Here is a 57671-nt window from a genome sequence, read left to right as displayed (position 1 = left end):
GCGCCTTCAGCTTCAAGTCCTCACGGATAAAGTGTTCCATCACTTGGCGGTCCACCGTGCCGTATGCCTTCGAAATTCCCGTCTCAAACACGAAGTTGCGAATGGCTTCAGGCGTGTATCCCAGACGGCGAAGTCCGGAGATCGTCGGCATGCGCGGATCATCCCAGCCGTCCACAACATGCTCGTCTACGAGCTGCTTCAGTTTCCGTTTGCTCGTAACTGTCTGCGCTACGTTCAGACGTCCGAATTCGTACTGGTGCGGCGTGCTGTCCATCTCGCATTCCGCCACAACCCAATCATAGAATGGGCGCTGATCTTCAAACTCCAGGGAACACAGGGAATGCGTAACCCCTTCAATGGCATCCTCCAGCGGATGGGCAAAAGCATACATCGGATAAATGCACCACGTGTCGCCTGTATTGTGATGATGCGCGTGGGAGATACGGTAGATGACCGGATCCCGCAAATTGATATTCGGCGAAGCCATATCGATCTTGGCGCGCAGCACGCGCTCTCCGTTGGCGAATTCCCCTCTGCGCATCCGCTCGAACAGATCCAGATTTTCTTCCACGCTGCGATCCCGGTACGGGCTATTTTGCCCAGGCTCGGTCAGGGTTCCGCGCTTTTCGCGGATTTCGTCAGCGGATTGGTCATCCACGTAAGCTTTCCCTTTCTTAATCAGCAGCACTGCTCGATTGTACATCTCTTCAAAATAATCGGACGCATATCGCAGCTCTTCCCAATCGAATCCGAGCCACTTCACGTCCTCCTTGATGGAGTTAACATACTCAATGTCTTCTTTCACCGGGTTCGTATCATCGAACCGCAAATGCGTCCGTCCGCCGAATTCATCGGCCAGCGTGAAATTGATCCATATGGCCTTGGCATGTCCAATATGCAAGTAGCCGTTCGGCTCCGGCGGAAAACGGGTAACGATTTCCTTGACTTTACCGGACTTCAGGTCTTCGGTAATAACATTTTTTATGAAATTGGAGGGGGTGCCCCGATGGTTCTCCACGTTGATCAACCTTTCGTCCTGTAATTTCTGTCTATCTCCTGTATAAACGTGTTTCCCTTAAATATACCTGTAATGCCGTGATTGTTCAAGGAATTCGGCACTTCCGCGCCGCAAGTTGCCGACTTGGGATAAGGATTCCAGCGAGCAGCCTGCTCCCAGCATCTAACCTGCGTACAGAGGACCCTCCCACAGCCGAAAATGCCGGTGAGAATCGCTTTGACGGGGGCTTTTCAATAGGGTAGCATGGAGAGAAAAACAACGATTGAAGGAGGCCTGCAATCATCTTATGAAACCTAGCAAATTTCCCAAAGAGCAACGCGAACAGCTGGTTGAACTGGTTCAGGAATACTTTGAAACGGAGCGCGGCGAAACCCTCGGCCACCTGGCCGCGGAAGGGGTTCTTGATTTTTTCATAGAGACCTTAGGGCCGTATCTATACAATCAAGCGCTCAGCGACTGCAGAACGGTGGTCAATCAGCGTATGATTTCCCTTGAAGAAGATATTTACGCATTAGAGCAAAAAGTGAAGCGGACTCGTTAAAGCTACATATACTTCACGATGAAGAACAAAGGAGATACCGTATGTTTGGATACACATTAGATGACCATGTTGAATTACGCCCCCTTGCCATAGAGCATGCCCGGGCGATGTTCGAGATTACCGACCGGTCGCGGGACCGTCTCCGCAAGTGGCTCCCATGGGTGGATGCCGTCACCGAGGTCAACGATACCGTCAATTATATCAAAGGCGCCATGAAGCAAGCGGCCGAGACTGGCGGCTTCTCGGCCGGCATCTGGGTCCGCGAGGAGCTGGCGGGCACTATCTCGTTCCATGAGATTGATTGGAGCAACCGCTCCGTCAGCATCGGATATTGGCTGGATCAGCATTTTACGGGGCAAGGCCTGATGACAAGCGCATGCCGGGCGTTCACGGATCACGCGCTGATGCGCATGGGCTTGAACCGGGTAGAGATTCGCTGTGCAACGGCGAATCATCGCAGCCGGGCCATTCCGGAACGGTTAGGGTTTGTGCTGGAGGGAGTCATAAGGGAAGCGGAGAAGCTGCCTCAAGGCTATGTCAACCACGCGGTCTACGGCATGATTCAGAGCGAATGGAAGCGGATGAGGTAACCCTTAATCCGAAATAAAACCGGCTTGTATCCTACGATAAGGACACAAGCCGGTTTTTGTTGTCTATGTGTTCAAGGCAAGGGGCTGGCTTGGCTGGGAACCCACGTCTCACTCCTGGTTGTCCCGCAGGGTCTCCAGCCATTTGCCGAATTGCGTCTTCAGACTGGCTGACAGCACATCGATCTCCAGCATGCGGGACAACCCGCGTTCATCCTTCCGTCCATCCTTCATCATCTGAAGCACGTCCAGCACCGTTATGCCGGAAGCATGAGACTCAAGCTGAGCGACCGGGGAATCGGTGCGGACGTCCCCTTCCTCCAGGACTCGAAAGTAAAACCCGCTGTAACCCGTATTCAATACTCTTGCCGGCATATCTTTAACGCCATGCTTTTGCGACAGCTTAAAGCAGGGATACCGGGGCTGGCTGACCTGCACCACCGCGTCGCCTATCCGATATACATCCCCGATGCAGACCCGCTCCTCCAGCATCCCCCGCAGCGTCAAGTTTTCGCCAAATGCAGCATACTCCATCTGCTTGCCCAAGGATCGTTCCCAATAAGGATAATGCTCAGAGGGGTACGCGCACACCGCCTTATCCACGCCGCCGTGATTGACGAGATCAGCCTGTCCATCCCCTTCGAAATTCAATGCACTTAGGAACAAGGGCCCTTCCACAGGCTGCTTATAAATTCCCGTAGACAGGTCTCTTCCCTGGTAATCAACCGTTACAGGCTTTCCCACATTCAGCGATACGATGCCCATGGTCATGGAAAATAACCTCCGCCTTCTTCTTTTCATCTACTATATGCAATAGCGTATACCCTTGTCCAGAAGCCATTTAAGTGACGAAAAAAACAGCCCGGCAAACTGCCGGACTGTTCAACTCTGTGACTCCATCTCTCTGCTGCCCGTTAACCGGCCTAGAGGGATATCATGATGGTGATCATGATATGAAGCAACACATTAAGATATCATCGACGTAACGCCCATCCACGTAAAACTCCTGAATCAGCCTGCCCTCTTCCTGGAACCCGCAGTTCCTGTAAAAAGAGAGTGCGCCCGGATTGCTGGACAGCACCCGCAGCCTCAGCTTCGAAATGCCTTCCACGCGCGCCATATCCTTCACGGCCTCGATCAGCCGCTGTCCGATGCCCTGCCGTTGATAGGCAGGGTGAACCGCTATGTTCAGCTCCAGCACATGACGATTACTGTGAAGACTTGTGGGCGACCGGAATCCGATGTAACCGCACAGTTCTCCCTCATGCAGCGCCACGAGCTGTGTGCCTGGCGGACAATGCAGAAGATAATGTTCTCTTGAAGTCCACTCCAATGGGGCAGGGGCCGTGTTGCGATCCCATACCAGTTCGTCGAGTTCCATGAGTGCAGCAGCATCCTTCATCTCGGAGAACCGGATGGTCAATGTCTCTTGCCGGGTCTTCATCGCCATCCCTCGCTTTGATAACCATTCCCTCTATTATATCAGACCGGTTGGCCTTCTTGCAGACGAGTTTCACGGATCAAGATTTATTGTTCATGAATTGAGGCGTAAATATCCACGACACAGCCGGTGTCGCCCTCTCCGGTCAATCGTTCGAAATCCGCACTTGCAATACGAACGCCGCCTGTACGGTATCGGTTCCGGATGGCATCAGCTGCCACATCCTGCCCGTTAATCGTGATACGGGTCCGCTCGGCGCGATCCACGTGATAAATGAACGTTACCGCCTTTCCCGCATAATTGAATCGGAACTCCAGGCCATCCAGTGTCTTCGGCAGGACCGGATCAATCACCAGGTCTCCTCCCGCTTCGCGAATGCCAAGCGCATTGGAAATCAGCTGGTTCATATAGATCCCCGGGCCGCTGGAATAAATCCGCCATCCGCCTTTGACAGGCACGCGTCCGCTCCGCAGCGCATCAAACGATTCCTGCGCTTCATAGCGCGTGTTGAACTTCCCGTCCGAGCTGCTGAAATACGCATTGCTCTGACGCAGCTCCGCATTTGGCACAACCTCTGTAATGCCAATTGGGTTAATGCGCTCCAGTCCGCTCCAAACCTCGCTGCTCTTGCCGAGCTTTGCCATCGCCTCGACATAACGGATGTGCGCATGCACATACTGAAGGCCAACCTCCCGGCCAAAATTCGCCGCCTGCTCCGCCCGCTTAAAGTGCGTGCTGACGCCGCCGGCATATACGGCTGGACGGTTCATCAATCTCACGCCATCCGGACAGAACAGCTGCTCACGGATGATCTCATAATGGCTTGCTGCCTGCTCCGGCGTCAGCAGCTCGCTAATCATGCTGCGTGTCATCGGAAGAAGGCGGTACTGGATTCCCGTTTCCTGATCGGACGGATGCAGCAGGAATTTGCTCTGCTCTTTGCTCTCCATATAGACAAAGCCGGGAATCACTTCAGAATTTAGAATATACGTATTGAAATCCTCCTGGATTCCTTCCGCGAGGTCCCCTATCGCATCGGACATCGCTTGGTCCACACGCTCCATAACGCGGGAGAACTGGTTCAAGGTCTGATAGGTCAAAGCTACCGTCCAGCTGCTGACCATGAACTGCTTCAGCTGTGCGTTCGCCGGCTGAAGGGTATCATCCCAGTCCCCGTCTCCATAAGAAGACAGATAAGTGTCATGAAGGAAATGATTTTGAATATAGGCCATTTGTTTCTTCACATGCTCAAGCACGGTGTACGTCTGCTCCGTAAAATCGAAGCTGTGCTTTCTTGTGTAAGGAACAACCGAATCCAATATGCTGTAATCATGAGTGACGGCCAAATAATCGCCCAGCACCTTAAGCGGCCATACGATAATATCGCCGTGGCTCTCTTCCTGCTGAATATGAGCATATTGATCAAACATGAACCACTGCGGCCAATTCCCGTCATCCTCATACTGGTGGGAATACACCTCAAGCAGGATATCGCGTACCTGCTCGTATTTATGCGTAGCCATGAAATATTCGACAGGCCCTTGGCACACATCGCGCGTTCCCCACGCCGCACCGCCGTATTGTTCCAGACCGTGCGGTACCGAATAGTGAACGAGCATGTTATGCGTATACCACCAGGCGAGCGCATTCACCTTGAACAAGCCATCTTCCTGTCCATTCTGCAGGCTCAGATGGAACCCATTCATGACGGACGCATAGAACGAGCGATAACTTGCAATCTCTTCATCGGCTTCCCGCGCCGCAAGCGGAGCGTTCGCTTCATCAAGGCTGCCTTGTACGGTCATGGTCCATTCCGCACTCTCGCCAAGCTCAAGCACCGTTAAGGAAGCACTGCCAGACGCGGTGTTGCTTGCCAGACAAGTTTCATCCTTAACCTGCATATCGGCTCCCGTCACGCCAAGACGATAATGCAGATCTTTGTACACAGAAGCACTGAGTGAAGACGAATCGGCACGGAACGTCAGGATGCCGTTTTCCTGAGCCATATGATAAGGCACTTCGTATTCGTTGACATCCATCGTGATCTGCATAGTGACCAGATAACGATAAGCCGTTCCGCTCTCGGAACGGACTTGAAGCGTAACCTCCGATGCCGCAACAGACGTGAAGTTGGTGATGATCAGCATGTCGCTTTCGGTCTTATAGTACCACCGCACATAGTTAAAGCCGATCTCGAACACGGATGGCATCGTCAGGAGACGATACTCGCCGTCCATCTCCACATAGATACGCTGACCGGATGTCTTAGGCACGTTCAGTGCATTCCGCGCATGACTCATCATTTTGTTGAAGTTCGTGTTCCCCGTCACCAGCTGGGAATTAAACACACCATACATGTAAGAGGTTGTCGTAATGACAGGACTGCCCAGCTTCACATTGTTGCCACTCATCAAGATATGGCCATGCGGACGCTCTACGCGAAGCTCCTTCTCCTTCATGACGATATGCTCATAAGTATCCGTGAAGAACGAGAGCAGTTCTTCCCCGTCACGCTCCTCTTGGCGGCGTACAGGGTACAAAGCGTTCAGCTCGTCTTCCGTCAGCGGCAATGTGCGCAGAGGCTCCCCGAAACGCTCGGATCGCTCGATCCGAGGCAGCGGATTTCCCTTCTCCGTCAAGCGGGACGCTTCAACCTGCTGCCATGCAGCCTGAAGCTCATCCTGGAATTCCAGCGTTGTGACTGCATCCGGATGATTCTCTTTAAACAAGCCGTAAAATACGAACCGGGTTGTGCCACTAAGCGGTACACGAGGGGACTGCAGGGCCGTATAGGCAAACTCGTATTGATATACCTCATTCGGCAGGCTCTCCTTGGATAAAGCCTCCGCCTGATTTGTTTCTTTATAGGAAAGGCCAAAAAACTGAAAGCCATCCGTTGCATACCCGACCGCAGACGTCAGCGCTCCCTGTTGAAGATAGGGGAAGACGCCTCCCTGCGGCTGATTTTGACGGGAGCACACGACATACCCCAGACCTTCCTGCTGGAACACAGCATGGTCGATGTATTGGGACAAATAAGCTTCATTGGTTCGAACGGCGCCCGGATGGGCGATGCCGATATCCTGTCCATACACGACGTCAGCTAGAATCCCTTCCCCCTGGAGCTGTATGTCCCAGAACCAAGCGCCGGTATCCGTCGGGGTAAATATAACCTTATAATCTACTCCCTTGACGCTGCCTTCCCACACCATCCGGCTATCCGTATGAGTGACCACGCTGTTGGAGCGTACTCCGAGCATAGGAACGGCCTCAATGCCGCTTTCCGTATGGATTCTCAGAAACAAATTATTGAGGGCGCCATCAATCGAATTGGAGAGCAGCTGATTGATCATCGTCGTGCCGTAAGTGGCTTGATAAAGATCTCCGCTAGGCAAAAAGGAAAACGTTAATTCTCCTGCCTGGAGTACAACTTTTGCATCGTTCATTACATGATTGGCTGTCACAAGTTTCACTTCCTATTCTGCATAAATGATGTTAGTCGAGTTATTTCCGAAGCCGAAAACGTCTTGTCTCCGTATCCCGGCTGTTCTTTCCGACCATGACGTCGAACTCACCCGCATCGCTGGTAAAGGACAGATCCGAATGATGATACCGCAGCTGTTCTTCGGTCAGCGTAAAGGTGATTTCCTGGCATTCGCCCGGCTGCAGCAGCACCTTGCGGAAGGCTTTCAGCTCCTTGACGGGTCTAACGACCTCACCGGATCGGTCCCGGACGTACAGCTGGACGACTTCTTCACCGACCATATCGCCGGCATTCGTTACCGAAACCGTAACTTCAAGAGGTTGATCCGGGGACATTTCTTCCGCCGACAAGTTCATGCTCCCATAGAGGAAATCCGTATAACTGAGGCCGAATCCAAACGGAAGCAGCGGCTCATTTGGAATGTCTAAATATTGCGATACATAGCGTACCTGCGCATCGGGCGCATCCTTCGGACGGCCGGTATTAAAATGGTTATAGTATACCGGCACCTGCCCAACGGAATAAGGGAACGACATGCTGAGCCGGCCGGAAGGATTCGCTTCGCCCATAAGCAGGGCAGCTACGGCCGCTCCGCCTTCACTTCCCGGGAACCAGGCTTCCAGTACGGCATCGGCCTCATCCAGCACGCCGTGCAGATCCAGCGGACGACCGTTGAACAATACGGCAACCATCGGCTTCTCCAGCGTTTTCAAATGCCGAATCAGCTCGAGCTGCGGCTCCGGCAGGGTTATAAACGCACGGCTGCCGGCTTCGCCACTCATCTCGGAATCCTCGCCCAGCGCAAGCACGATCACGTCGGCTTCCTTCGCCGCCTTCATCGCCTCATCCAGCTGCTGCCCGGTCATGGCGTTCACGTTACAGCCCTCAGCTACCGTGAGGGCACCGGAAGATAACTTGGAGCGCAGTCCCCGTTCCAGGGTTACCGCATCTTCCTTGGAGCCTGTCCAGGACCACGGCCCAAGAATATCGCCGCTGGCAGCGAACGGGCCGATCAATGCCACACGCTGCTCACCGCGCAGCGGCAGCAGCGAGTTGTTTTTCAAAAGAACGCATGATTTCGCCGCTGCCTCCCGGGCCGCCTGACGGTGTTCTTCACAGAACACAATCTCCCGTTCCGCCTGCGGATCGGCTCCCCGTACAGGGCGCTCGAATAGTCCAAGACGCTTTTTCAATGACAGGATGCGTAGGACCGCTTCATCGATCAGGCTCACGTCTACCCGGCCTTCTCGTACCATGTCCGGTAAATGATGAACATAGCTGGAAGTCATCATCTCGATGTCCACGCCCGCTTCGATGGCTCTTAATGCTGCCTCGGCCTCGTCCTCCGCTACCCCGTGAGGAATCAGCTCTTTGACCGCACCCCAGTCGGAGATCAGCACGCCGTCAAAACCCCATTCGCGGCGCAGCACATCGCGCATCAACCGCTTATTGCCTGTAGCCGGTATGCCATCTACGGTATTAAAGGCGGTCATGACCATCTCGACACCCTCATCCAACGCAGCCTTGTACGCAGGCAGGTAATATTCCCGCAGCTGACGCTCGGACATGTCCACCGTGTTGTAATCGCGGCCGCCTTCGCCTGCTCCATATGCGGCAAAGTGCTTCACGCAAGCGGCCAGCCGGTTCAGATCACCGCTCAGGTCATCCCCTTGGAAACCTCTGACAAAAGCTCTGGCAAATTCACTGTTTAAGTAAGGGTCTTCGCCAGTCGACTCCATCACGCGTCCCCAGCGGGGATCGCGCACCAGGTCTACCATCGGCGCAAATGTCACATGCAGGCCGGATACCGACGCTTCACGGGCGGCGATTTCCGCACTCCACTCCGCTAGGCTTGGGTCCCAAGAGCTCCCCATGGCGAGCGGCACCGGAAAGATCGTTTTAAAGCCGTGAACGATATCAGCCATGATGAGCAGCGGAATTTTCAATCGATTCTTGCGCAAATGTGCTTCTTGGACGGCTATCACTTCCTCCGCACCTGCCAAACCCAACACGGAGCCGGCATTGCTTACGATCTCATCGGTGATACCAAGCGACTCCATCGGTCCTGTAATCTGCCCCGATTCTTGAGCGCCTTCGAAAAAAGGGACGGCCAGTTGTATAAGCTGCGCAATTTTTTCCTCCAGCGTCATCTGCTCTACCAGAGAAAGTAGTTGTTGGTCTGCCATTTCCCATCCTCCTTTGTTGTTGCCGTTCACTCCATAGTAAATTCGAAACGTTTTTATTCTCCTCGAAGCGATCCATGTTTCCCGAAAATCATATATTTTATAAGCATTTTTACTTGAAAATTAACTTTCTAAAAAACAAGGGAATCAGCGCATATCCGTGCATATAATCGAAACGTTTCTATACATGCGGACGAAAAAAAATCAGGGCAGAGGCAGCCAATCCAGCACACGCTGAATTTTACGGTCCCAATATCCCCATTCATGACCACCGGGTTCTTCCTCATAAGTGATGTGAAGCCCCAGGCTGTCCGCATATCGTCTAAAGGTTTGGTTATCGTTATACAAAAAATCTTCGGTCCCACAACACTGATACAACATCGGTTTATCGCCTGTATATGCAGCGAATTCCGTGGCCAAAAACAACAAATCGTCCCGGCTCCCCCGTAATCTATCGACACGGCCAAAGAGGGTCCGAATTTCTTGCTCCTGAAAGCCCGGCCCTGCAGCGCGGCTGGCGAGATCCAGCCCACCCGACAGGCTTGCGCCTGCCGCATAACGATCCGGATAACTCATGGCCAGCTTGAACGCTCCGTAACCCCCCATCGAAATTCCGGCGACAAAGGTATCTTCCCTCCGCCCGGACACCGGAAAAAACGATGGAACGAGCTGTGGAAGCTCCTCGCTCAGGAAGGTAAAGTAAGGCAAGCCGTTTGCCATGTCCGTATAATAGCTTCGTCCGACGCCCGGCATCACAAGCGCGATGCCTTTATTCTCGGCGTATCGTTCGATGGACGATCTGCGCATCCATTCGGTCTGATCCGCTCCTCGGCCGTGAAGCAAATAAAGCACCGGCAGTTTCGAAGAAGAACCATACGGCATCAAAGCGGTTTGCGGTATAAAAACCTCGATGCCGGTAGACAGTTTCAGTGTTTCGGAATAAAAATCACACGTGATCCATGCCAAGTTCCTCATCTCCAATCCGGTTATTAATTCTCTACTTTGCTCTTCCCTGCGGAAGCCCGTTCCATCATCTCAGTCGTCAGCATATAAGATTGCTTCACGGATTCACCGCCCAATATCTGAAACAGCAAATGGGCTGCAAGCGATCCCGCCTCGCTCTTGGGCTGCTTGATGGTGGTTAACGGCGGATTCACGTATTCGGCTAATTGAATATCGTCATATCCGATGACGGATACATCATCCGGTACCGATATGCCACTCTCCTCAAAAGCCTTCAAACCTCCGATGGCCATCTCGTCGTTGCCGTAGAATATGGCCGACGGGAGCGACCCCTGCATGATCATCATCTTGGTCGCATTGTAACCACCCTCGCGCACGAAGTTGCCGCTGAGACGCCATTTCGACTGTTCCTCCAGCCCCGCCTCGGCAAGTGCCCGTAAATACCCCTGATAACGCAAATGATTATCGTACGAATCCGATGAACCGCTGATATATGCTACATGCCGATGACCGTTCTCAAGCAGATAACGGGTAGCCGTATACCCTCCTTGTTCTCCATCAACCAGCACATTCACCAGATACTCGCTGCTCAATGGACGATCCATCACAACGATCGGGAATTGGGGACCGGAGGTCTCGATTAGAACTTCATCCCGGATATTAGGTGCAAGTATGATGGCACCATCCGCCCTTTTCTCTCTCAAAAATTTAACCGCCGTTGAATCTCTGCCCCCTATCGAACTGCAGGCGATCAGATCATATCCATTAGTTAAAGCGACTTCCTGTACGCTTCGGATCAGCTCGGAATAATAAGGGCCGGATAGATCCGTCAGAATAAGAGCGATGGTCTTGGTGCGGCTCCGCTTCAAATCCATGGCAAATCCGTTCTTCCGATAATTCAACTGCCTTGCTGCATCGAGCACCTTTGATCTTGTCTTGGAACTCACTCTGCTGTCGCCGCTCAACGCGTATGAAGCCGTTGACAAGGCGACTCCAGCGAGCTTTGCCACATCCTTAATCGTTGCCATTTCCTTACGCCCCTTCTACTACTTAAAAACTCTATCTATTTTATTTCATGCCAGAGATCGTATATCCTTCAATAATATGTTTTTGGAAGAAAGAAAATACGATAATAATCGGAACAACCATAAATGCAGCGCCTGCCATCTGGAGGCCAAAATCAGATCCATGCTGTCCCTTCAGAAGCTGCAGACCCACCGAAAGCGTATAAAGCTTTTGATCATTTGCCATAATGAGAGGCCACAAGAAGCTGTTCCAGGCACCAATGAACGCCAAGATTCCCTGCACAGCAAATACGGGCTTCGTGATCGGAACGATCAACTGGAAGAAAATCCGCAGCTCTCCCGCTCCATCCAGCCTTGATGCTTCAATCAGATCCGACGGAATCGTGGACATAAACTGACGGAAGAGGAAAATACCGAATGCTCCAACCAAGCCAGGCAGCACAATACCCGCCATCGTGTTGGTCAATCCCATGGCATTAATCAGCAGGTAGACCGGAATCATGGTAACCTGTCCCGGAATCATCATCGTTGCCAGCACGAGATAGAAAAGCTTCTTATTGCCAGGGAACTCGTATTTAGCGAATGCATATCCTGCAAGCGCATTGAGGAACAGACCGACAAAAGACCAGAACACAATGATAAGCGTATTTTTCAGATATACGATAAAGTCCAGCTTCGTAAATAAATCCACATAATTTTTAACCGTAAATTCTTTCGGTAATAACGTCGGCGGAACCGCCGTAAATTCATTTTCCGGCTTGAATGAGGACGTGATCATCCAGATAAATGGAATCATCATCAGCAGTCCCCCTGCAATGAGCAGCACCGTCATGACTGTTTTCTCAATTCTTTTAGCTGCCATACCCTGAGCCTCCTTCAGTTACGATAAGGAACATCGCTTGAACCTGAACCTTAATATTCGACATCTTTTCTCTTGACTGCAAATTGTACGACCGTTACAGCGATAATGATGATGAAGAGCACAAACGATCCTGCAGCCGCATAACCAAAATTGCTAAGCTGGAAGCCATTGTTATAAATAAAGAGAGCCATCGACATCGTGGAATTGAGCGGGCCGCCCTTGGTCATAACCAGCGGCTCTTCGAAGAATTGAATCCAGCCGATCAATGTCGTAATGGTGACAAAGAAGGTCGCAAAGCTAAGCAGCGGTACCGTAATATACAGAAGTTTCTTCCATTTGCTCGCTCCATCAATTTCCGCCGCTTCATAATAGGAGCGTGGAATGCCCTGCAGCGCAGCCAGGAAAATGATCATGTTGAGTCCGATGGATTTCCATACGGCTAGCAGAATCAGGGATAGCTTGGCTAGTGCCGGATCTGTCAGCCACTGCTGAGCCGGAACTCCGAACCAGGACAATATATGGTTAAAGAGGCCGTAATGGCTGTTATACAAGTAACCCCAAACAACCGCGACCGCCACAATATTCGTAATGGAAGGCATATAATACACGACGCGGAATGTTTTAAACAACAATCCCGTGCCATAGTTAAGCAGCAATGCAGCGCCCATGGCAAGCATTACGACAAGCGGAACTCCGATAATAACATAGAACATGGTGTTAAACATGGATTTCAGAAAGACAGGATCTTTAAATACATTCATAAAATTATCGAAGCCAACGCCTTCAATGTTTGAATAATTAGCGAGACCAGCAAGGTCAATATCCGTGAAGCTGATGACAAGCGCAATGATGATCGGAATGATTGAGAACGTCAGAAGCAGCACCAGTGCGGGCGCAATAAACATATAAGGATACTTATATTGGTTAAAGCGCTTGATAAAGTTCTGCAATGTCATTCACCTCCTGCAAGTGTGGGTTTCTCAATAAAAGAATAACGCTCTTTGGAAGCAGTCAGGCTTGTTTCATCCTTCGAAGAAACAAGCCGGGCTGCGTTAAGACGCACTCTTATTTTTTGTTTAGAATTTCAGTAGCTTTCTTATTCAAAAGATCCATTTCTGCCTTGATGTCAGCTCCGCCAAGGGTAATTTTCTCAAAAGCGGCAATGGCTTCTTGGGAGACAGCATCCCACTCCTTAATGAACGGAACAGGTTTAGCGCTTTCGAGCTGTTTTCCAAAGGTAGCAAAAATCGGATCTTCAAAGCGTTGGTCTTCCCATGCACTCTTAACAGCAGGCAGGTTTTTGGCCACATCATAGTTGGTCAACTGCGATTCTTTTTCACTCATGAAGGAGATAAATTTAACGGCTTCATCTGCATTTTCGGTTGTGTTGAATACCGACATGTTCGCTCCGCCGAGGAACGATGCATTGTTTTCTTTAGCTGGAAGTGTTGTGGTAGCCCATTTGCCTTCAATCTCAGGCGCCTTGTCTTTAACGCCTTGAATCATCCAAGGACCGCTGATAAACATCGGGAATTGCCCGTCTTTAAATGCGGCAAACAGATCCAAGTCGCTGGTAAGCGGCGTCATACCCGTATCGTAGAAGCTCTTCAGGTATTCCATGGCTCCCATGAATTCCGGCTCGTTAAAATGAGGTGCCCGGTTCGCATCGATCATATCGCTTCCATTCTGCCAAGCAAACATGGACAGATAGTTCATATCCTTCGCATCAATGGTGATTGCGTAATTGCCGTCCCCTCTAGCTGCCAGTTTCTTACCGGCATCCTTCATTTCATCCCAAGTCTTAGGACCTTCAGGATAGCCTACTTCAGCCAGAATGTCCGTACGGTAGAACAGTACGCGCGTTTCCACATACCATGGGATGCTGACAACCTTGTCATCATAACTCATGGTTTGCACAGCACCGTCAAAAAAGTTTTCTTGCTTCAAGTTTGGATACTGCTCCAGATAAGGCGTCAGATCGAGCAAAGCCCCAGCCTGAGCAAATTCCGGAATCCAGGTTGTTCCCATTTGCACAACGTCAGGGCCGCTTTTGGATGCAACGGCTGTTAGCAGCTTGTCATGCGCGCTGCCCCAAGGAATTAATTGAACGCTTACTTTAACGCCTGGGTTCTTCTCTTCATATGCCTTAATCAGCGTTTCGTCTGTTGTGTCACCCATCAACCAAACTTTCAGCTCTTTCTTGCCCTCGCCGCCTTTGCTGCCTCCGTCTGCTTTCTCAGACCCGCCCGAGCATCCGGCTAATACGACGGAGAACATCAGCAATGCTGCCAACGTCCACAATATTGATTTTTTTCTCATTCTACATTCACCCCGTTTTTAATGTTTACCACCATGCGAAACGTAATACAAAATCTAATTGAAAGCACTTACTTCGAAACGTTTCGATTTTATTCGAAAAAATAAAGACGCCGGATAAAGGTTATCTCTATAATCCTACTGTCTCTTCATTCCCCCTACAGAGCACCTTTTCATGGTTATCCTTGGGATAACCATGCTCTTACGTATACATAATAGATAGATTGCTTGCTTGATAACTTCAAAAAACGCATTCCCTTTTGAAACGTTTCGACAAATTCATTATAGCTCCCCCTGAGAGCGATTTCAATATCCTTTTTATTTTTTTTGTAAGGCGTTTCTTTGACAATTAGTGTAAGCTTTGAACCATAGACAAAAAAAGCATCAGGCTTCGAAGGATGCCTGATGCTAAATCCTATATCTTGAAATTATTTCAACTGTTAGAACCTGAGTTAGGCTTTAAGGTGACCTGCACTATTGTCATGACCGTCATGATGCAGTGGGATGCCCTTACTAAGCCGGCCATGTACCGCAAATGACAGGAATGACAGCACGGCAACACCTGCTGCCAACCATGCCACCGGCGTCAGCCCGCCGCCGTCATACATCGTTCCCATTGCGTAAGGCCCAATCACCCGGCCTGCGGCACCCATGCCGCCTGTCACGCCGATATAGAACGGAGCGGCTTGTCCTGCTCGCTCCGAGATAAAAGCTGGGATTGCAGGCGAAATCAGCATTTCACCCAATGTAGCCAGCACCATCGCGAAGATCATGCCCGGATAACTGTGCACCGTCACGATAACGACATAAGCTGCCAGATAGAACAACGCGCTTGCCGTCATCTGACTGCTCTCCGTTCGGGCCGCCCAACGCTTGATGGCATTCGTAAGCGGCTGTGCGGCAAAAATCAGAATCCCGTTCAGCGTCCACAAATAGCCGTAAGCTGTCTTTGACATTCCCTCCGAGATGATAAATGGAGACACCCCTGTATTCCAGATGGAATTCCCGAACCACAGGAACAGGGAACCCAATCCCATAAAGAGGTAGATTCGGGTGTTCCCGAGCAATGCCCAAGCCCCGGGGCCTGCCGGCAGCGGACTCTTAGGCTGCGGATGATGGGCCCCTTGCGACACGTCCGTTCCACCCAGCTTCGTCAGGTAGGACAGGAAGAAAATCGCAAATCCGAAGGAGGTGACTCCGTTTAAAACAAAGCTTAAATGATAGGATATCTCCGCCAAGAAACCGCTCATAGCTGTTCCCAAGGCTACGCCGATATTATTCGCGACATAAATGACATTAAACAATTCTCCCCGCCGATCGGCAAACCGGAAGCCGATAAATGCCTGAATGGCCGGCATCGACACTGCGTTACAGAATCCGATGAAGCCCATCATCACGATGAACAAGCCCCATAGTCCATTAATGAACGGAAGGGTGAACAACCCGAGGGCATTCAGCAGCAGCGAGCCCACAATGAGCTTTTTCACCCCGACCCGGTGATACAGCGCGCCGCCAAGGAGCTGACCGACGATCCCCCCCATGGACTGAATCAGAATGACAAAGCCCGCATCCTTCATGCTGCGTCCCAGTTCATCGAATACATACATCGTTGTCAGCGGCCACATTAAGGACCCGCCTGCAGAGGCAACGAGACTTGCTACAAGAAAACCTTTTACTTCCTTAGGGTACTGCTCCAACCATTTCATGTTTATAATCTCCCAGCAGCCTCGCAGCAGTATAATTACGCATGTAACCTAAAATAGCCCCACAAAGTGGAGCCTATGCTCCGATGCTTATTCCAAATACTTTGCGGGGACCCCAAAAAACTTTATAAATTCTAATATGTTAAAAAAAAAGCCCATGTGGGCTTTTATAATTCTTCTTGAAGAAAGAGGCAAACGCCATCTTTTTGATGCCCTATAATCCTATAAGAATGAACATTGCTTGTCATTTCTTATCGCCCAAATCCTAGTATCGCTTGAGAGATCCATTTTTAGCAAGCACACTCATTGACGCTTTACCATAACAGCGAAGAGGACGCTAATTAGCGGATCCCCCATTCCCAAATAACCCCTTGGTTCGGAGCTTCCCGTCTATCCCGACGCCTTCTTATCGAGGGGTGAATTTCTGGATCTTGCAGGTATGCGTATTTGAACCGAAGTGCCGATTCCAACTTTGCTGAAGATGGACACGCCATATTCGCTCCCGTAATGCAGCTTCACTCGCTGGTCAATGTTTCGAATCCCGCAGCCCATGTGACTAAGATCCTTGGGATCAAATATCTCTTGGATTCGCTCCTGCTTCATGCCAAGGCCGTCATCGATGATCCGGTACAGGACATCATTTCCTTCTTTCTTAACTGAAACGCGAATATGAATTCGATCTCCACTCCAAGCATGCTTCAGTACATTCTCAATGAAGGGCTGCAAAATCAGTTTAATAGTCTCGTAAGGCCATATATTCGTATCGATATCAAAAGTGACTTCCATACGCTGACCATATTTTACCTTTTGAATATCCAAATACGCATTGGCCTGCTCAATCTCTAATGCTATGGGTATCAATATTCTTCCTGAATTTAATGTGAGTCGATAAAATTGGGCCAACTGCACAACCATATTCTGAAGCTTCTCCGTCTCGCCAAATTTCGCAAGTTGGTTAATGGATGATAGCGTATTGTATAAGAAATGAGGATTGATCTGCGATTGTAGCATTTCAAGCTCGGCTTCCTTCTTTTGAAGTTGGGTTAAATACACTTCTTTTATTAACGCTTCGATATCCTCACCCATCGCATTCAAGGCATTCGCAATTTGAGGGAACTCCCCTTTGCCCCGATAAGTGATCCGTTTATGCAGATCCCCTTCCCGAAATGCATTGAGTACCCCTACAATCTTCAGGATTCGCTTAGAGAAAGACTGGGAAATAACATACCCCGTGTATGTAAACAACACTACGCAGATGATGCAAATCGCAATCAAAACGGTTCGTACCCTCTTCGATTCCTGTTCAATAATGTTCAGCGGAACCTGGGCAACAATCTTCCAATTCTTCTGCGGCAAATCTTCTTCGATGATCAAATAATTCTTCATATCGTTTCCTGCCAAAGCAGCATACTGCTCTGCCTTGATGCGGGTTGTGTTATGTTCAACGAATGGGCCGGAAGTAAACACCACATTCCCGTAGGGATCCAGTACCGATAACATACTTCCTTCGCCAAGCTTCGTGTAATCCACACTATCGAACAGCTGCGACAAGCGAACACTGAAGCGCATGATTCCCATTTCTTTAATCTCGAGTGGATTATTCATATCCACCAAACGTCGAATCATCGAGATCCGCCCATCCCGTTCATCCTCTTCTACCTGCCTCCATATCATCGTTGAATTATATTTCTCTTCCGGTAGTGTAAAATACCAAAACTCACTGGAAATTCGAGTCATATGGTAAATATCATACGTTTGTTCGTTGAAATCTTGATTTTTCTCATTGTCCCAATTTTTATATCTCTCGTACACCGTTTGATTATGAAAATAGACAGATAGCCTTAAATTAAGACCTATCGCCCTTGCAGCGCTCTCCAGCTTCGGAAGAATGACATTGCTCATGCGGATATGATTATCCGTGCCCGATAAATTCCTGCGGACGCTCTGAATCAATGTAGGATCATCGTACAATGTCGCCGATGTTTGAACGATATCGTCCACTTTATAGGCTACGTTATCTCGAATCTGCTTGAGCGTCCCCTGGATATTGACCCGGGTTTGTTTGCGCATCGTCTCATCATACATAGAATGTAAAATATAAAAGTTCACGAAAACCAACAGCAATATAAATATTGTAAAGGTCAACATAAGCTTGTAGCCGATAGGTATATATCCCAACTTCTTGCCATTTGTTCTGGATGATGGAATCCAGTGATTGTTCATCCCAATTCTCTCTTTCGATATTCCATCGGTGTCATTGCGAATTTTTCTTTAAATTGGCGGCTGAAATAAGGAAGATAGCGGTATCCTACCTGATTGGCGACCTCGTATATTTTGATACCGGGCTCCTTCAGCAATTCGCACGCTTTTTCCATGCGCATCTGCACAAGCAGCTCATTAAACGTATTTCCTGACTTTTCTTTAATTAGAAATCCGATATGACTAGGCGAAAAAGAAAAATGTTGTGCGATATCCTTTATCGTTATATTCTCGCTCATACGTTCCCGCATGGTTTGGATTACACTTCGGATAAATTTGCTATCCTTCGAATTGGATTTCTCGTACAATCTTTCAGAAATTTCGAATATATGTTGTATAAACCAGGAGCGAATATCGCTAACGGTTTCCAATTGCATCAGAATATCCAGATGATGAATTTCCATGCCCAGCAGCTCAAACAAATCTTCGTTTCTACTGCTTAAATATTGCTCGAGCTTCCAAATAATATAATTTGACATATTATGTACGGTAAATCGTGAGCGCAGACTTCCAATGGAACCGAATAATTTCTCCAGCTCATCACAAATCTGAACAAGCTCATATTTCTCCATCGCATTAAGGAGAACAGTCATACGCTCATCTAGAATCTTGGCGTCGATCATTCCCGGCTCGGCACTGACGTCTTCGTACTTAATCACGCTTCCCTTGCCTAAGAACATTTTGCCTTCCACAGCTTCAACCGCTTGCCGGTATGAAATCTGGAGTTGGTTCAAGGTATGGACAGGTTCGCCCAGCCCTATCGTGATCGAGATTGTCAAATGCTGCCGAAGCTTATCTATCAATGCTTCTACCGTTTGAATGACATCGGAATCCTCAAGCAATATCGCTACCCGTTGAGTTGACAGCTTGCAATATAGCAGCTTGCCCGTTTCCGCGATAGCCTCCTGAATTTGCTGCAAGAATATCCTCGCCATTTCCCTTTGTGAAGAAAGACTACCCGCTTGGCGCCATGATACGTTATCGAGTTCCATAACAGCGATGCGGATTGGCCACTTCAACTGGTCGAATTCATATGAAAAGCTCATCATTGTCAACGATTCTTCTGACTCTTCTGATTCTTCTGATTCTTCCCGTTCAAGCAAACGTATGAGAAAATCACTTTTGACAATGGGAATCATCTCCTGGTAGGCCATCTCCACTTCGCGATGCTTCAACTCATCATCAAGATCCCGTTTCACCTTGAGCAATGACGAGATCAGTTCTTTGTCGTTCATTGGCTTCAGCACATAACTATAAGCTTTCAGAGACAATGCTTCCTGAACATAACTAAATTCCTGATATCCACTGACAAATATAATTCGTATATTCGGTTTATGTTCTAATGCAATACGTGCAAGCTCAAGACCGGACATATAGGGCATGTTAACGTCGCTGACTAGAATATCAATGTCCTTATTCTTAATGATCTCACATGCCGATAATGCATTATTAATGCCATCTACTACTTCCATGCCCAGATCAACCCAGGGAATGAACCTTTTCATACCTTCCAAATCTAGTTCCTCATCATCTACGAGCAGCACCTTGTACATGGTAATCCCCCTAGCCAATTGTAAAAATTTGCCTTATTTTCATATCATACTATACATAATGAACTAACGGATACAAAACAAGGGTAATCGATACTAAAACAGAATCATCCCACAGAGTCCGAGGGACTCATTGGGATGATTCATTACGATTGTTCGATTAAAGATTATTTATTCTGTTTCTCAAGATTTGCCTGCCACTTAGCTGTACGGTAATCAAGAAGCTGCTGGTAACCCAGATCCATCAAACTCTTGTTTCCTTGATCAAGAATTTGATCTACTTCTTCATCACTCTTCGCCATAACGGAGTTAGCATAAATTTCGAGGAACAATTCATCCACAGATTTGGCAATAATATCTTCATCTGAGTTTGGAGGAGCATCAAGACCAACAAATTCAGTAACGTTTAATTGTGTCGGCCAAGTAACCGTTTGTTGGTAACGCACTTCCCACTGCTGTTCTTCAGCAGGAAGGGTCGACATATACTTCCACTTAGCAGGGTCAATGTAACTCGTATTACCTACGAGCTGCCACGGGCTATTCTCAGCTGAGATTTTTGTTACTTCTTCTCTATCATAATTTTCTGTGAAATTTGGTTGACCATTCTCATCGAATCCCTTCCAGTTCTTACCTTCTGGACCGAAGAATTGAACGTTCATACCTTCTGGACCTGTCATCCAGTCAAGGAATGCGAAGATTGCCTCTGGATCTTCGGCTGCTGTAGTAATATGTGCAGCGTTCCATCCAAAGCTCGTGTAAGTACCTGCAGTAATCTTGTTCTTATCCAATCCTGGCTTATGAATAGGCCAAATCATGAAATAACCGCCATTTGGATCGTCCTTCGTTAATTCAATCTGTGCTTTTGCTGCGATATCTGTCGGGCTTGAACCTGCAAATACAGCCACCCGGCCAGTCATTACTTTCTCTTTAACCATATCCTCGGTTTGGCTAAATGCATCTTGAGAAATAAGTTTCTCTCTGTAGAGTTTAGCGATATATTTCTGAGCTTCACGGAATGTTGGATCTGTAAGTAACGGAGTCAGTTTTCCATCCTTTGGAACAGCAAGCAAGTTTGCTTTTAAGTTCGAATAGCTTAATTGCTCTCCAAATGCCGTATATAATACCCCAAGTCCTTGTCTATCCTGCGCCCGGTGCGGTTCGAATGGAACAATTGTATCACCATACTTGTCTTTAACCATCTTCAAGTAGTTATACAAATCGTCAGTTGTTTCAAGTGGTGGCTGACCTAACTCATCGTAAATTTTCTTGTTAACAACATAACCTGCAGTACCATAAGGATTAGATGAGTACCAGTTAGGGAATCTGTAAATCTTTCCATCGTCAGCACGAAGCAGATCCAGATCGCCCATCCATGTTTTCAGGTTAGGATATTTATCTAACCAAGGATCGAATGCAACCAGCTTACCTTCTTTTTGAAGGCTTAAAACCATTGGTTCGTCACGGTCTGTCCAGATTAAATCAGGCAGATCGTCAGATGCAATCATTGCACTCAGCTTTTGCTTATGTGCTCCATTAGCCGCAATTACATCGATTTTCACTTGCTTCTCTTCACTTAAATACTTACCAAGCGGAACGCTTTCCCACTTAGGGAAGTCTGTTCCTTCATAGTGAGCATAAGCTGAAAACTGAAGCGGCTTCTCGCCAAGTACCCACTTGCCTTCATCACTGCCCTCTGCTGGCGGGTCCGTTTTCTCGCCGCTATCGCCGTTTGCTGCAGGCGGTGCTGCTGGAGCTGGCTCAGCTGATTTGCCGCCGCATCCTGCCAGAGCTGTGACCAGTACGAAAATCAAAGATACCATCAACAGCAAAGACTTTCTTGTCTTTCTCATGTACTAAACCCCTCTCATTCTAAAAATATATATGTTCAAAGCTGTTCGCCTTAAACCGTTCTTAGAACTACTCTTTCAGCGAGCCTACAAGAACACCTTTAACAAAGTACTTTTGCACAAAAGGATATACAAGAACGATTGGCAGTGTCACTACAATCATCATAGCCATTGTGAGTGATTTGGAGGTGATCTGTTTGGATCGTTCCATTAACATAGCAGAAGCGCTATCAAGAACTGAGTTTGAATTCGTTACAATATTGGCATTCAGCGTCTGCCGCAATATCGTCTGTATTGGCAGCAAATTATCACTAGTAATATAAATACTAGGGAAGAACCAGTCATTCCAGTGACCTACGGCTGTGAACAATGATAGCGTTGCAATTACCGGACCGGACAGCGGAAGTATAATCCGGAAGAACATTCCCCAGTTGCTGCAGCCATCAATACTAGCAGACTCTTCCAAACCAACAGGGAGACCTTTAAAGAAGGTTCGGAATATAATCATGTTCCATACGCTGATTAGGGATGGAATAATAAACACCCAGAAAGAGTTCATCATACCAAGCGACCGAATCAGGAGATAAGACGGAATCAATCCCCCAGCAAAGTACATTGTGAAAACAAAGAACACCATATAAAAGTTCCGACCGATCAAATAGTTACGAGTCATTCCGAATGCCAAAAGGGCGGTCATAAATATTGACGTTGCGGTTCCGACTACGGTCCGGGCAATGGATATAAAGAATCCATTAGCCAATCGGTCATCATCTAATATAATTTTGTAATTCTCCAGTGTGAATTCCCGAGGCCAGAAGGTAATCCCGCCTTTAGCGGTGTCTACACCCTGGTTAAAGGATACGGCCACAGCATTCCAGAATGGATAAAGTGCTGAGAAGGCCAATAAAGTAAGAAATGTATAGATCAAGACAAGCACGATCTTGTCACCAGTGCTAATTCTTTTAAGCATGCTGTACCTCCTGATTGCTACTGATTATTACCATAGACTGTTACCGGATCTTCGAGCCGCATAGTTAGCGATCGTAAGCAGGAAGACAGCAATAACCGATTTGAAGAGTCCGATGGCAACCCCGTAAGAATAGCGATTTCCTCCTAGGCCGACGCGATAAACATAGGTATCTACAACGTCGGATACCGGCCTTAATACAGGGTTAGAGGCCAACAGCAAGATATCCTCGAATCCTGCATCGAGCAGTCTACCGATTGCAAGAATCATAAAGATGATAACGACTGGCATAATCGAAGGAAGCGTAATTAGATAGATCTGCTTTGTCTTGCTAGCCCCGTCGATGTCTGCAGCTTCATACAGAGCCGGATCAATACTGGCTATGGCGGCGAGATATACAATCGAGTTAAAACCAATCTCTTTCCATACGTTAGCCGAAATCAGAATTGTCCAGAAATATTGTTTTAGAGAAAGGAAGTTGATCGGTTCATCAATGGCCCCCACACTCTGCAGCAGCATATTGACACTGCCATTTTCTGTAGAGAGCATTGCAATTACAAATCCCGCGACAATAACCCAGGACAAGAAGTGAGGCAAGTAGGTAATCGTCTGGATCACTCTCTTGAAGAACATATGTCGAACTTCATTCAACATCAGTGCGAGAATAATCGGTGCCGGAAAACCAATAAAGAATTTAAGTAAACTGATTACAATCGTATTCCGAATAATCCTCTCAAACTCTGGGGCATTAAAAAAAGCCTCAAAATGTTTAAAGCCCACCCATGGATTCTCAAAAATCTGTGAACCTGTAAAAATGCTGTAATCCATAAATCCGGTAATTACACCGTACATCGGCAGATAGGCAAAAATGAAAACGAGAATAAGTCCTGGTAAAACCATCAGCTGAACATCCCATTGCTTCAATAAGCGTCTAAATAAACTTTTATTATGGACCTTTGGCTGCCGGGTAATGGGTGATGGTTGCTGTTCTGTAGTAGCTTGCGGCATATTTATCCTCCTGTTACAAATTGATGTAAATACATGCCGGTTCTCTGAAATCTGCGACTTCGAAACCGCTTGCAATTGACTTAGTACCATTCTACCCATGGAAATATATTGAAGCTATATAATAAAAGCCCGATTTTTTATACTTCTACCTGAATGTTTCATCCGTTCCAGCCAATTAAAATAACCGTCTATCGACGTACTTTCTCAGTAGACAGACCTTATTTGGCAGAGGTATTTCTTGCGCGACAAGGATGCTAAGCCTTGAAAAAAAAGACTGCCTTCAGGTCATATAGACCTTCAAGACAGTCTTTGTATTCATCTTTAAGCACCGGTTATTGTAGTCCTGACCTCTACCACCGTTGAGAAGAAGGTAGCCCCTTCGCCCATATCCGACAACCTGTCGGGTGTAAGGGCGTTGGCCCGCTGCTTCCTGCCTTCGCCTTCCCACCACAAGCCTTGGCTGACTACGGTGCCCGGCAGCATTTTATCCGTCACCTTGGCTCGGACTTCGTAGGTTCCACGGTCGTTGTATACCGTAACCATGTCTCCGTCCACTATACCGCGTTCCTCTGCATCCGTCGGATGAATCTGCAGGGCAGGCTCCTTCTCCAGCTTCTGATGCTTCTCCACATTCGCAAAGGTCGAATTCAGGAAGTTGTGATTTGGCGGCGAAATGAACATGAGCGGGTATTTGTGCCCGCGGCCGCGCCTTACGCCGTCATATCCTTCCTTCAAGGGCACGTAAGTCGGAAGAGGCGGAAGACCTGCTTCCTCCAACTGCACGGAGTAAAGCTCGATCCGGCCAGAAGGCGTCGGCAAACGATCCAGATAGGTTTCAAGCGGCGTCATGTCAAGCTTCACATAGCGGTGTTCCTTTAGCTTGTCCAGCGTGACGCCGTTCAGATAAGGATTGTCCGGGAAGTCGAGCGCTCTTGCCATCATCTCCTCTTCGGTCTCATGGAAGGCCGGGTCGGTGAAACCCATGGCCCGGCCCAGTAAGGAGAACAGCTCCACGTTGCTCTTGCTCTCCCCGAGCGCCGGAATGACCGGCTCCTGCAGCTGGATATACTGATGCCAGTAAGAACCGAACAAATCCGTATTCTCAAATGAGGAGGTTGCGGGAAGCACGATATCCGCATACTTGGCTGTATCCGTCATGAACAGATCGTGTACGACGGTAAACAGATCCTCCCTTGCAAACCCTTCGCGCACCCGCCCGGTGTCAGGAGCGACAACCAGCGGGTTGCTGCAATAGACAAAGACCGACTTAATCGGCTGTTCTGTCATGGCCAGCGCCTCGCCGATCCGGTTCATGTTAATGATCCGGGCATTCGGATTCGGTCGGAGATCCGGACGCTCCAGTGCATCGCTATCCATGCTGTTGTAGCCGCCATTCGACTTGGCAGCCCCTCCGCCCCGCTTCAGCCATTGTCCGGTCAACGCCGGAAGCATCGCGATGCTGCGCACTGTTAAGCCGCCATTGTCGTGATGCTGTAGACCGTTACCGATATGAATGTAGGAAGTATCGGCCCGGCCATACAGCTCGGCCAGCTTCTCGATATCCTCTACCGGAATGCCGGTAATGGAGGATACATGCTCTGGCGTATAGTCTTTGACATGCTCACGCAAGGCTTCATGCCCGAGCGTATACTGCCGGAGGAATTCCTCATTCACCATGCCGTCACGGAACATGATGTGCATGAGGCCGACGGCCAGTGCCGCATCCGTGCCCGGAAAGAGCGGAATGAACCAATCCGACCACTGCCCCGTCTGGTTCTTATGAACATCGATTACAATGACCTTGGCACCGGCCTTGCGCGCTTTCTCTGCCAGCACTACTTGGTGCATATTGGTGCTGACGATGTTGCCACCCCAGACGATTATGACATTGGCATGAACGGTTTCCTCCGGGACGGTACCTCCATTGAAACCCATCACGGATTTCCAGCCCTCACTGCCTGCGGAATTACAGATCGACTGCTTCAGGCGGCTGGCGCCCAGCCTGTTGAAGAATCTCCGATCCATGCCGTCCACGCTCAATATCCCCATATTGCCGTAGAAGCTATAAGGCAGGATGCTCTCAGAGCCATGCTCCTCGATCAGCTTCTTGTAGCGCCCGGTGATCTCCTGAATCGCTTCATCCCAGTTGATTCGCTCGAAGGCCCCCTCGCCCTTGGGGCCTACCCTTCGCAGCGGATAGAGCACGCGCTCCGGATGATACACCCGATGTGCCATATTCCGGACTTTATTACAGATGGCTCCCTGCGTCATCGGATGATCCGGATTGCCGGTAACTTTCACGATTTTTCCGTTCTCTTTATGCAGCAGGAGGCCGCAAGTATCGGGACAATCCAACGGACATACCGCCGGAAACACACCATTCTCCTGATGAATCATCGCTTGAGTCATTTCGTCCATTCCCCCTTGTACACGCTGAATCATATCCCCTTATCTTAAAAGAAAATCGGGGCTCCAGTAAAGTATTACATTTTTTTCTGAGCGAGTGTTTCACGATACTTCCTTCCGGGTATATTCCTATCAAGAGCAACGAAGAGGAACCCAGACCCTTTCTCTTCCTTGCCAAATCATGGACCACTCCCAAAAAATTCGCCATGCCCATGTCTCCTCCCCCGAGACCGGCATGGCGAATTTGTTTGTATCCAGCATCTATCGCATCACATCTAAAACTACTTGCCACTTACGCATCATAGAAAGTCATGCTTTCTGTAGCAAACATGCAAAAAACAAAGCCAGTCAAAGCCACATATTTATGTAAGCGCTTATCTGTCATTTTTTATAAATAATTCTGCTTAATTTTTCGTTGGAGGGTGTTTTACAAAAGATTTGAGCAGGCGTAATATACTATTCAGCTTCGAAATTATTCTTCATATTCACATGACATTCGCTTAATTTCCAATTTGGAAAGCGGGGGAACCACACGTATGGATGGATACCTATAGGATCCGTCAACCATACTATGGGGTGAATCCTGATGCAGCGCGTACGTACGCTGCGACTATTATCAGGTAGGGCGACTCTCACCGCCCGAATCCGACAGCTAACCTCGTCAGCGTTGATGGAGAGGGTTGTGAACTTGTGATCAAACACAGGGTTCTAACCTGTGTTTTTTGTTTGCCAAAAATTAATATTGGAATGGAGATAGCCCATATGTCCAGCACATGAGGCACACCGATTGAACTCACTTCAAGCAGCTCCCATCATGTACCTAATCTTAATCGGCGGTGAAAAACATGTTATCTTCTATCAAACGCTTCCTCATCGGAAGACCGCTTAAATCAACGGAATTGGGCGAGCAAAAGCTGAACAAAACCAAAGCGCTGGCCATCCTTTCCTCCGATGCCTTGTCATCCGTGGCCTATGGACCTGAACAAATTCTGATCGTCTTGATGACCGTTGGCGCGGCTGCCTATTGGTATTCCATACCGATTGCCGTTGGGGTCTTGGTCTTATTGCTGGCACTTATCCTATCCTATAGACAAATTATTTTCTCATATCCGCATGGCGGCGGAGCCTATGTGGTTTCCAAACGGAATTTAGACATGTATCCAGGATTGGTCGCTGGCGGCTCCCTGCTGGTCGACTACATCCTGACGGTTGCGGTCAGCGTATCGGCGGGGACGGACGCGATCACGTCTGCTTTTCCGGAACTGCACGCCTACAACCTGCCTATCTCCATCGTGTTCGTTCTATGTTTGACCGTACTCAATTTAAGAGGGGTTACGGAGTCGGCTACCATATTGGCTTATCCGGTTTACTTGTTTGTACTGGCGCTGTTTATCTTAATTGGCGTCGGAATATTCAACATAGCTACAGGCCATGCATCACCAGAGCTGCACACGCCGATCGGTACGCCTGTCGCCGGCCTCAGCTTGTTTCTGCTCCTGCGGGCATTTGCCTCGGGCAGCTCTGCCCTGACCGGCGTTGAAGCCATTTCTAACGCCATCCCGAATTTCAAGGATCCCGCTCCGAATAATGCGGCCAAAACCTTGGTCGCGATGGGATCCTTGCTGGCAATGTTATTTTCGGGCATCGTATTCCTGGCCTATTACTATGGGGTTAGCCCCAGCGAGCAAGTCACTGTCGTTTCCCAGATTGCCGAGCATACCTTTGGACGAAACGTTTTTTATTACTTTATCCAAGGAACGACGGCCCTCATTCTGATCCTGGCCGCCAACACGGGATATTCCGCCTTCCCGCTGCTTGCCGTTAATCTGGCGAAGGATAAATTTATTCCCCGAATGTTCACCGTCCGGGGGGACCGTCTGGGATATTCAAACGGGATTATCATACTTGGGCTCTTCTCTATTCTGTTGCTGCTGGCTTTCGAAGGCAAAACCGAGCACCTGATTCCTCTGTATGCCGTCGGCGTGTTTATCCCTTTTACCCTCTCCCAAACAGGGATGATGGTGAAGTGGATTCGCGAAAAGCCCGAAGGATGGATCGTCAAGCTGATCATTAATACCACCGGTGCATGCATTAGCTTTATCGTGACGATGATCTTCTTTTTCACGAAATTCGCCCAAGTGTGGACCGTCTTGATTTTCCTGCCGCTGATCATTTGGATCTTCACACGAATCCACAAACATTATGAGGCCGTAGCAGACCAGCTGCGAATTACGACCTGTGAGCCCGTTAAGCCGATTGAGGGAAATGTTATGATTCTGCCTGTGGCGGGAATCACGCATGTGGTGGAGAACTCGCTGAATTATGCCAAATCACTGGGAGCAGGCCAAATTATCGCGGTGTACGTGCCGTTCGAGCGGGAGGACGAGGCGGCCTTCCAGGAAAAATGGAAGAAGTGGCAGCCGGACATCCGGCTGGTGACGCTGCACTCGCCTTACCGGAGCATCATTCAGCCGCTGACCAAATTCATCGATACCGTGCAGCGGAAGGCAAGCGAATCCCACTACCAGGTTACCGTTGTCATACCGCAGTTCATCCCCAAGAAGGGCTGGCATAACTTCCTGCACAATCAGTCCAGCTTGCTTATTCGCGCACATTTACTGTATCGGAGAGATGTGATTATCACCACGGTACCGTACCATTTAAAAAAATAGCGGGCTTGTTCCCTCTGCGACTTAGACAAGGAATCCGCTCCGCCAACAACGTTAAAAAAGCTGCGATCATCCGCCCCCTATGCTTAAGGGAGCGGTCAATCGCAGCTTTTTTTCCTCCGCCTAGATGCTTACAGGCTTCGGGATATTAAGAAACATTCTGCGCAGAATGAACCTGTTGTGCAGTGCCGGTAGTTGGCGCAGACGGCATGGCGGGTTCTTGTTCGCCGCGGGGCATGACCTCAACCTTATCATCCTTCTTCAAATATACGGTCCCGTAGGCAACTCCTACAAACAGCGCGCCTCCGACGAAATTGCCAAGCCATACCGGAATGAAGTTCACCAGATACTCGCCCCAGCTGTAATATCCTTCAAATATCGCTGCGGGAATGAGGAACATGTTGGCCACCACGTGCTGAAAGCCAATGGCTACAAACGCCATCGTCGGAAACCATATCCCGAGAATTTTGCCACTCATCTGGTCCGATCCGTAGGACAGCCACACGGCGAGCGCTACGAGCCAGTTGCACCCGATGCCCGACAAGAAGGCTTGCAGGAAGCTGTCGTCGATCTTATGACCCGCCATGTCCACCAGCTTTTCCAGATAAACTCCGCTGCCTGTCAAACCAGTCACATGACCAAAGAAATAAGCGACGAACAACGCCCCTGCCATATTGCTTACCGTGACAAGAGCTAAATTCCGTACCATTTCTTTCGTGGAAATCCGTTTCTTGAATCTGGCCAGGGACACGGCCATCATGTTGCCTGTCAGCAGCTCTCCGCCTGCTAGCAATACAAGAATCAGTCCAACAGGGAATATCGCCGCGCCTATAAAACCGGCAATGCCTCCCCAAGCCTCCGATGCTCCAGCAATTACCCGAATATCGAGCAAAAAGCCGAGCGCGATAAAAGCACCCGCCAAAAACCCTAATATCATCACGTTCATGGCGGAATTTCGTGCTTTTTTCACCCCGTTTTCCAAGGTGATCTCCGCAATGCGATCAGGTTTATAATAGGCCATGGCCGCTCCCCCATTTCTCCCGCATTCCGTTCTGAAATCTCTCGAATGCAGCTTCTGATGTTTCTGTTACAGTTACCTATATTGTACCGCAGCCTCCATAGCAAGAACGTGAATTATATCACGATCTTGTGCGTCAGAGAGGACAAAGCACCCTCTGTCCTGGCTGCTCTTGATTTGCCCTGACTCATTCGCTCGATCCGAGCGAGCGGTACATGTAAAATAGCGGTGTCGGAGAAGATCCCGACACCGCTTGGTTGATGCTTGAACCAACCACCATGTTCTAACCCGGCAAGGCTAGGCCTTTATACCACCATCATGTTCGAAACCGGCAGCCTATGCCTCGGCAGCAGTCTCTACCCTAACAGGCGTTTCCTTTTCCTTAACCGGAACGTTCGGGATCGGAAGCTTCATGCTAATCAAGGACGACAGCAGGAAGAGCGCACCTGCCGTGAAATACACGACCACAATAGAGGTTGCCGACATATACCATCCCGTAAACCCGGAGCCGATAAGCAGCATGCCGGTAAACATCGGCGTCATCACGCCATTAAGCCGACCGATGAATTTCTCTTCCACCTGCTGCATCATCACGGCCATCAATACCGTCTGCGCCATCGCCATCAGCACCCCGGTTATGAAGCGCATCGTGCCGGTCAGGATCGGCCATTGGGACAGCACCTCGACAAAGGTCGAAAGGCCAAGGAAGGCAAGCCCGGCGAACAGCAAGTAGGAGCCTTTCACTTTGCCCGCAATCACCGCTGCGATCACACCGCCAATCAACATGCCAAGACCCTCTAGCGCGGTGAACCACTGAACGCTGGACATGGCCAACTGTAGACGCTCCGTGATGACAAAGATATCGAGCGGCTGAACAAGTCCGCTGCCGAGCGCCAATAAAACGTAGACCACCAACAGCACCTTCAGCAGCCGACTGGAGCCGATGTAAGTGAAACCTGCCTTCAAGTCCTTCATAATAGAACTGGTCGATTCCGAATTTTTAGATCGTTCATCCACACTAGAAGGTAGAAATGCCAGCACGATCCCCGAAGCGCCGAATAGAACCAACAAGCTGATTAAAGAGGCCTGCAATCCAAAAGCTTGATAGATCGTCGTGCCGACCATCGGTCCCAAAATGATGAACAGCGACATCGAGGTCTGGGACAATGCCGTAGCTGCGGGCACATGCTCATCCGGTAAGCAGCGCTTGATGATCTTCATGGACGAAGGCTGCGAGAATTGGGATACAACGGCTGATACCAAGGTCACCGCAAACACGGCCTGCCAATATCCCGCATAGACTACAAACAGGATAAGCAGTATGGATAAAAAGCTTAGAATGTCTCCCCAAATCATCGTTCGCTTGGGCCGCCAACGGTCAGCCAGCACGCCGCCAATCATGGAGATCACAAAGATGGGCGCGTATTCAATCACGGTCAGCAGCGATACGGCGACCGGGTCATGGTTGCTCTTCTCCATAATAAAGAACAACAGCGCCATGTTGCGGATCCAGATTCCGATATTTTGCATAAAATCCGAAACCATCAGGAGCACAAACGCCCGGTTGCCAAACAAATGCCTCATATTTCATCCCCCTCGTAAAACCGACTATTCGGTTTAATTATATGTGTGGAAACGCCCACCCTGCTTTCAAACCGACAGAAGCGTTTCCGATAAATCCTTCAATACACTACGAACCTTGACTCGATAACACACCGTTTAAAAAGTAAGTTACTCCTTTACGGTACAGCAGTCTCAATTCCTCCTGAGAACGTTCATAGTACGAAACCGACATTCCATCCAGAAGCGCGCCAAAAATGACGGATATCTCCTCGACATCTTTTACCGGTATCCGCCCTTCATCCGCTCCCTCCGCCAAAATCTCGCGGTAGAGCGTGCGCGGTCCTTGCAGAATCGCCAGCATCTCGCCCACAATCGTCTTATTCTCCGGCCGATTGATATAGAACTCCTCCGCGATCTTGGTGAGCGGATTCTGGAAGTCATCGACCATATGATCGGCAATGCCGTACAGCTTCTCCTCGAAGCTGGCGTAACGGGCTTTTTTATCGTTCCAGGCTTCCATCCATTCCTGATTCTGTTTCGCCATCAGCTTGACGAACAAATCTTCCTTGCTCTCAAAGTGATAATAGATGCTTCCCTTACTGGCCCCCGTATACTTGACCAGTTCATCCATAGATGTAGCCGCATACCCGCGCTGGATGAACAGCTCCTTCGCTTTATCCAGAATCAAATCCCGCTTTCGCTTTGCTTTTTCTGAAGACATCGGTGTAAGCACTCCTTGCTTGGAAAGAATAGTCCGCAATCCGTAAGCGGAAATCTGTTTCCTGTAATCAAAATGTATCTAAATTCGATGAACGCCATTCCAAATAAAAAACCGACTGTACGGTTTAATCATACTGAAAACATTCTCCCATGTAAAGCGATGCCTTGACAATGACATAAAAAAAAAGGACTTTGCCTAAACAAAATCCTCTCATCCCTCGTACATACTGAAACAAATATAATATTTTTTTATTCCACTGCCCAAATGGCTCTTCCTTCTTTCATCGGATCGCCATAACTCAGTTGCAGCCCCTTAACCCCCTGCTTCACTTCGTACGGAATTTCACCTGTCAGCTCGCCACCTGGGGCAATGGTGCCGTCCAGCATCTTCACGTCATCCGTAATGGGAACCGTATAGTTAAGATCGCTCGAATCCGTCAGGGAAAAAGATAGCGCGGAAGAGATGACCAGCGGCTCTTGGCCATTGTTCTTCACGGTAATGTCAACCACCTTAAACGTATGACCCGGCTGGGGCTTTAAGTATTCGTCCCCTTCGGATTCGCGTACGCCATTCAGCGTAATGACCGTGCCATGATAATCCACCGTATCGCCCACCGCGGCAGGTTCGCCGATCGGCTTCACCTCTGCGTTGACGGCCGGTTGGTCCTCCCCATGGGTTGGTTCTGCAGGCGGCTGCTCTTCAGACGTCCCCGTCTGACCTGTCCCCTCGTTATCCACAACAGCCGGCGGAGTCTCTGCAGGCGAATCAGCCTGATCATTGGAACAAGCAGCCGTCAGCAGCATGGAGAACAATGCAGCCGAGGCCAGCATTACTTTTTTATTCATAATTTATCCTACCTCCTGAAAGTCGAGATCTATATGTCCGGATATTTTCCAATTCGCTGTCAAAATCCATAATCCTTCAAAAATAAGAAAAAGACCCCCGAATCAGGGAGTCTTCTTGATGAGTGGATTAAGAATGCACCGGTGCTTTCGTCTCGACCGCCGGCAATGCCTGCAGTCCAGCCGTGTTAAGGAAATTCCACGGTTTGTTGTAATGCGGCTGGAAGAAGAAGTCGATGAATGCCAATTGATCAATCGTCATCCGATTCTGTATGCACACCGACAGCGTGTTAATGGATTGCGTCATATCCACTTTGGAAATGACCTGTGCACCAAGCATCCGGCGGCTGTCTTGCTCATATACCACCTTCAGTGTAACCTCTTCGAAGGTAGGCATGAATTCCGGACGGTAATGATCCGTAATGGTGACCGTCTCCACCTTCAAGCCTTCGTCCTTGGCGGCCCCTTCGGTTAATCCCGTCGAGGCAATGTTCTGTTCGTATATTTTCAATCCCGACGTACCTTGCGTTCCCATATATGGGGTTGTCGGCTGCACAAGGTTGCGTGCAACGAGCGTACCCATGCGGACTGCGTTGGTTGCCAGGGGAATGTACATCATTTTACCGGTCGGATTATAGTGTACGGAGCAGCAATCGCCTGCTGCATATACATCCTGCTTGCTGGTCTGCATATATTGGTCTACGACGATAGCGCCGTTCTCTAGCATATCCACCTGCCCCTTCAGCAGCTCCGTATTCGGACGGAATCCGATGCAGAGAATCACCAGATCCGTGTCGATCTCACCTTTGTCGGTGATGACCTTATTTACCTTGCCATCCTCGCCTTTGAAAGAAGTCACGGTCTGACCGAGAGCCATCTCAATCCCTTTTGCACGGAAGGACTCCTCGATCTTGCCGCTGAATTCAGGATCCAGATATTTGTTCAGGATGCGGTCGGCACTATCGATCAGCGTAACCTGCTTGCCGTTCTGCTGGAAGGCCTCCACCAGCTCCACGCCGATATAACCGGCGCCAACAACCGTAATGTGTTTCGCTTCCTGCGCTTTTTCGATGATCGTATTGGAATGATTATAGTTTTTGCAGAGCAGAATATGATTCAGGTCGATGCCTTCAAGCTTCGGTACGATTGGCCATGATCCGGTTGTAATAATCAGTTTGTCATAGGTATCATCAAAAGTTTCCTGTGTGACCAGGTTCCGAACTTTCAAGGTTTTATTGTCCGTATCCACCGAGATGATCTCATGCTTCATCTTGGTTTCGACACCCAGCTCGTCGAGCTTCTGAGGTGAAGAATAGAACAAACCGTCAGGGTCTTTCACAACGCCGCCGACGTAAAGCGCGATGCCACAAGACAGGAATGAGATGTTATCATTACGTTCATAAACGGTGATCTGTGCTTCCGGGTAAAGTTTAGCGGTATTCACGATGGCGGACGTTCCTGCATGGGTACAACCGATAACTGCAACTTTCATGGTTTTTCCTCCTCCAAGTATGAAGCTTATATTTGATTAAGATGAGCTCTTTTGCCTGGATTCATGCTTGGTAACGCTTGTTGAGCATGAATGTGGTGACGGGTAATATTATTTGTGATTTTTTTCACTTCATACTCTTATTATAATGTGATAAATTTCACAGTTCAATAGGTAATCGCGTTATTCACACATTGTTCATAATTTCACATAGTTAAGATGATAAAAGATGTTGACCTAAACAGTATGATTGCCTCACCGCTAATACCCTAGGTTAAACCAAGAATACAGGTTCGGTATCAGGGGATGCTATATGTCAGAAGGAAATTTGAACGAAAAATCGTACAACAACGAGTGTGGAGCGATCCTAGAAGGAAATTTGAACGAAAAATCGTTCAAAAATGAGCGTGAAGCGAACTTAGAAGGAAATTTGAACGAAAAATCCTACAAAAACTAGAGGGAAGCGATCCTGGAAGGGGATTTTGTACGAAAAAACATCCAAAAAAGAGCGTGAAGCGATCCTAGTAGGAAATTTGAAGGTCCGGCCTTATAAAGTTAATTCAAGCGATCATCCTATCTTATTACATGCTGCCTTGAAGGATCTTGCTTCGGCTACTAATGTAATGATGCATGGTATCTCCAAAAAAACAAGGCTGTTCTCCTCAGAGGGAAATCCCCCAAAGATAACAGCCCTGTTATGTAATCGTTACTTCCTGCCACTAACCAAGCAGTGATTCAATGGCACCCTTCATCGATTCCGGCGTATCTCGCGGTTCGAACCGCTGAACCACCTTGCCCTCGCGGTCTACCAGAAACTTGGTGAAATTCCAAGCGATCTCTCCGCCTTCATTCGGTCCTGGCTGCTCGGATTTCAAATATTGAAATAACGGATGCGTCCCTTCCCCGTTCACGTCAATCTTCGCAAAGATTGGGAAATTCACGCCATAATTCAATTGACAGAACGATTCAGCCTCTTCACTTGTACCCGGCTCCTGTCCGCCAAACTGATTGCACGGGAAACCAAGAACCTGCAGCCCTTGCTGGCTGTATTGGTCATACAGCTGCTGAAGCTCTCCGTATTGCGGCGTAAGTCCGCACTGGCTTGCCGTATTTGCAATAATCAGAACCTTGCCTGAATACTGATCGAGCGAGACTTCCTGACCTTTGGTATTGGTTGCATGATATTCATAAACTGACATCTTCGAATCTCCTCCCCGGCTTGTTTTGAATGGATGGCATGCTTTTCAAGCGCAACAGCCTAACCAATCTCCCTCCATCATATCGAATAATTGGCCCCAAACCAAATTTCGGTTCCAACGCCTCTACTCCGCCGCCCGCAAATCCATTATGATAAATGTATAACCTCCTCAAACAAGAGATACATTGGCTCATAACAGCTGTTTAATTAGCAAATAAGCAGGGTAACGATTTAAGGTTTGAAAAATAATGAACGGTTCCATATTTCGAAAACAGCAAGCGAGGAAAAGAAATGAAATTGTATCCCGAAATGTTTATATCCCCATGGCATCTCACTGTCATAGTCCTGGCGCTGATTGCCTTCATCGGTTTGATCAAAGGGGGGTATGACCGAAAGACCGTGCTTCGCAGCACTGGGCTATCGACGCTGGCCTTCTATTTTATACTGACGATCCCCATTGGCCTGATCACCCAGGAATCCCTTTACAAAGAAGAAACGATGCTGACCGATTTGGATCAGAATTTCGAGGACAAGAAGGCTGGTTCCGGGCTGCAAAGCTTTGAAGACTACATCGTGGTCCATGTCGGAGCCTATAAAAACGAAGATGATGCGGACATTGTGATCTATGCCGGCAACTACCACGAGAGCCAAACATTTCATGGTAACATTACCTTGTTCGTATACGATAAGAACGATGAGGAAGTTTTCACCGAGATGTACAAGAACGTAACCCTTGGCCCCGGCGAGAAGAAGAAGCTGGACACCACCTTTACCAGCCAGCCTATGGAAACCTACAGGTACCGATACGAAACGCACCCCCAAATGTGAAGGGTGCGTTTTTTCTCGTTTTCGTATTAAGTAGACAGATGATCAGGAAGAGGCTGATACGGCCCTGGCATCGGCGGCAGATTCTTCGCATCCCGACCTTTGCGCACATACCGGATACCCAAATAGAATAGCCCGACCACAGGCAGTGACAGCATAGCTATAGCAAGGAGCATGCTGGACATTTGGTACGAGGGATCCGTTTCGATCTCGGAAAAGTCCAAAAACATAAACGAAATAAAGGTAACCAACGAGAACATGATAATCTGGAACCAGCGCATCCATTTCACCAGGAAGAAGAACAGGATTGCGGAGAGTGCAACAAGTAGAATAGGGTATATCCGCTGTTCCGGGTCCGCGTTCCCCAGCTCTGCCTGACGCGTTAGCCAAAAACCGATGGCGAACTGAACCGGAAAAATCAGCCAAGCAAGCAAACCGGTTCCACGAAAAGCCGATCTTCGCTTTTGCAGCACCTCTTCGTATTCGAGGAGCTTCATCTCGTATTCCAGCTGATTAAGCTCCTCCTCTGTCAATTCCCGGTCTTCCTCCTCGTTCTCCTGCACCAGACGGTCCAGGTAAGGCCGGAATTTCCGTTCCATATTGCCATCAAATTCGGCACGCTCTAAATCCTCATCCTCGCGAAGCAAAGACGCAACCGATTCATCTCCTAGATCTTGAATGATGATGGACGTCAGATATAAAGGAATATCCCTTCTGCAGATAACCTCCAGCCAACGATTCGCCTCCATCGGATCCGTGAATGGAATGGCAACCGCCCGTTCCATCTGCCCTTCTCCCGCGACGAGGTACATGATGGGCATTAACTCCGCCATAGGCACGGATTCAGTCATTTTACTCTTCTTATAGGCATAGCTGAATTGAAAGATATATCGCCCATAGTATATTTCCCTGATGTCACCAATCCTAAGGCTCCCCTTCAGGGAGTCTTTCGTTTCCGGGTCCCATCTCTCATACTCAATATGATCTTCGAATAACAAATACTCGTCCAGATGCGTATTGTTCCAGATATGCCCTTTCAGGCTTCTAGACAGACGAGTCATCATGAAGATACCGGCCGGTATAGCCGCCAGACTCATCCAGGTCCAGACATTGGTCCAGAGGTACAGTAAAATCAAAGGACCCAGTGTCAGGGCTAGGCCAAGCAGTATACCCAGCACGTGCATTTCAAACGTAATTACCCAATAAAAAGGCTGCATTTTGGGCCTTCTCTGCTCATGAATCACCAGAGACATTCAGGCAACACCCTCCTCGTATTCTTTCGTTGTTTCTAAAGCTCACATGAAATGAAGACATTGGAGATCATATAGACATTGTAGATCATGTAGGCAGCAGTCCGCACGATGTACCAAATAGTATGTTAGGCCAACGGTAGAGCGTGCGCCGTCAGTGCGACAGAAGAGCGGTAATTGTAAGTCTTGCCGAGCGATGAAGCAGCGTCCTGCGTTCACTCTAAGTCTAACGGACTCAGGAGACCTTATTTCGTAGAAAACGGGGTTGTGAGCGAAACGAACGGACAGGAGATCCGTTATTCATCTGAAAAGACGATATTTTGGCTGTTTCCAGGCTAAATAACGGCTGTGGTGTCCGTTAGATCGATAAATGGACCTCATAACAGGGAAATAACGTATCTGATGTCCGTTAGCCTCGCGTTCGGGGCGGTTCTGGCCTATCGCCACAGCGATTTCGTTGCACCTGGGTATTATTTCGTTGCACCTAGATACCTTTTCGTTGCACCTAGATACGATACCGAAGGCGAGGGCGGACAAGCAGGTCTAGCTTGCATGCATAGATTGCATGTATATTATGTATAGAAATTCATATCCATCCCTACATCCCTACATCCTCACATCCCTACATCCTCACATCCTCACATCCTCACATCCTCACATCCTTACATCCTCACATCCTTACATCCTTACATCCTTACATCCTTACATCCTTACATCCTTATAAGTATGTTAATTACTACTCTTGAACCCAAAAATCCTTCCGCGGCAAGTTGGCCGGGAAGGATTTCCATCTTATACTTTGCCTTATGGAGCCGTACGTTTCTGAGCAAGCTTCACTAGCAGATGAGCCAGTTGATGCTGCTCCGCTTGGGTTCCGACCTTCCATAACTCCTGAAGAAGCTTCTCTTCGGAATTCCGGGGCTCCTCGTTTGCAGCCAGATAGCCAGCTACCTTCTCTGCTGCCTGTGCCAGCTGCTCTTCATTCAACCCAATGCTCTCGGCAAGCTGAATTCGCTTGTTCAAATAGGATTGGAAGGCATCAAAATCAGCCAGGATCCTCTCCTTCTCCCCATCATCAATCCGGTCCATCGCGTCACTGACCTTACTCACATCCAGCTCACCGTTCTTGTTCACTACATGATTATGTTCAGACATGGTAACGCCTCCTTGTCATTGACTGGGTAACGCTCTCTACTTAAACGGGATCTTCCGGCTTGAAACAGATGCCCTCCAAAAATTCCCTATACCTGCTAGCGGCTGCGACCACCGCGCCGTCCACCACTCTGGCCTCTTGCACCGCGGCCTTCGGCAGATCGTGTACCGCCTTGTCCACCGCGACTGCCGTGATTTCCCCGACCCTCGGTTCTGGACTGTCCACGGCTGCTGCTGCCACGTATTCCGGCCTGTGACTGTCCACGGCCTTCGCCTGCACGCCCGCCGTCACGACTGCCGCTGCTGCTGCCACGTGTTCCGGCCTGTGACTGTCCACGGCCTTCGCCTGCACGCCCGCCATCACGACTGCCGCTGCTTCGACCTCCGGCCAACGATGGTCCGCGTCCCTCGCCTGGACGGCCGTCACGGCTTCCAGCCCGTCCGGATCCACGCTCATCTCTGCGTGACGATCCAGCTCTTCCTCTACCCTGCTCGCCACCGCGGCTCCGCCCGGAACCCGTACCGCGATCTGCCCGGCTTCTGCCTTGACCACGTTCTTGATCAGATTCAAGCGAAGAAATGTTTCTTGCTTTTCCCGGTCTGCCCGTATCCCTGCCTGAGCCGCCGGTGCTTTCCCGAAGGCCTCCAGCACTGGAATCATAGCGCACGCGCTTCAAACGAAGGGAGATTCCTTCCTCGATGCGCTGTAGATCGTTAAGATCCTTACCGGCAGCGAACGTGATAGCCATCCCGTTCCCCCCGGCCCGTCCGGTCCGCCCGATACGATGGATGTAACTATCAACATCATGAGGCATATCGTAGTTATAGACATGGGTCACGCCCTCGACGTCAAGCCCTCTTGCGGCAACGTCCGTTGCTACCAGCAGCTGCAGTTTGGCATCCCGGAATCGCTTCATCACCGCTTCCCGTTTCGCCTGTGACAGGTCCCCATGAAGCTCGTCCGATTGATACCCATGGGCCAGCAGCGCCTCATTCAATATAGTTGCTCTGCGCTTCGTCCGGCAGAAGATAATCGCGAGAAAAGGGTTATGCTCCTCGAGCATGGCACGCAGCGCATCCTGCTTGGAGCGGTCCGTACACTCGACCACAACCTGCTGGATCTGCTCCAGCGGGATCGGGGAAGCCCCCTTAATGACGATATCGACAGGTTCATTCATATAGCTGCCGGCAAGCTGCTTCACGCCGGCAGGCATCGTGGCCGAGAAGAGCATCGTCTGGCGCCGATACGGAAGCGCATGGATCAGTGTCTCGACCTCATCCAGAAAGCCCATGTGCAGCATCTGATCAGCTTCGTCCAGCACCAGCTGCTTCACGCCGCCCAGCTCAAGCGTGCCCCGGCGTAAATGATCCAGCAATCGGCCCGGTGTTCCGATGATCAAATGCCGTCCGCCCTCGAGCTTTCGGAGCTGTTTCTCCACGTCCTGACCACCATAGACCGCCAGGATTTTGATCCCGTCCGGCTCGCCGGCTGTCAGCTTCTTGGCTTCTTCCGTAATCTGCAAGGCTAATTCCCGTGTCGGCGCAATAATTAGCGCCTGCGGGTACGACCGCTTGGGATCGATATGCTGCAGAATCGGCAGCATGAAAGCTAGCGTTTTGCCAGTGCCAGTCTTTGCCCGGGCGATAACATCCTTTCCTTGCAGCAGCAGCGGGATACTCTCTTGCTGTACCGGAGTCGGCACCGCAATTCCCTGCTCCTTCAGTTTCCGTACTCTTTGTTCGTCAATGCCCAGCTGTTGAAAGTTCGGCAAACGTTCCACCTCATTTAAATTATTTAGCATCTGCTTGCGTTAAGTCGATTGGATTTAGCAAACCAACATATTTACATATAAGTCCCAACAAAATGCCGATCGAATTCGTTCTAAGAAGACCGGGACATTTTCGTTGTCTTTCTTTTCGACTGACAAAAGACCCTGACTTTGGTAATGTCAATGGTATAGAAAAATCCAGTTTGCACCAGCGAGGAGGTGTCCCCAATATGCATACCCTACAGATCATCCTGTCAGCACTCATCCTGATGGTCCTGTTCGGCCTGATCAATCTGATGATGAATTATATTTCAAGACGCGACGGGGAGCCTATCGTCCCCTTCCGGAAGAAGCTATGGCTTATCCCGCTGTTGTCGGCCTTTATCATTATACCGTTAGAACTCTTCGCGATGTTATATGCCCGGTGGTTTCCCATGTCCGGTCCATCGGGATCAGGTGAAATCCTGGCTTACGACGGTCAGGACGTATGGCTCAGCTTCTCGCTTACCATCCTGATTGGGTTCCTGATCTTCGAAGGTATCCTTCATCCTTTGATTATCACCCTGCTCAGGCTGCTGCTTCGCAAGGATACCTCCATCTATATTAAACAGGCAGTTACGGTCGCGACCGACACGGTTCTACTGTACATAGCGTCTCTGATCTTCCCCGGCATTCCTGTCGGCGGCTGGTTACAAGCGCTTCTCATTGCCGTATTCTTTCACCTCATAGAGTGGATCCTCATCGGAATCCAGACTTGGGTACAGCAGCGCAAGCGTACACGAGCGGAGTCTGCCGGTTAGAACCTACCGGATTTGAAAATGGCATACAGCAGCCATGCAACCATGAGCAAGGCTATAATAAATCCGACTTCAATCACAGGGAAACTCCACAGCATCATCGGCTCCCGGCTCAGCGACGAACCGATGATCAGACCCACCATGATGATGCTGAAAGCCAGAAGCACAATGCTGAAGGAGAGCCTGTTACTGATCTGATCCAGCTTGCGCATCAGGGTTTTCAGTTCCGGAACACTGATCTCCACCCGCAGCTTCCCCTTGCTGATCAAAGCCGACAGCTGCCTGGCCTGTCCGGGCAGATCAAGCAAACTCTCGGCAAGTCCGCTCACCCCATCCAGCACCTTCCTGCTGATCCGGCGGGTATTAAACCGCTCCTTCAATAGCTTTCGGCCAAAAGGCTCCGCCATATCGATAATGCTCAGGTTCGGGTCCAGCATCTCGATGACCCCTTCCAAGGTCAGCAAGGATTTGCCAAGCAGCGTCATATCCGGCGGCAGCATGATCCGGTGCCGCTGGGCAACGGCAAACAGATCCGTCAACGCCTTGCCGATCCGGACTTGAGCGAACGGCACATCATAATACTCTCCCCGCAACCGGTCCATATCCGACCGGAGCGAATCCATATCGCAATCGTCCGGGATCAATCCCATTTTGGAAATCGCCCGGATCATCCCTTCCGAATTCCGCCGCATCAAGGCAATAATGAGTCCGGACAGATGGTCCTTCATATCTTCGCTGAGGTGACCCACCAGCCCAAAGTCCAGAAAGACCAGCTTGCCGTCCTCCCTGACAAGCAAATTCCCCGGATGAGGGTCGGCATGAAAAAAACCCTCAATAAAGACCTGCTGCAGCATGCCATCGATCAAATGTTCAGCGATCGCCTTCAGATCATGTCCCTTGTCCACGATCTCCTGCCTCCGGCTTAAGGTGAGGCCATCGACATACTCCATCATCAGCACTTTGGAAGACGTGTAGTCCCAATAAATCCGCGGAATGCGGATAAATTCATGCTCCGACATCTGGGAGGCTATCTTCTCTGCGTTTCGGGCTTCATGGCTGTAATCCAGCTCTGCCATCATCGCTCTGGCAAATTCGTCAACAATCCGGTCCACACGGTACTGCTTCACCCATTCCCAGTGGCGCTCGGCAATCGAGATTAAATCCCGCAATATCTCCAAGTCACGACCGATCATTCGCGCTACCCCGGGTCGCTGTACCTTGATCGCTACATGCTCTCCGGACTTCAGCTTCCCGGCATGGACCTGCCCAATCGAGGCAGCGGCCAGCGGTTTGTCTTCAAACTCACTCAACACCTCATCGATCGGCATACCCCACTCTTGCTCAATCAGCTCCCGCGCGCTCGCGGAAGAAAAAGGAGGTACCCGCTCCTGCAGCTTCACCAATTCCTGGATAATATGGTCCGGCAGCAGATCCGATCTTGTACTCGCCAACTGTCCGAGCTTTACGAAGGCGGGGCCAAGATCCTCAAGCACTCGCCGTATGCGTTCCCCGAGCGTAATCGTCTCCGGCTGTTCCCTGGAACTCCAGCGAACAGGCAGCGACAGAACATGAAACAGTCCCATCTCTTCCACCATATAGCCAAAGCCATGACGCATGAGCGCCATGGCGATTTCCCGGTAACGTCCGGCATGTCGGATTCGGACCGCCATCTATTCCTGCCGCGATCCTTCCAGTTCTACAACCTTCTTCTCCAGAGTAGCAATGCGCTGTTCCAGGCTGGCGACATCACTCTCTTTGGGAACATCCAGATCGGACAATACACGCTGCACCTGTTCATAAATATAGGTCTTGATCTGCGACTGCTCCTCTTCGCCGCGTTCGACGAGACGGTTCACAAGCGCTTTGGACTCCGCAGGAGCAAGCTCCCCACGTTTGACCAGATCATCCACGATTTTCTCAACTTTTTCCTTGCTGACCACGGTAAGGCCCAATCCTAACGAGATGGCTTTCTTAAAAAGATCACTCACGATATATCCCTCCCGGTCGTTGTCTGGTTCCATTATAACCTTTAACGCTGGTAAAAACATCTATCCTTGGACTTGCTTTCATTAGTATAGAGAAGCTGCCTTATCAATTTCCCCTGATTTCACATGAAATATGAGGGCAATCCGGAATCGGATAACAAGAAATTGCATTCTAGTGATGCTTATTATGTAAAATACAATGTAAAAAGCGAACAGGGGGGAAGAAAATGATCCCGCTTGTTCGCTTATGATGCTATCCCATGAAGAATGGCTTAGTCGTCATCCCCATCATTATCGTCGTAATCATTATGATCCCGATCATGATGGTCATCATCATGGTCGTCGTATTTCTCATATTTTGCCTTGATCACTTTGCCGCTGACCGCGTTGACCTCAACCTCGGACGATCCTTTGGCTGTCTTCACTTCGACGTCATACACCCATCGACCATCATCGTGGTCCAGATCGACCTCTACCGCAGTCCCGCTCTTGACGTGTTTGACAGCTATCGTGGATGCCTTGCCGGCACCGATCAGATTCCCCGGAATGCTGTCACGGTCATCATCGTTATCATCCCGATCTACTCTTACGCCAAGGGATTTGCCTGTGTAGGCATCAATCCATACATCCACATCCCGGTTATTCTGCTGGATCTCCACATCGTAGACCAGCTTGCCCTTTTTCCGGTCTATATCCATGCTCTCCACTTTGCCGTTGGCAGCAGCCAGTGCCAGTTGTTCTGCTTTTTCCATTCCGATCAGCTGCTGCTGTTGCTTCGCCGCTGCCTGAGTTCCCGCTGCCGTCGTCTGTCCTGATCCTGCCGCCTGTACAGCGTTATAGCCGTATACTCCACTTCCCGCGATCGCTACGGACAGTACGCCTGCCCACAATGTTCTTTTGTTCATCATCTTACGCCTCCTCAAAACTCTCTGTCTGATCTCTACAAACCCAATATACCCTCTCAACATGAGAGCTTTCGGAGAGAAAGATTAGAAAACGATGAGAAAACGCGGATATGCATCTAATCTATTCATCATCATCCTCGTCATCCCAAGTCACCGTCATGATCTTACCGGTAATCGCGTGGACTTGAATGGTCGCTTCGCGTCCGTCTTCCCGCTCAATCTCCACCAGGTAGTAACGGCTGCTCTTGCTCTCGCGATATTCTACGTCTTCCACCGTTCCCGGTACCTTCTCTAAAGAAAGCTTGATCGCGTACTCTTTGGTAATCATCGTTGCAGGCGGTTCCGGAGTGCCGGTTTCGCCATGTGTTGTTCCCTTCTCGCCATTCTCAGCGGGCTTCGTAGGAGGCGTGCTCGGATTGTCGGTCGGTTGCTTGGTTTCACCCGGCTCTGGCTCTGGCTCTGGCTTCACTGGCGCTTTGTCCAGCTGTTTGATGGACACGATATCGCCTTGACGGGCATCCACCGCCATTTCATACTTTCCGGAATCCGATTGCAGCTCCATCCGGTATATCTCGCCTTCCAGCGTGGCCTTTGTAATCTCACCCGGATATTGTTTCAATACTTCAATAACGGCTTCCTCCTGCGACATCGCCTCCGTCGAACGGTTAAACGGACTCCAAACCGCATTCACGAGGATCATAACGGCCACCACGATAATGACACCCAGCAGCACACTCACTTTTTTACGCATTGAATCACCTCGCAAACACATTCTGTCTTTACCGTCAGTATAGCGCAGCATGGTTAGAATTCGATGAGAAAACAGTGGGCTGCAGCATTTTATTCCGATTCTCTAAGCCGAATGGTGGCCGTTGTGCCCACGCCGGGCAGGCTGTCCAGCTCCAGAACAGCAGAGATGGCCTCTGCGATATCCTTCGCCAAGGACAAACCAAGTCCGGCCCCCCCACCCTGGCGGGTACGGGCCTCATCCACCCGATAGAAACGGTCAAAGACGTGCTCCAGCTCATCTTTTGCAATACCGATCCCCCGGTCGATGACCCGGATATAAACCTCCGACGGCTTCCTGCCAACCTGGATGACGATATGCTCGTCACTGTATTTGCGTGCATTATCCAGCAGAATGAACAAGAGCTGCTTGAGCCTGCGGCTGTCCGTCCAGCCTAGAATCTCGTCATCGGCTTCAACCTCCACCGTGCGGTTATAGGCATCGCGAAATGCACGCGCGGAAGACTCCGATAATGCCACAAGATCCACCTGCTCCATCTCGACCTGCCATTGATCCTGATTGCGGGCAAGCAGCAGCAGCTGCTCCGTCATCTCCTTCATCCGGATCGCTTCCGAATGGATCGCCTCAACGGACTCCATGAACAGCTCAGGCCGATCCAGACCTCGCCGCTTTAACAGACTGGCGTAACTCTCGATGATGGTGAGCGGCGTCTTTAACTCATGGGACGCGTTGGACACGAATTGCTCCTGCCTTGCATGATTGCTCTCCAGCAGCGTAATCATATCGTTGAACGCGGCCCCCATCTCCACCAGCTCATCCTTGGATTTTTCCTTCAGCTCGATTCGACGGAACCGCCCGCTCTGCCGAATCTCCCGCATCGTACCGATTAAGGCCGTAATCGGTTGCACAATTAAACGCCCCAATATCCGGGTCGAAATGATGACCGGAACCAAAGCGATTGCCGTTACGGCCACCAGCACGATTCGGAGCACCTGCAGCGTCTCCATCGTGGCGGCAAGGCTACGGGAAATTTGGATGTTGTATACAGCCCCGTCGCTCCAAATGACCGGCAGTGAAACAAGCACGTAACGCATTCCTTCATATAGGATCTGCTCTACCTGCTTATTTGTGTTATAAGGCAGCTTAAGCTCATCCATATCCTCACCGGAGGAAGTCACGTAAGGAGACTTGGCCTTGCTGTCAGCCGGGACAAATTGAATTTTTCCGTCAGCCGGGACATAACTTCGCAGCAGATCGTCAATGGGAATGGTCGCAGCAGAATGCGCAATGCTTTTGACAATGCTTCCCGCCTCCGCTTCCGCTTGCTCCAGCTGGCTGTCCACCGTCATTTTGCTGAACACATAGTAAACCGATAAGTTCATGACAATCAGAATGGCCGCCATCAGCACCGACGAATAGAGATGGATTTTACTGCTCAGCTTCATGGAGTCTCTTTCAACACATAGCCGACGCCGCGGACGGTGTGAATGAGCTCAGATGTGCTGTCATGATCGATTTTCTTGCGGACATAACGTATATACACATCAACGACGTTGGTATCGCCGTAATAATCGTATCCCCACACGGCGGCGAGAATCTGCTCGCGGTTTAACACCTGCCGTTTGTTCCTCAACAAATACACGAGCAAGTCAAATTCGCGCGGCGTCAGATCGATCCTTCTGCCATCGCGAATCACTTCCCGCGTACCTTCGTTCAATTTCAAATCCCCTGCCGTAAGCCACTCCCCTGCCGCCTGCTCTTCCGGCTCCTGCTTGCCTTGGAGCCGCAGCGCAGCACGAATCCGCGCCAGCAGCTCCTCAATCTGAAACGGCTTCGTTATATAATCATTGGCTCCAAGATCAAGCCCCGATACTTTATCCTCAACGGAACTCTTGGCTGTCAGCAGCAGTACGGCTGTGTGGGAATCATGAGCACGAATCCGCCGCAGCAGCTCAATCCCGCTCAAACCGGGGATCATAACATCCAGCAGAATTAAATCGACGTCCTGACTGCGGTATGCCTCCAGCGCATCCAGTCCGTTATCCGCCTTGGTGACCTGATATCCCTCACTCTCCAGCTCGATTTCAAGCAAACGGGAAATTTTAGCTTCATCCTCAACAATTAGTATCTTCCCGCTCAAGCGCGTCCCTCCTTCCGATCGTATCGAAATGGCTTCTTAACCCGGAACGCGTGCAGCCCACTTGGCCGCTTGCGTAATCATTAAACGCAGCTGAGGCTGGAGAAAGGACGGCTCGTGATGGCCCGGCATCAAGAAGACTACGCGTCCGATGCCATACGTATGGCACCAGGCTGCAGGCCACTGCTTGCCTTCGAATTCATAATGCAGCAGCACGGTTTTTTCCGTAAACGGACTGAATATGAACCGGTAAGGCTCCTCGTCCAGCACAAAAGGCTCCACGCCTTCCGTAATATCATGATCGGTCTCCCCCGGAACGAAGTACAGCTTCTCCATGGGCGGGTGTCCGTCGAAACGGGCGCCGATCAGCTGCGCCAGCTCATAACGATTGGCCAGCGTAACGCCGTTATGAATCACAAGCAAGCCGCCGCCTCCGCTTACATAGGACAGCAGACCTGCGGTCTGCCGGGGCGAAACGCGCTCGTCCCATAGGTCGCTGTAGGCGATGCAGAGCTCGTAAGGGTAGAGATTGCTTTCATGCAGCATTTTATGATTTTCCGTGCACTGCACGGTGAACATGTCGTTCAGCAGGTGTGTCATTTGTTTATCGATGCCTTGCAGCGGATGAAACTTCGGGTGGGTATAGCTGCCAAGCAGCAATGCTTTTCTTTTATCCATCGGTCATCCTCCTATTTACTACTCAATATTTCACATGATCCTTAGGAACATGCATGAAGAAGCTGGTATGGACTGAAATCTCCCCAACTTCATTACGTTATATCATGACATTATTCTTGGTTTTGAGCAAAGTAGCGGCCAAGCGCCACCATCATGCTGCCCATTCGCTCTTCCTCGGGAACCACCATGCGTTCAATGCCTTCCTCGCGAAGCCCCTGAGCCGTAACCTTACCGACAGCCGCTGCGACGACCGGTCCGCGGAACGCATCCAGCACAGCCTCCAGCTTGCCATGGGCACGTGCATAATCCGCAAGAAAACGAAACTGGGGCGCGCTTGTAAAAGCAACCGCGTGAACCTTGCCGCCCACAATTTCATCAACGAGTTGCGAAACATCCTCCTCTAGCGGCGGAATGTGCTTATAAGGCAGAATCTGCTCTACTACCGCCCCTCGACTTTCTAGCCACTCCACCAGCTTCGGGGCAGACTCCCCATGCAACTGAAGAATGACGCGCTTGTCCGACAGGTCATGCGGCGCAAGTGACCGGATCAGCCCCGACGTACTGCCGTCATCATCTCTGACGACCGGTGCCAGCCCGCGTTTTTTCAGCGCATTGGCCGTTTTGTACCCTCTTGCCGCAATCGAAGTGCTCTGCAGCGTTTCATTCAATGTATCCAGAAGGCCCATCTGTTCTGCTGTATCATAAATGGCCTCCAGGCCGATCCCCGTCGTAAATATCGCCCACGGTGCAGGCGCCTTGAGCCAAGCTTCGATCGAAAGGCGCAGTACTTCATCATCCAAAAATACGGTTCCCTGGGCCGGACGAAGCAGCGCGGTGCCTCCCATCTTCTCAACCAACTTGGCCATGTCCGCCGCCTTGCGCGGACCCGCCAAAGCGACGATCCGATCTTTCATATGCTGTGCCATATTATATGCCCCACTCTCATCATTTCTAGCTTGCGCATCCGTTAATCTTAGAGCTTCTAGCAGTTGACTCCAGTATAAAGTATAAAGGCCCTGCTCCTATAGATAAAGCCACTTTGGTCTTATTCTTCATAAGGCCCCCCTTTCCTGCCACAAACAAAAAAGCAGCAAAGGAATATAAGCTCCTTTGCTGCTTCAACATGAAATATTCGGGGCATACTATTCGCCCTTGAATCTCTTATATCTTAAAGCGTTTCACCATCTCCTGCAGTTCTTCAGCTAACCGGCTTAAATCTGCTGCAGACGCGCTGACTTCTTCCATGGAAGCAAGCTGTTCCTGAGAGGCTGCCGATATAGTCTGGGTCTGGCTGGACGTTTGCTCCGACACCCCACGGATATCTTCAACGGACTTTTTCGTGGAAGCTGTGTCTTGAGCCAATTCCTTAGCCGACTTCGAAGTGGTTCTTACCTGGCCGGACACCGTGTGTACGGCCTTTTTGATACGGGAGAAGGAGCGTCCGGTCAGATCCGCTGCGTCAACGCCGTCCGATACCTTCTGCCTGGCGGCTTCCGTCATCTCCTTGGTTCGTTCCACTTCTGCCAGTATCCCTGTAATCAGCCCCGATATGTAATCCGCTGAGCTTTCCGACCTTTGAGCAAGCTTACGGATTTCCGCGGCTACAACCGCAAATCCTTTGCCCTGCTCCCCGGCTCTTGCAGCTTCGATTGAGGCATTCAGCGATAATAGACTCGTCTCCTTGGCAATGTCGGTAATGGCGGAGGCGATACCGCCGATCTCCTCAGTCCGCTCAGACAGCTGATGGATAACCCCATTCAGATCGTTCATCGCATGATCAATATCCTGCATCGTTGCTGCTGCTGTAATCACCGTCTGGTTCCCTTCTTGGGCCAATTCCTCCGTCTGGTTCATGGCCGCTGTAACCTTCTCCAATACATCCGCAATGTCATCAGCATGCCGGGATACTTGAAGAATCCCCTTCAGAATCTCCTCCGCTGCGTTCAATTGCCGTTCACTGCCGGCGGCAACCTCCTGAATGGAAGACGTGACATGCTCGACGGCGCTTGTATTTTGCAGGGCGCTTGCGGACAATTGCTCGGAAGATGCGGAAACATTTTCCGTCATGGCTTTGACCCCGTGAACCATGACCCTGAGACTATCCACCATCTGCTGAAAGTGATCGGCCAACTCTCCAATCTCGTCACGCTTGAAGCCATTCAAGCGAAGCGTCAGATCCCCCTCGCTAATGACTTCCGTCGCTTGGCGCATACGGCGGATCGGTTTGATCACAGAGCTTACATTCCAAGTCACCATGATTAAGGCGGCTAGCAGCGAAACGCTCATAACCACAATCATCGTTTGGCGGATGCCATTAACGGAGTCGTCAACCTCCTTAACAAACATGGTCCCGGCAATTTTCCAACCGGTTCGTTCATTCGTAATGTAGTTCAATTGTTGCTCGATGCCGTCATGATCATAGTGAAAATGACCGGTTGGCTGCTCATACATCTTGGAGACCCAAGCTTCCTTAGCCAACGCGTCCGTCCCTGCGTCATAATCGGGGTGAAACAGATATTTGTGATTTTGATCCAGCACCATCGTATAGCCTTCTTTACCTACCTGCACTTGGACCAGACTCCGGATGCTATGAAGGTTGAGGTCAATGCCCACGACGCCTTTGCCGTCAGGCAGCATCTGAGCTAGCGTTACTACAATCAAGGAGCCCGTGTTCGAAGTATAGGGGGCTGTAATAATCGGTTGGCCCGATGCATTCATTGCCTGCTGGAACCATTCCGTTTGTCTAGGATCATAGTCGGACGGCAGCTTTTCCCCTGATGCCTTGATAATGCCAGCCTGTGCCGTACCGATAAAAACGTCCACCGTCTCCGGATGAAGTCCCAAGTACTGCTTCAGTGCATTGATAGTTGAACCCACTTTCGCTTCGAGTTCCTTGTCGATTTCAGTGGACTTCATCGTTGTGCTTAAATAATTCAGGTCATCGAACTTGGATTGCAGCGTGTGATTAATGATCTCATTCGCCGTCTCAACGCTCAGCGATGCACTGCGCAGAATTTCTTCCTCGACAGTTCCCTTGGCGTCACGGTAAGTGATAATACCGATAGCGCAGCTGGGCACAAGAAGCACGAGCAGAAATGTGAGAATCAGGTTTCTTCTAATACGATTAGCTCTTTTTTTCTTCATGGGTTTCTTTCCTTTCTAAACTGCAGTGAATCTCACCTGTCTTCTATAAAAAAATACTCCTTTCAACTTATCGGCATCTCTAAGACCATTCATTATGTAGTATATATAGGTAATTATTTCCACTAAAAGAGGGGTACCCATGTTATGCGGGTACCCCTCTTGGCGGCGGTCATAGACCACCTCTATATAAAGGCCATCCATCCTGCACAGCGGAAATAAAGATGGCTGGCTCTTATAAGTTCTAACTACGTTACTTCGGCTGATTGGAAGGTATGAATGCACTCAAGTCTACACCAAGCCCGGCAGCGAGTCTTGCACCATATTCGGCGTCCGCACGGTAGAAATTGCATACGGCACGGAGCTGAATATCGGATTTGACCTGACCCAGGTCATCAACCAGATTGCGGATCAGATGATCCTTCTCCTCCTCCGTAAACGAACGGTACATTTCTCCGGCCTGGGTGAAATCATCCGTTTTTTCGATACGCTGGCGAACGACATGTCCCATGAGCGGTGCTTCGCTTTCACTTACAGACGGGTCTTCCACAGGGCCTGTTGTATAGCTGTTCGGCTCATAATTTACCGGCGACGGATCTTGCTTCACGTTCATCAAGCCATCGCGTTGATGATTACGCACAGGAGCATACGGGCAGTTAATCGGGATCTGCAAATAATTTGCACCGAGTCGATGACGCTGCGTATCCGGGTAAGAGAATAGCCGACCTTGCAGCAGTTTATCCTCCGACGGCTCGATGCCAGGCACCAACGCACTTGGGGAGAAAGCGACCTGCTCAACTTCGGCGAAGAAGTTCTGCGGATTGCGATTCAAGGTCATGGTACCGACTGTTATGAACTGGAAGCGATCCTCCGGCCAAGTCTTGGTCGGGTCCAGGGGATCAAAGGACAATTCATCCATCTCTTCCGGGGACATCAGCTGTACCTGCAGGCGCCATTGCGGGAAATTCCCGTTTGCGATGTGCTCATGAAGATCACGGGTGGCGTGATTGAAGTCCTTGCCCTGCACTTCGACCACTTCATCGGCATTCAGCGTCTTCACGCCTTGCACGGATTCCCATTTGTATTTAATGTAAGTCACTTTGCCTTCGCGATTCACCCACTTGAAGGCGTGGACACTGAAGCCATCCATCTCGCGATAGTTCGCTGGTGTGCCATGATCGGAGAACACCCAGGTCATCATTTGCGTGGATTCCGGGGACAGCGTCATGAAGTCCCAGTACCGGCCAGGCTCCTGGATATTAGTCTCCGGTGAAGGTTTCAAGGAATGCACCATATCGGGGAATTTGATCGCGTCGCGAATAAAGAAGACCGGAATATGATTCCCTACGATGTCATAGTTGCCTTCCTCCGTATAGAACTTCACGGCAAATCCGCGCGGGTCGCGTGCCGTTTCGGGTGACCCTGTTCCATGAATAACCGTGGAGAAGCGAACGAACACAGGAGTTTCCTGACCAATTTCCTGCAGGAATGCCGCTTTTGTATAAGGCTTCATGTCACTCTCCACAACAAATGTGCCGTGTGCACCTGCCCCGCGGGCATGAACGACGCGCTCCGGAATTCGTTCACGGTCGAAATGGGCAATTTTTTCGATCAGATGATAATCCTCAAGCAGCGTCGGACCGCGGCGTCCTGCCGTTTTGGAGTTTTGGTTATCTCCGACTGGAGCCCCTTGATTGGTTGTCATTCTATCCATATATGAACCCTCCATCATTTCTATAATTGATTTTAGACTGAATCTAAATTTATGTTTTGATTGTATCACTGGAGAATCCATTGGATCATGATTGTCGCATGAGTGTTATATGACCCTTCTATGATCGTTATATGAAGGTCGGATGAATTCATTTTGAGTACCGCAAATGAACAAAAAAAGGGAGGGGGATTAGTCCGCCAGGCGGTATCCCACTCCTCTTACCGTTGCAATATAGCGCGGGGCTCCCGCGTTGTCGCTCAGCTTTTTACGCAAGCTTTTGATATGGACGTCGACCACATTGCTGCCGCCCATAAAATCCGTATCCCAAATTTTGCACATCAGGTCCTCACGCGTGCAGACGGCTCCTTCGCTGTCCAGCAAGAGCATCAGCAAATGATACTCTGTCTTGGTCAAATGGATCGGAGTGCTGCCCCGGTGGATGGTCATTTTATCCCGATCAATGGATAAGTCTTTATAGATGAGACCGCGCATGACCTCTTCTCCACCCGACAATCCGGCAGCAGGAGAGAATAATCGAATGGTTCGCTGCACCTGATACATCATCGTATCTTTGGAACGGGCAGGCCATACCATAAGCTCTTCGTTTAACAAACTTGAACCTGCTTTGCTCATTAACTCTTCCCCAACTAGGTATAGAATCGGAATAGAGGAATGTTCGGGCAGCAGGAGTTCCTTCTCCTTGTTGAACGCCGCCATATTCCGGCAGCCCGTCATATCGGCAATAATCAGTCCTGTATTCAATGCCGACTGAAGACGCGGTTCCCATTTGCGGAACATCATCACCTCGAAGCAGTTCTCGGTCAAGGTAATAAACATTTCGTTCACCCGTCCGGGAGAACGGCTTAATAACGCAGCCCGCAGGGTTGTGGGACAAGCATCCCCTATCGCCATCGCGATCGGCGTCGTCGGACGAACATACAGATTGCCGGACTGGAAATCAGGAAATGAATAGTCCGTTCCCAGTTCCGTCATTTCTTCCGTTTGGCTTGACATTCTGGACACACCCCCCCGAATACGACGTGAGCATGATGGATGACGTAATTGGTTTCACCGGCTACCGCAGCAGCCCAATCCTCTGGCACCTCCGTCATGACCTCGTCCACTTTACCGCATACTTCACAAATAATATGTTGATGATCGTCCATACGGGCATCGTACCGGCTCGCGCTCTCGCCCAGCTTCAATTCACGGATCAGCTGCTTATCCGTCAAATAACGCAGGGAATTATAAACCGTTCCGTACGCTAAATTATATCCTTTCTCCACCAGCCGGTTCATGATATCCGCAGCAGTCGGATGATCATGCGATTCCCGAAGGACATCGTACACCGCTTGGCGTTGCGTCGTCAGATTTAAAGATTTCAAGGTATTCACCCTTTTAATTTATTTTTAGATCAAGTATAAATCCTATTCTCTTCAAGGTCAACATCCCGTGCCAGAATTTCCGCTGGTAATCTTTAAGATTTCTTTAGATTCAATTAAAAATTCCTTTAGCTTGTGTGGTTAGAATTAGAACATACATAAAACGATGAAACATATATAGCCCAAAGGAGGCGATCGATCGCCATGGAATCCATAGCCAAGCATCCCCGTCAAGAACCGTCATCCCCTGAACGATCCCGGCGGCAAGCCGGCACGATTCGGCATAAACCTGCGAAGCCCCGCAAGGGACGCACAAGATTAAGCTTGCTCCTGCTATTGTTTAGCGTCATTCTGATGGCCGTGTTCATAGCGCGGGTGTTTATTCCTCCTCCCATCAAAGCCAGTTCGGCCATCTTGATTCATGCAGATACCGGCCGCGTGCTCTATGCTATGCATGCCGATCTTCCCCTTCCTCCCGCGAGCATGTCCAAGATGATGACCGAACTGCTGGTGCTGGATGCTGTTCGTTCCGGGCAGCATGCTTGGAACGAGAATGTACCGGTCAGCCGATATGCCGCAGAGGTGCCCGGTTCAGGCATCGGCATGCATGAAGGCGAACGTTATACGTTGAAGCAGCTGTTCGAAGCGCTCATCATCCATTCGGCCAATGATGCGGCCGTAGCTATTGCGGAGCATCTCGGCGGGTCGGAGTCCCGATTCGTGGAGAGCATGAATGCCCGGGCGAAACAAATCGGCCTCTCTGATCGCACCGTCTTCGCCAATGCTTCCGGTTTGCCTGCCGCTGACCTCGCTCCCTTTGCCGAAGCGGCCACCGAACGCGATACCGTCATGACGGCCAGGGATTCGGCCATGCTGGCCCGATGGCTGCTTAACAAACATCCGGATTTGCTCGAGGTAACCAGCCAGCGCGATTTGCCTGTTCCGCAGAAGAAGCTTTCCCTGCATACTACCAATCTTATGCTGCCTGGCGAGCCGCATTCTTACGAAGGTAATGACGGATTTAAGACCGGATACACCCGCTCCGCCGGTTATTGCTTTACCGGAACTGCGTCGCGGGGTGGAAATCGGCTGATTTCCGTCGTGATGGGAACCGGGGATGCCGATCAGCGGTTTACGGAAACCCGGAAGCTGATGGATTACGGATTCGAACGGCAAGGCATTCTTTCGAATCTCCTATCCGTCCTTTTTTAATTGTTGTCATAGAAGAACTCACGATTTTGAAGGCCAAGCTGCACTCTATGGGGTCGATTTAGGGTACACTGTTCGTAAGGAATCATCGTTTCCAATGGGGCGATTTACTGGAGGATATCTTAATGAGAAGTATATTAATCGTAGATGATGATAAAGAAATTTCCGGGCTGATCTCTATCTATCTGGAGAATGAGGGTTACCGCGTAATCCAAGCCCATAACGGGGAGGAAGCACTGCTGGCCATGACCACCAATAACGAGGCGGTGGATCTCGTGATCCTGGATGTCATGATGCCTAAGCTGAACGGGATTGACACCTGCCGCAGAATCCGGGAAACCTCGTCCATTCCCATCCTGATGCTGAGCGCCAAGAGCGAGGATATGGATAAAATCCTGGGACTGATGACCGGCGCGGATGATTATATGATTAAACCGTTCAATCCGCTGGAGCTGACGACTCGCGTCAAAACACTGCTGCGGCGCTCCACCTTATACAATGCGGAACTGCATCGAGAGGACAGCGAGCGGATTGAGATAGATGGGCTCGACATTAACCGGACTACGCATGAAGTAACGGCCAACGGCAAAGCGATTTCTCTGACGGCGAGAGAATTCGAGATTCTGTATTTGCTTGCCCGCCAACCGGGGAGAATCTTTAGCGCCGAGGATATCTTCCAGCAGGTCTGGAAGGAGAAATATTACGTATCCAATAATACGGTCATGGTTCACATCAGCAACTTGCGGGACAAGCTCGAGAAGGAGCTGGGTTATAAGCTCATTCAAACGGTATGGGGCGTCGGGTACAAAATCCATGCGTAAGCTGCAATGGAAGATCATTACACTGTTTTTTGCCAGCGGAGCCCTGACCTTGGCCATACTGTTCATCGCGCAGCAGATCTTCCGATTGATCGGCCGGGAATACTGGAAGGAGCCCTGGGTAAACACCCTTTTCAGAGTTGATCGTACTTTGGAGGATTTCTTCGGTTTCCCCATCATCCCGACGATCATCGGCATCGTGCTGTTTATCTGTATGGTACTCCTCCTGAGTCAAGGCACGATTCGTCAAATCAATCAATTAATGGAGGGTACACAGCGTTTGGCGAAGGGCGAATTGGATGAAGAGATTATCGTTAGCTCGAATGACGAACTGGGCCAGATGGCAACGCACATCAATCAAATGGCCAAGCAGCTCAAGCTATCGCTGGAAGAGGAACGAATGGCGGTCCAGTCCAAGAACGAGCTGATCAGCAACGTCTCGCATGATCTGCGCACTCCCCTCACCTCCATCATCGGGTACTTGCGGCTGGTCAATGAAGACCATTACAAGGATGAAGTCGAGCTCCGGTATTATACCGATATCGCGTACGATAAGTCGCTGCGCTTAGGCGGACTCGTGAACGATTTGTTTGAATACACACGAATGGGGTATTCCCCGATGAACAGGGTTGACATTAATTTGGTGGAGCTCCTCGCACAATTGGCCGTGGACTTTTCACTAACCGGGCAGCAGGAAGGCGTACAAGTTAACTTCACACCTGAAACGGAGAAAATCATGATCTCCTCGGACGGGGATAAACTGATGCGCACCTTCGAGAATCTGCTGTCCAATGCGGTACGGCACGGTCGGGAAGCCGGGGTGGTGGATTTGAAGGTATCAAGTGATCCGAAGTTTGCCGTCGTACAGGTCATCAATTACGGCCCCCCGATCCCTCAATATGCAATCCCCTATCTGTTCGAGCGGTTCTACCGGGCGGATGAATCGCGCACCGATCAAACCGGCGGCTCCGGACTTGGCTTGGCTATTGTCAAGACCATCGTGGATGCCCATCACGGCACGATTCAAGTGACCAGTAATACGGAACGGACGATGTTTGAAGTTCTCCTACCTTTAGAGACTCTTGAAAATTAACAAAATAAAACATTTAATATTCGACACACAATTCCATTTTCCGATAAAATAGGGGGTGAATGTCTTCATCGCCTTGCCGCTCTTGTGCAAGGTACATGAAAGGAATGATCCCCCATGACTAATATACTATTTACCAACTTTTGTATATTTGTGACTTTCTTATACTTGTCCGGACTGCTGTCCAAAAAATATGTAGCAGGCGTTGTGACGCCGTCCACCAACGTTAAGATCAACGCTGGACTGCTCTTTGGCATTTACGGGATCATCTTGATGTACTATTCTTTCCCGATTGACCCCCGGTTTTTCGCGGATTTGCGGCATCTGGCCATTGTCGTGATCGCCAGCTACTTGGGTTGGCTTCCATCCCTGATTGCCGGCGTGCTCATTGCGCTCGGGCGATTGATTCTG

The 57671-nt window shown here is 49.8% G+C and carries 47 protein-coding genes and 1 riboswitch (2 of these 48 running past the window's edge); of the genes, 9 read left to right on the top strand and 38 right to left on the bottom strand.

Features of this window, described 5'->3' with window-relative positions:
- Positions 1-1027, bottom strand: the 5' portion of a protein-coding gene (locus tag ABEW73_RS18355; RefSeq protein ID WP_430166848.1) for a glutamine--tRNA ligase/YqeY domain fusion protein. The gene continues 692 nt to the left of window position 1, outside the view; 1027 of the gene's 1719 nt are visible here — the first part of the coding sequence; it begins with the start codon at positions 1025-1027; its stop codon lies off the left edge, out of view.
- Between the two features lie 277 nt (positions 1028-1304).
- Here ABEW73_RS18355 and ABEW73_RS18350 point away from each other — a divergent pair, with 277 nt between their 5' ends.
- Positions 1305-1559 carry a DUF2164 domain-containing protein gene (locus ABEW73_RS18350; RefSeq protein WP_430166846.1) on the top strand — a complete coding sequence of 85 codons (255 nt, stop codon included), beginning with the start codon at positions 1305-1307 and terminating at the stop codon, positions 1557-1559.
- Between the two features lie 41 nt (positions 1560-1600).
- Positions 1601-2149: a GNAT family N-acetyltransferase gene (locus ABEW73_RS18345; RefSeq protein WP_430166844.1), complete on the top strand. Its 549-nt coding sequence runs from the start codon at positions 1601-1603 to the stop codon at positions 2147-2149.
- Positions 2150-2257: 108 nt separating this feature from the next.
- Here the strand turns inward: ABEW73_RS18345 and ABEW73_RS18340 are convergent, their stop codons facing one another.
- The 16 genes from ABEW73_RS18340 to ABEW73_RS18265 form a co-directional block, all read right to left on the bottom strand.
- Positions 2258-2917: an MOSC domain-containing protein gene (locus tag ABEW73_RS18340; protein WP_430166842.1), complete on the bottom strand. Its 660-nt coding sequence runs from the start codon at positions 2915-2917 to the stop codon at positions 2258-2260.
- 175 nt (positions 2918-3092) lie between these two features.
- Entirely contained in the window at positions 3093-3590 is a 498-nt protein-coding gene (locus tag ABEW73_RS18335; RefSeq protein WP_430166840.1) for an N-acetyltransferase family protein, read from the bottom strand.
- An 83-nt stretch (positions 3591-3673) separates the two neighbouring features.
- Complete coding sequence (locus ABEW73_RS18330; RefSeq protein WP_430166839.1) at positions 3674-7051, bottom strand: GH36-type glycosyl hydrolase domain-containing protein; 3378 nt, start codon at positions 7049-7051, stop codon at positions 3674-3676.
- Positions 7052-7091: 40 nt separating this feature from the next.
- Positions 7092-9257, bottom strand: coding sequence for a glycoside hydrolase family 3 N-terminal domain-containing protein (locus tag ABEW73_RS18325; protein ID WP_430166837.1), 2166 nt, complete (start codon positions 9255-9257; stop codon positions 7092-7094).
- Between the two features lie 201 nt (positions 9258-9458).
- Positions 9459-10220: an alpha/beta hydrolase gene (locus tag ABEW73_RS18320; RefSeq protein WP_430166836.1), complete on the bottom strand. Its 762-nt coding sequence runs from the start codon at positions 10218-10220 to the stop codon at positions 9459-9461.
- Between the two features lie 23 nt (positions 10221-10243).
- Positions 10244-11245 (bottom strand): LacI family DNA-binding transcriptional regulator, encoded by a 1002-nt coding sequence (locus ABEW73_RS18315; RefSeq protein WP_430166834.1) that lies wholly within the window; start codon positions 11243-11245, stop codon positions 10244-10246.
- A gap of 40 nt (positions 11246-11285) precedes the next feature.
- Positions 11286-12104 carry a carbohydrate ABC transporter permease gene (locus ABEW73_RS18310; RefSeq protein WP_076323944.1) on the bottom strand — a complete coding sequence of 273 codons (819 nt, stop codon included), beginning with the start codon at positions 12102-12104 and terminating at the stop codon, positions 11286-11288.
- Between the two features lie 50 nt (positions 12105-12154).
- Complete coding sequence (locus tag ABEW73_RS18305) at positions 12155-13060, bottom strand: carbohydrate ABC transporter permease (protein ID WP_076323943.1); 906 nt, start codon at positions 13058-13060, stop codon at positions 12155-12157.
- Positions 13061-13169: 109 nt separating this feature from the next.
- Entirely contained in the window at positions 13170-14423 is a 1254-nt protein-coding gene (locus ABEW73_RS18300; RefSeq protein WP_430166833.1) for a sugar ABC transporter substrate-binding protein, read from the bottom strand.
- Positions 14424-14872: 449 nt separating this feature from the next.
- Complete coding sequence (locus ABEW73_RS18295; protein WP_430166832.1) at positions 14873-16126, bottom strand: MFS transporter; 1254 nt, start codon at positions 16124-16126, stop codon at positions 14873-14875.
- Between the two features lie 387 nt (positions 16127-16513).
- The gene (locus ABEW73_RS18290) at positions 16514-18346 is read right to left on the bottom strand and encodes a cache domain-containing sensor histidine kinase (protein WP_430166830.1); all 1833 of its coding nucleotides are present in this window, start codon (positions 18344-18346) and stop codon (positions 16514-16516) included.
- On the bottom strand, positions 18343-19935 hold the full coding sequence (locus tag ABEW73_RS18285) for a response regulator (RefSeq protein WP_430166828.1): 1593 nt from the start codon (positions 19933-19935) through the stop codon (positions 18343-18345). Before ABEW73_RS18285 ends, ABEW73_RS18290 begins: the two co-directional genes overlap by 4 nt.
- Positions 19936-20099: 164 nt before the next feature.
- Entirely contained in the window at positions 20100-21782 is a 1683-nt protein-coding gene (locus tag ABEW73_RS18280) for an ABC transporter substrate-binding protein (protein WP_430166827.1), read from the bottom strand.
- A gap of 67 nt (positions 21783-21849) precedes the next feature.
- Complete coding sequence (locus ABEW73_RS18275; RefSeq protein WP_430166825.1) at positions 21850-22749, bottom strand: carbohydrate ABC transporter permease; 900 nt, start codon at positions 22747-22749, stop codon at positions 21850-21852.
- A 27-nt stretch (positions 22750-22776) separates the two neighbouring features.
- Positions 22777-23754: an ABC transporter permease gene (locus tag ABEW73_RS18270; RefSeq protein WP_430166823.1), complete on the bottom strand. Its 978-nt coding sequence runs from the start codon at positions 23752-23754 to the stop codon at positions 22777-22779.
- Between the two features lie 321 nt (positions 23755-24075).
- Entirely contained in the window at positions 24076-26163 is a 2088-nt protein-coding gene (locus tag ABEW73_RS18265) for a molybdopterin-containing oxidoreductase family protein (RefSeq protein ID WP_430166822.1), read from the bottom strand.
- 484 nt (positions 26164-26647) lie between these two features.
- Positions 26648-26843: riboswitch (cyclic di-AMP (ydaO/yuaA leader) on the top strand.
- 162 nt (positions 26844-27005) lie between these two features.
- Here ABEW73_RS18265 and ABEW73_RS18260 point away from each other — a divergent pair.
- Positions 27006-28832, top strand: a complete 1827-nt coding sequence (locus ABEW73_RS18260) for an APC family permease (RefSeq protein ID WP_430166820.1) — start codon at positions 27006-27008, stop codon at positions 28830-28832.
- Positions 28833-28977: 145 nt separating this feature from the next.
- On the opposite strand, the gene ABEW73_RS18255 is transcribed toward ABEW73_RS18260, so the two are convergent.
- The 6 genes from ABEW73_RS18255 to ABEW73_RS18230 form a co-directional block, all read right to left on the bottom strand.
- On the bottom strand, positions 28978-29850 hold the full coding sequence (locus tag ABEW73_RS18255) for a formate/nitrite transporter family protein (RefSeq protein ID WP_430166818.1): 873 nt from the start codon (positions 29848-29850) through the stop codon (positions 28978-28980).
- Positions 29851-30183: 333 nt separating this feature from the next.
- Positions 30184-31431 (bottom strand): MFS transporter, encoded by a 1248-nt coding sequence (locus ABEW73_RS18250; RefSeq protein WP_430166816.1) that lies wholly within the window; start codon positions 31429-31431, stop codon positions 30184-30186.
- A gap of 106 nt (positions 31432-31537) precedes the next feature.
- Complete coding sequence (locus ABEW73_RS18245) at positions 31538-32131, bottom strand: TetR/AcrR family transcriptional regulator (RefSeq protein ID WP_430166814.1); 594 nt, start codon at positions 32129-32131, stop codon at positions 31538-31540.
- A gap of 248 nt (positions 32132-32379) precedes the next feature.
- Positions 32380-32976: a DUF4352 domain-containing protein gene (locus tag ABEW73_RS18240; RefSeq protein WP_430166813.1), complete on the bottom strand. Its 597-nt coding sequence runs from the start codon at positions 32974-32976 to the stop codon at positions 32380-32382.
- A gap of 127 nt (positions 32977-33103) precedes the next feature.
- On the bottom strand, positions 33104-34465 hold the full coding sequence (locus ABEW73_RS18235) for an FAD-dependent oxidoreductase (RefSeq protein ID WP_430166811.1): 1362 nt from the start codon (positions 34463-34465) through the stop codon (positions 33104-33106).
- Between the two features lie 716 nt (positions 34466-35181).
- Positions 35182-35661, bottom strand: coding sequence for a glutathione peroxidase (locus ABEW73_RS18230; protein WP_430166809.1), 480 nt, complete (start codon positions 35659-35661; stop codon positions 35182-35184).
- 290 nt (positions 35662-35951) lie between these two features.
- Here ABEW73_RS18230 and ABEW73_RS18225 point away from each other — a divergent pair, with 290 nt between their 5' ends.
- Positions 35952-36488: a hypothetical protein gene (locus ABEW73_RS18225; RefSeq protein WP_430166807.1), complete on the top strand. Its 537-nt coding sequence runs from the start codon at positions 35952-35954 to the stop codon at positions 36486-36488.
- A 26-nt stretch (positions 36489-36514) separates the two neighbouring features.
- Here ABEW73_RS18225 and ABEW73_RS18220 read toward each other — a convergent pair whose 3' ends face one another.
- The 3 genes from ABEW73_RS18220 to ABEW73_RS18210 all read right to left on the bottom strand — a co-directional run bounded on the left by ABEW73_RS18220 (position 36515) and on the right by ABEW73_RS18210 (position 40689).
- Positions 36515-37738 (bottom strand): hypothetical protein, encoded by a 1224-nt coding sequence (locus ABEW73_RS18220; protein ID WP_430166806.1) that lies wholly within the window; start codon positions 37736-37738, stop codon positions 36515-36517.
- Positions 37739-38539: 801 nt separating this feature from the next.
- Positions 38540-38890, bottom strand: a complete 351-nt coding sequence (locus ABEW73_RS18215; protein ID WP_076323927.1) for a DUF3243 domain-containing protein — start codon at positions 38888-38890, stop codon at positions 38540-38542.
- Between the two features lie 95 nt (positions 38891-38985).
- Positions 38986-40689, bottom strand: coding sequence for a DEAD/DEAH box helicase (locus tag ABEW73_RS18210; protein WP_430166805.1), 1704 nt, complete (start codon positions 40687-40689; stop codon positions 38986-38988).
- Positions 40690-40886: 197 nt separating this feature from the next.
- Here ABEW73_RS18210 and ABEW73_RS18205 point away from each other — a divergent pair, with 197 nt between their 5' ends.
- Complete coding sequence (locus ABEW73_RS18205; RefSeq protein ID WP_430166803.1) at positions 40887-41456, top strand: hypothetical protein; 570 nt, start codon at positions 40887-40889, stop codon at positions 41454-41456.
- Here the strand turns inward: ABEW73_RS18205 and ABEW73_RS18200 are convergent.
- The 12 genes from ABEW73_RS18200 to ABEW73_RS18145 form a co-directional block, all read right to left on the bottom strand.
- A complete protein-coding gene (locus ABEW73_RS18200; protein WP_430166802.1) occupies positions 41453-43123 on the bottom strand; it encodes an ABC1 kinase family protein in 1671 nt (556 codons plus the stop codon). The genes ABEW73_RS18205 and ABEW73_RS18200 overlap by 4 nt on opposite strands.
- Positions 43124-43441 (bottom strand): phasin family protein, encoded by a 318-nt coding sequence (locus ABEW73_RS18195; RefSeq protein ID WP_076323924.1) that lies wholly within the window; start codon positions 43439-43441, stop codon positions 43124-43126. It abuts the gene before it with no gap.
- A gap of 269 nt (positions 43442-43710) precedes the next feature.
- Entirely contained in the window at positions 43711-44343 is a 633-nt protein-coding gene (locus ABEW73_RS18190) for a PepSY domain-containing protein (RefSeq protein WP_430166801.1), read from the bottom strand.
- A 121-nt stretch (positions 44344-44464) separates the two neighbouring features.
- A complete protein-coding gene (locus ABEW73_RS18185; protein ID WP_430166800.1) occupies positions 44465-45094 on the bottom strand; it encodes a PepSY domain-containing protein in 630 nt (209 codons plus the stop codon).
- 89 nt (positions 45095-45183) lie between these two features.
- Positions 45184-46536, bottom strand: a complete 1353-nt coding sequence (locus tag ABEW73_RS18180; protein WP_430166799.1) for an ATP-binding protein — start codon at positions 46534-46536, stop codon at positions 45184-45186.
- Positions 46533-47231, bottom strand: a complete 699-nt coding sequence (locus ABEW73_RS18175; protein WP_430166797.1) for a response regulator transcription factor — start codon at positions 47229-47231, stop codon at positions 46533-46535. The genes ABEW73_RS18180 and ABEW73_RS18175 overlap by 4 nt, the downstream gene beginning before the upstream one ends.
- Positions 47232-47267: 36 nt before the next feature.
- The gene (locus ABEW73_RS18170; protein WP_076323920.1) at positions 47268-47906 is read right to left on the bottom strand and encodes a ThuA domain-containing protein; all 639 of its coding nucleotides are present in this window, start codon (positions 47904-47906) and stop codon (positions 47268-47270) included.
- Between the two features lie 110 nt (positions 47907-48016).
- Positions 48017-48832, bottom strand: a complete 816-nt coding sequence (locus ABEW73_RS18165; RefSeq protein ID WP_430166796.1) for a uroporphyrinogen-III synthase — start codon at positions 48830-48832, stop codon at positions 48017-48019.
- Positions 48833-49067: 235 nt separating this feature from the next.
- Positions 49068-51050: a methyl-accepting chemotaxis protein gene (locus ABEW73_RS18160; protein WP_430166794.1), complete on the bottom strand. Its 1983-nt coding sequence runs from the start codon at positions 51048-51050 to the stop codon at positions 49068-49070.
- 250 nt (positions 51051-51300) lie between these two features.
- Positions 51301-52761: a catalase gene (locus tag ABEW73_RS18155; RefSeq protein ID WP_430166793.1), complete on the bottom strand. Its 1461-nt coding sequence runs from the start codon at positions 52759-52761 to the stop codon at positions 51301-51303.
- Between the two features lie 189 nt (positions 52762-52950).
- The gene (locus ABEW73_RS18150) at positions 52951-53775 is read right to left on the bottom strand and encodes a winged helix-turn-helix domain-containing protein (protein ID WP_430166791.1); all 825 of its coding nucleotides are present in this window, start codon (positions 53773-53775) and stop codon (positions 52951-52953) included.
- The gene (locus ABEW73_RS18145) at positions 53751-54146 is read right to left on the bottom strand and encodes a Fur family transcriptional regulator (protein ID WP_430166790.1); all 396 of its coding nucleotides are present in this window, start codon (positions 54144-54146) and stop codon (positions 53751-53753) included. The genes ABEW73_RS18150 and ABEW73_RS18145 overlap by 25 nt, the downstream gene beginning before the upstream one ends.
- Before the next feature lie 201 nt (positions 54147-54347).
- On the opposite strand from ABEW73_RS18145, the gene ABEW73_RS18140 reads away from it, so the two are divergent.
- From ABEW73_RS18140 to ABEW73_RS18125, 4 genes are all read left to right on the top strand, one after another.
- Positions 54348-55355, top strand: coding sequence for a D-alanyl-D-alanine carboxypeptidase family protein (locus ABEW73_RS18140; RefSeq protein ID WP_430166788.1), 1008 nt, complete (start codon positions 54348-54350; stop codon positions 55353-55355).
- Positions 55356-55477: 122 nt separating this feature from the next.
- The gene (locus ABEW73_RS18135) at positions 55478-56173 is read left to right on the top strand and encodes a response regulator transcription factor (protein WP_430166787.1); all 696 of its coding nucleotides are present in this window, start codon (positions 55478-55480) and stop codon (positions 56171-56173) included.
- Positions 56166-57263, top strand: a complete 1098-nt coding sequence (locus ABEW73_RS18130) for a sensor histidine kinase (RefSeq protein ID WP_430166785.1) — start codon at positions 56166-56168, stop codon at positions 57261-57263. Before ABEW73_RS18135 ends, ABEW73_RS18130 begins: the two co-directional genes overlap by 8 nt.
- A 114-nt stretch (positions 57264-57377) precedes the next feature.
- Positions 57378-57671, top strand: the 5' portion of a protein-coding gene (locus ABEW73_RS18125) for a GGDEF domain-containing protein (protein WP_430166783.1). It continues 819 nt past the right edge of the window; 294 of the gene's 1113 nt are visible here — the first part of the coding sequence; it begins with the start codon at positions 57378-57380; its stop codon lies beyond the right edge, outside the window.

This window comes from Paenibacillus lautus, from assembly GCF_050482385.1.
Classification (GTDB): Bacteria; Bacillota; Bacilli; order Paenibacillales; family Paenibacillaceae; genus Paenibacillus_AQ; species Paenibacillus_AQ lautus_B.
The sequence above is the reverse complement of the archived record's forward strand: the minus strand, read 5'-3'. Positions and strand labels throughout refer to the sequence as shown.

Excerpts from the sequence above, each read along its gene's own strand:
- ABEW73_RS18350 (WP_430166846.1), top strand. The coding sequence starts at position 1,305 with ATGAAACCTAGCAAATTTCCCAAAGAGCAACGCGAACAGCTGGTTGAA.
- ABEW73_RS18345 (WP_430166844.1), top strand. The coding sequence starts at position 1,601 with ATGTTTGGATACACATTAGATGACCATGTTGAATTACGCCCCCTTGCC.
- ABEW73_RS18340 (WP_430166842.1), bottom strand. The coding sequence starts at position 2,917 with ATGACCATGGGCATCGTATCGCTGAATGTGGGAAAGCCTGTAACGGTT.
- ABEW73_RS18335 (WP_430166840.1), bottom strand. The coding sequence starts at position 3,590 with ATGAAGACCCGGCAAGAGACATTGACCATCCGGTTCTCCGAGATGAAG.
- ABEW73_RS18325 (WP_430166837.1), bottom strand. The coding sequence starts at position 9,257 with ATGGCAGACCAACAACTACTTTCTCTGGTAGAGCAGATGACGCTGGAG.
- ABEW73_RS18315 (WP_430166834.1), bottom strand. The coding sequence starts at position 11,245 with ATGGCAACGATTAAGGATGTGGCAAAGCTCGCTGGAGTCGCCTTGTCA.
- ABEW73_RS18310 (WP_076323944.1), bottom strand. The coding sequence starts at position 12,104 with ATGGCAGCTAAAAGAATTGAGAAAACAGTCATGACGGTGCTGCTCATT.
- ABEW73_RS18305 (WP_076323943.1), bottom strand. The coding sequence starts at position 13,060 with ATGACATTGCAGAACTTTATCAAGCGCTTTAACCAATATAAGTATCCT.
- ABEW73_RS18300 (WP_430166833.1), bottom strand. The coding sequence starts at position 14,423 with ATGAGAAAAAAATCAATATTGTGGACGTTGGCAGCATTGCTGATGTTC.
- ABEW73_RS18295 (WP_430166832.1), bottom strand. The coding sequence starts at position 16,126 with ATGAAATGGTTGGAGCAGTACCCTAAGGAAGTAAAAGGTTTTCTTGTA.
- ABEW73_RS18290 (WP_430166830.1), bottom strand. The coding sequence starts at position 18,346 with ATGAACAATCACTGGATTCCATCATCCAGAACAAATGGCAAGAAGTTG.
- ABEW73_RS18285 (WP_430166828.1), bottom strand. The coding sequence starts at position 19,935 with ATGTACAAGGTGCTGCTCGTAGATGATGAGGAACTAGATTTGGAAGGT.
- ABEW73_RS18280 (WP_430166827.1), bottom strand. The coding sequence starts at position 21,782 with ATGAGAAAGACAAGAAAGTCTTTGCTGTTGATGGTATCTTTGATTTTC.
- ABEW73_RS18275 (WP_430166825.1), bottom strand. The coding sequence starts at position 22,749 with ATGCTTAAAAGAATTAGCACTGGTGACAAGATCGTGCTTGTCTTGATC.
- ABEW73_RS18270 (WP_430166823.1), bottom strand. The coding sequence starts at position 23,754 with ATGCCGCAAGCTACTACAGAACAGCAACCATCACCCATTACCCGGCAG.
- ABEW73_RS18265 (WP_430166822.1), bottom strand. The coding sequence starts at position 26,163 with ATGACTCAAGCGATGATTCATCAGGAGAATGGTGTGTTTCCGGCGGTA.
- ABEW73_RS18260 (WP_430166820.1), top strand. The coding sequence starts at position 27,006 with ATGTTATCTTCTATCAAACGCTTCCTCATCGGAAGACCGCTTAAATCA.
- ABEW73_RS18255 (WP_430166818.1), bottom strand. The coding sequence starts at position 29,850 with ATGGCCTATTATAAACCTGATCGCATTGCGGAGATCACCTTGGAAAAC.
- ABEW73_RS18250 (WP_430166816.1), bottom strand. The coding sequence starts at position 31,431 with ATGAGGCATTTGTTTGGCAACCGGGCGTTTGTGCTCCTGATGGTTTCG.
- ABEW73_RS18245 (WP_430166814.1), bottom strand. The coding sequence starts at position 32,131 with ATGTCTTCAGAAAAAGCAAAGCGAAAGCGGGATTTGATTCTGGATAAA.
- ABEW73_RS18240 (WP_430166813.1), bottom strand. The coding sequence starts at position 32,976 with ATGAATAAAAAAGTAATGCTGGCCTCGGCTGCATTGTTCTCCATGCTG.
- ABEW73_RS18235 (WP_430166811.1), bottom strand. The coding sequence starts at position 34,465 with ATGAAAGTTGCAGTTATCGGTTGTACCCATGCAGGAACGTCCGCCATC.
- ABEW73_RS18230 (WP_430166809.1), bottom strand. The coding sequence starts at position 35,661 with ATGTCAGTTTATGAATATCATGCAACCAATACCAAAGGTCAGGAAGTC.
- ABEW73_RS18225 (WP_430166807.1), top strand. The coding sequence starts at position 35,952 with ATGAAATTGTATCCCGAAATGTTTATATCCCCATGGCATCTCACTGTC.
- ABEW73_RS18220 (WP_430166806.1), bottom strand. The coding sequence starts at position 37,738 with ATGTCTCTGGTGATTCATGAGCAGAGAAGGCCCAAAATGCAGCCTTTT.
- ABEW73_RS18215 (WP_076323927.1), bottom strand. The coding sequence starts at position 38,890 with ATGTCTGAACATAATCATGTAGTGAACAAGAACGGTGAGCTGGATGTG.
- ABEW73_RS18210 (WP_430166805.1), bottom strand. The coding sequence starts at position 40,689 with ATGCTAAATAATTTAAATGAGGTGGAACGTTTGCCGAACTTTCAACAG.
- ABEW73_RS18205 (WP_430166803.1), top strand. The coding sequence starts at position 40,887 with ATGCATACCCTACAGATCATCCTGTCAGCACTCATCCTGATGGTCCTG.
- ABEW73_RS18200 (WP_430166802.1), bottom strand. The coding sequence starts at position 43,123 with ATGGCGGTCCGAATCCGACATGCCGGACGTTACCGGGAAATCGCCATG.
- ABEW73_RS18190 (WP_430166801.1), bottom strand. The coding sequence starts at position 44,343 with ATGAACAAAAGAACATTGTGGGCAGGCGTACTGTCCGTAGCGATCGCG.
- ABEW73_RS18185 (WP_430166800.1), bottom strand. The coding sequence starts at position 45,094 with ATGCGTAAAAAAGTGAGTGTGCTGCTGGGTGTCATTATCGTGGTGGCC.
- ABEW73_RS18180 (WP_430166799.1), bottom strand. The coding sequence starts at position 46,536 with ATGAAGCTGAGCAGTAAAATCCATCTCTATTCGTCGGTGCTGATGGCG.
- ABEW73_RS18170 (WP_076323920.1), bottom strand. The coding sequence starts at position 47,906 with ATGGATAAAAGAAAAGCATTGCTGCTTGGCAGCTATACCCACCCGAAG.
- ABEW73_RS18165 (WP_430166796.1), bottom strand. The coding sequence starts at position 48,832 with ATGGCACAGCATATGAAAGATCGGATCGTCGCTTTGGCGGGTCCGCGC.
- ABEW73_RS18160 (WP_430166794.1), bottom strand. The coding sequence starts at position 51,050 with ATGAAGAAAAAAAGAGCTAATCGTATTAGAAGAAACCTGATTCTCACA.
- ABEW73_RS18155 (WP_430166793.1), bottom strand. The coding sequence starts at position 52,761 with ATGGATAGAATGACAACCAATCAAGGGGCTCCAGTCGGAGATAACCAA.
- ABEW73_RS18150 (WP_430166791.1), bottom strand. The coding sequence starts at position 53,775 with ATGTCAAGCCAAACGGAAGAAATGACGGAACTGGGAACGGACTATTCA.
- ABEW73_RS18140 (WP_430166788.1), top strand. The coding sequence starts at position 54,348 with ATGGAATCCATAGCCAAGCATCCCCGTCAAGAACCGTCATCCCCTGAA.
- ABEW73_RS18135 (WP_430166787.1), top strand. The coding sequence starts at position 55,478 with ATGAGAAGTATATTAATCGTAGATGATGATAAAGAAATTTCCGGGCTG.
- ABEW73_RS18130 (WP_430166785.1), top strand. The coding sequence starts at position 56,166 with ATGCGTAAGCTGCAATGGAAGATCATTACACTGTTTTTTGCCAGCGGA.